Source organism: Streptococcus parasanguinis, assembly GCF_016648925.1.
GTDB lineage: Bacteria > Bacillota > Bacilli > Lactobacillales > Streptococcaceae > Streptococcus.
Window position 1 is genome coordinate 80,806 of record NZ_JACLQX010000003.1, and the last position, 57,671, is coordinate 138,476.

The 57,671-nt window shown below is 40.1% G+C and carries 57 protein-coding genes and 1 riboswitch (2 of these 58 only partly in view); of the genes, 8 read left to right on the forward strand and 49 right to left on the reverse strand.

Annotated elements, in window-relative coordinates:
• The 18 genes from H7T97_RS01830 to H7T97_RS01915 form a co-directional block, all read right to left on the reverse strand.
• Positions 1-693: the start of an ABC transporter ATP-binding protein gene (locus tag H7T97_RS01830; protein ID WP_009731041.1), read on the reverse strand. It extends 990 nt beyond the left edge of the window; 693 of the gene's 1,683 nt are visible here — the first part of the coding sequence; its start codon is at positions 691-693; its stop codon lies beyond the left edge, outside the window.
• A gap of 2 nt (positions 694-695) precedes the next feature.
• Positions 696-1,433, reverse strand: coding sequence for an ABC transporter ATP-binding protein (locus H7T97_RS01835; RefSeq protein WP_001244586.1), 738 nt, complete (start codon positions 1,431-1,433; stop codon positions 696-698).
• A gap of 135 nt (positions 1,434-1,568) precedes the next feature.
• On the reverse strand, positions 1,569-2,309 hold the full coding sequence (locus H7T97_RS01840) for an ABC transporter permease (RefSeq protein WP_000949747.1): 741 nt from the start codon (positions 2,307-2,309) through the stop codon (positions 1,569-1,571).
• Between the two features lie 278 nt (positions 2,310-2,587).
• Entirely contained in the window at positions 2,588-3,217 is a 630-nt protein-coding gene (locus H7T97_RS01845; RefSeq protein WP_000113543.1) for a TetR/AcrR family transcriptional regulator, read from the reverse strand.
• Positions 3,218-3,878: 661 nt separating this feature from the next.
• A complete protein-coding gene (locus H7T97_RS01850) occupies positions 3,879-4,019 on the reverse strand; it encodes a hypothetical protein (RefSeq protein WP_006151551.1) in 141 nt (46 codons plus the stop codon).
• 204 nt (positions 4,020-4,223) lie between these two features.
• Positions 4,224-4,745 carry a hypothetical protein gene (locus tag H7T97_RS01855; RefSeq protein ID WP_000097857.1) on the reverse strand — a complete coding sequence of 174 codons (522 nt, stop codon included), beginning with the start codon at positions 4,743-4,745 and terminating at the stop codon, positions 4,224-4,226.
• The gene (locus H7T97_RS01860) at positions 4,735-5,421 is read right to left on the reverse strand and encodes a DUF3800 domain-containing protein (RefSeq protein ID WP_000933618.1); all 687 of its coding nucleotides are present in this window, start codon (positions 5,419-5,421) and stop codon (positions 4,735-4,737) included. Before H7T97_RS01860 ends, H7T97_RS01855 begins: the two co-directional genes overlap by 11 nt.
• A 526-nt stretch (positions 5,422-5,947) precedes the next feature.
• Complete coding sequence (locus H7T97_RS01865) at positions 5,948-6,955, reverse strand: DUF5677 domain-containing protein (RefSeq protein ID WP_000763879.1); 1,008 nt, start codon at positions 6,953-6,955, stop codon at positions 5,948-5,950.
• 517 nt (positions 6,956-7,472) lie between these two features.
• Positions 7,473-8,456: an acetylxylan esterase gene (locus tag H7T97_RS01870; RefSeq protein WP_201089164.1), complete on the reverse strand. Its 984-nt coding sequence runs from the start codon at positions 8,454-8,456 to the stop codon at positions 7,473-7,475.
• 105 nt (positions 8,457-8,561) lie between these two features.
• Entirely contained in the window at positions 8,562-9,329 is a 768-nt protein-coding gene (locus tag H7T97_RS01875; RefSeq protein WP_201089166.1) for an alpha/beta hydrolase, read from the reverse strand.
• A 66-nt stretch (positions 9,330-9,395) separates the two neighbouring features.
• Positions 9,396-10,967 (reverse strand): signal recognition particle protein, encoded by a 1,572-nt coding sequence (gene ffh / locus H7T97_RS01880; protein ID WP_201089168.1) that lies wholly within the window; start codon positions 10,965-10,967, stop codon positions 9,396-9,398.
• A 34-nt stretch (positions 10,968-11,001) separates the two neighbouring features.
• Positions 11,002-11,334, reverse strand: a complete 333-nt coding sequence (locus tag H7T97_RS01885; RefSeq protein ID WP_003016592.1) for a putative DNA-binding protein — start codon at positions 11,332-11,334, stop codon at positions 11,002-11,004.
• A gap of 80 nt (positions 11,335-11,414) precedes the next feature.
• Entirely contained in the window at positions 11,415-12,359 is a 945-nt protein-coding gene (locus H7T97_RS01890; RefSeq protein ID WP_201089170.1) for a 3-oxoacyl-[acyl-carrier-protein] synthase III C-terminal domain-containing protein, read from the reverse strand.
• 12 nt (positions 12,360-12,371) lie between these two features.
• A complete protein-coding gene (locus H7T97_RS01895; protein ID WP_201089172.1) occupies positions 12,372-13,637 on the reverse strand; it encodes a F390 synthetase-related protein in 1,266 nt (421 codons plus the stop codon).
• Entirely contained in the window at positions 13,603-14,430 is an 828-nt protein-coding gene (locus H7T97_RS01900) for an MBL fold metallo-hydrolase (protein ID WP_049473215.1), read from the reverse strand. The genes H7T97_RS01895 and H7T97_RS01900 overlap by 35 nt, the downstream gene beginning before the upstream one ends.
• Positions 14,405-15,382 carry an NAD-dependent epimerase/dehydratase family protein gene (locus H7T97_RS01905; RefSeq protein ID WP_201089174.1) on the reverse strand — a complete coding sequence of 326 codons (978 nt, stop codon included), beginning with the start codon at positions 15,380-15,382 and terminating at the stop codon, positions 14,405-14,407. Before H7T97_RS01905 ends, H7T97_RS01900 begins: the two co-directional genes overlap by 26 nt.
• Positions 15,379-16,656, reverse strand: coding sequence for a glycosyltransferase (locus tag H7T97_RS01910; protein WP_201089176.1), 1,278 nt, complete (start codon positions 16,654-16,656; stop codon positions 15,379-15,381). The genes H7T97_RS01905 and H7T97_RS01910 overlap by 4 nt, the downstream gene beginning before the upstream one ends.
• Before the next feature lie 228 nt (positions 16,657-16,884).
• Positions 16,885-17,583 (reverse strand): GntR family transcriptional regulator, encoded by a 699-nt coding sequence (locus H7T97_RS01915; protein WP_003016564.1) that lies wholly within the window; start codon positions 17,581-17,583, stop codon positions 16,885-16,887.
• A gap of 128 nt (positions 17,584-17,711) precedes the next feature.
• On the opposite strand from H7T97_RS01915, the gene guaA reads away from it, so the two are divergent.
• Positions 17,712-19,277: a glutamine-hydrolyzing GMP synthase gene (guaA, locus tag H7T97_RS01920; protein WP_201089178.1), complete on the forward strand. Its 1,566-nt coding sequence runs from the start codon at positions 17,712-17,714 to the stop codon at positions 19,275-19,277.
• A 153-nt stretch (positions 19,278-19,430) separates the two neighbouring features.
• On the opposite strand, the gene H7T97_RS01925 is transcribed toward guaA, so the two are convergent.
• The 10 genes from H7T97_RS01925 to H7T97_RS01970 form a co-directional block, all read right to left on the reverse strand.
• Positions 19,431-19,805, reverse strand: a complete 375-nt coding sequence (locus H7T97_RS01925) for a DUF805 domain-containing protein (RefSeq protein WP_195529450.1) — start codon at positions 19,803-19,805, stop codon at positions 19,431-19,433.
• Positions 19,806-19,960: 155 nt separating this feature from the next.
• Positions 19,961-20,971, reverse strand: coding sequence for a DUF1002 domain-containing protein (locus H7T97_RS01930; protein WP_150906075.1), 1,011 nt, complete (start codon positions 20,969-20,971; stop codon positions 19,961-19,963).
• 238 nt (positions 20,972-21,209) lie between these two features.
• On the reverse strand, positions 21,210-21,812 hold the full coding sequence (locus H7T97_RS01935; RefSeq protein WP_023918108.1) for a lysozyme family protein: 603 nt from the start codon (positions 21,810-21,812) through the stop codon (positions 21,210-21,212).
• Positions 21,812-22,786, reverse strand: coding sequence for a nucleoid-associated protein (locus H7T97_RS01940; RefSeq protein WP_201037607.1), 975 nt, complete (start codon positions 22,784-22,786; stop codon positions 21,812-21,814). Before H7T97_RS01940 ends, H7T97_RS01935 begins: the two co-directional genes overlap by 1 nt.
• 8 nt (positions 22,787-22,794) lie before the next feature.
• Positions 22,795-24,051 (reverse strand): serine hydroxymethyltransferase, encoded by a 1,257-nt coding sequence (glyA, locus tag H7T97_RS01945; protein ID WP_201037606.1) that lies wholly within the window; start codon positions 24,049-24,051, stop codon positions 22,795-22,797.
• A 38-nt stretch (positions 24,052-24,089) separates the two neighbouring features.
• Positions 24,090-24,701: an L-threonylcarbamoyladenylate synthase gene (locus H7T97_RS01950; protein WP_201037605.1), complete on the reverse strand. Its 612-nt coding sequence runs from the start codon at positions 24,699-24,701 to the stop codon at positions 24,090-24,092.
• Positions 24,688-25,524 (reverse strand): peptide chain release factor N(5)-glutamine methyltransferase, encoded by an 837-nt coding sequence (prmC, locus tag H7T97_RS01955; protein WP_201037604.1) that lies wholly within the window; start codon positions 25,522-25,524, stop codon positions 24,688-24,690. Before prmC ends, H7T97_RS01950 begins: the two co-directional genes overlap by 14 nt.
• Complete coding sequence (prfA, locus tag H7T97_RS01960) at positions 25,524-26,603, reverse strand: peptide chain release factor 1 (RefSeq protein WP_201089180.1); 1,080 nt, start codon at positions 26,601-26,603, stop codon at positions 25,524-25,526. Before prfA ends, prmC begins: the two co-directional genes overlap by 1 nt.
• A 9-nt stretch (positions 26,604-26,612) precedes the next feature.
• Positions 26,613-27,092, reverse strand: a complete 480-nt coding sequence (locus H7T97_RS01965) for a GNAT family N-acetyltransferase (RefSeq protein WP_195189863.1) — start codon at positions 27,090-27,092, stop codon at positions 26,613-26,615.
• A 21-nt stretch (positions 27,093-27,113) separates the two neighbouring features.
• Positions 27,114-27,698 carry a thymidine kinase gene (locus H7T97_RS01970; protein ID WP_201089182.1) on the reverse strand — a complete coding sequence of 195 codons (585 nt, stop codon included), beginning with the start codon at positions 27,696-27,698 and terminating at the stop codon, positions 27,114-27,116.
• Between the two features lie 114 nt (positions 27,699-27,812).
• Between H7T97_RS01970 and H7T97_RS01975 the strand changes: the two genes are divergently transcribed.
• The gene (locus H7T97_RS01975) at positions 27,813-27,995 is read left to right on the forward strand and encodes a 4-oxalocrotonate tautomerase (protein WP_001117401.1); all 183 of its coding nucleotides are present in this window, start codon (positions 27,813-27,815) and stop codon (positions 27,993-27,995) included.
• Positions 27,996-28,054: 59 nt separating this feature from the next.
• On the opposite strand, the gene ilvD is transcribed toward H7T97_RS01975, so the two are convergent.
• From ilvD to nox, 16 genes are all read right to left on the reverse strand, one after another.
• Entirely contained in the window at positions 28,055-29,773 is a 1,719-nt protein-coding gene (gene ilvD / locus H7T97_RS01980; protein WP_201089201.1) for a dihydroxy-acid dehydratase, read from the reverse strand.
• 127 nt (positions 29,774-29,900) lie between these two features.
• Positions 29,901-31,244, reverse strand: a complete 1,344-nt coding sequence (locus H7T97_RS01985; RefSeq protein ID WP_201037602.1) for an MATE family efflux transporter — start codon at positions 31,242-31,244, stop codon at positions 29,901-29,903.
• 110 nt (positions 31,245-31,354) lie between these two features.
• Complete coding sequence (locus H7T97_RS01990) at positions 31,355-32,617, reverse strand: nucleobase:cation symporter-2 family protein (protein WP_155171814.1); 1,263 nt, start codon at positions 32,615-32,617, stop codon at positions 31,355-31,357.
• On the reverse strand, positions 32,617-33,198 hold the full coding sequence (locus tag H7T97_RS01995; protein ID WP_045759435.1) for a xanthine phosphoribosyltransferase: 582 nt from the start codon (positions 33,196-33,198) through the stop codon (positions 32,617-32,619). The genes H7T97_RS01990 and H7T97_RS01995 overlap by 1 nt, the downstream gene beginning before the upstream one ends.
• A gap of 90 nt (positions 33,199-33,288) precedes the next feature.
• Positions 33,289-33,384, reverse strand: a riboswitch (purine riboswitch).
• Positions 33,374-34,357 (reverse strand): GMP reductase, encoded by a 984-nt coding sequence (guaC, locus tag H7T97_RS02000; protein ID WP_037599307.1) that lies wholly within the window; start codon positions 34,355-34,357, stop codon positions 33,374-33,376. It overlaps the preceding riboswitch by 11 nt.
• A gap of 182 nt (positions 34,358-34,539) precedes the next feature.
• Positions 34,540-35,265 (reverse strand): alpha/beta fold hydrolase, encoded by a 726-nt coding sequence (locus H7T97_RS02005; protein ID WP_195327141.1) that lies wholly within the window; start codon positions 35,263-35,265, stop codon positions 34,540-34,542.
• 42 nt (positions 35,266-35,307) lie between these two features.
• The gene (locus tag H7T97_RS02010; RefSeq protein ID WP_023918094.1) at positions 35,308-35,904 is read right to left on the reverse strand and encodes a hypothetical protein; all 597 of its coding nucleotides are present in this window, start codon (positions 35,902-35,904) and stop codon (positions 35,308-35,310) included.
• 150 nt (positions 35,905-36,054) lie between these two features.
• Positions 36,055-36,591 carry a hypothetical protein gene (locus H7T97_RS02015; protein WP_023918092.1) on the reverse strand — a complete coding sequence of 179 codons (537 nt, stop codon included), beginning with the start codon at positions 36,589-36,591 and terminating at the stop codon, positions 36,055-36,057.
• A 314-nt stretch (positions 36,592-36,905) separates the two neighbouring features.
• Positions 36,906-37,523: an SAP domain-containing protein gene (locus H7T97_RS02020; RefSeq protein ID WP_023918090.1), complete on the reverse strand. Its 618-nt coding sequence runs from the start codon at positions 37,521-37,523 to the stop codon at positions 36,906-36,908.
• A 713-nt stretch (positions 37,524-38,236) separates the two neighbouring features.
• On the reverse strand, positions 38,237-38,434 hold the full coding sequence (locus tag H7T97_RS02025; protein WP_003007243.1) for a Sec-independent protein translocase subunit TatA/TatB: 198 nt from the start codon (positions 38,432-38,434) through the stop codon (positions 38,237-38,239).
• Positions 38,434-39,153 (reverse strand): twin-arginine translocase subunit TatC, encoded by a 720-nt coding sequence (tatC, locus tag H7T97_RS02030; RefSeq protein WP_201089184.1) that lies wholly within the window; start codon positions 39,151-39,153, stop codon positions 38,434-38,436. Before tatC ends, H7T97_RS02025 begins: the two co-directional genes overlap by 1 nt.
• Positions 39,140-40,825, reverse strand: coding sequence for an FTR1 family iron permease (locus H7T97_RS02035; RefSeq protein WP_061455554.1), 1,686 nt, complete (start codon positions 40,823-40,825; stop codon positions 39,140-39,142). The genes tatC and H7T97_RS02035 overlap by 14 nt, the downstream gene beginning before the upstream one ends.
• Positions 40,803-42,008, reverse strand: coding sequence for an iron uptake transporter deferrochelatase/peroxidase subunit (gene efeB, locus H7T97_RS02040; protein WP_013903545.1), 1,206 nt, complete (start codon positions 42,006-42,008; stop codon positions 40,803-40,805). The genes H7T97_RS02035 and efeB overlap by 23 nt, the downstream gene beginning before the upstream one ends.
• A gap of 5 nt (positions 42,009-42,013) precedes the next feature.
• A complete protein-coding gene (gene efeO / locus H7T97_RS02045; protein WP_061455553.1) occupies positions 42,014-42,886 on the reverse strand; it encodes an iron uptake system protein EfeO in 873 nt (290 codons plus the stop codon).
• Positions 42,887-42,996: 110 nt separating this feature from the next.
• Positions 42,997-44,541 (reverse strand): ClC family H(+)/Cl(-) exchange transporter, encoded by a 1,545-nt coding sequence (locus tag H7T97_RS02050; RefSeq protein WP_195529459.1) that lies wholly within the window; start codon positions 44,539-44,541, stop codon positions 42,997-42,999.
• Between the two features lie 117 nt (positions 44,542-44,658).
• Complete coding sequence (gene nox / locus H7T97_RS02055) at positions 44,659-46,035, reverse strand: H2O-forming NADH oxidase (protein WP_023918076.1); 1,377 nt, start codon at positions 46,033-46,035, stop codon at positions 44,659-44,661.
• 225 nt (positions 46,036-46,260) lie between these two features.
• Here nox and H7T97_RS02060 point away from each other — a divergent pair, with 225 nt between their 5' ends.
• The 3 genes from H7T97_RS02060 to H7T97_RS02070 are packed head-to-tail and all read left to right on the forward strand — an operon-like array spanning position 46,261 to position 49,078.
• Positions 46,261-47,184 (forward strand): FAD:protein FMN transferase, encoded by a 924-nt coding sequence (locus H7T97_RS02060; protein WP_311638413.1) that lies wholly within the window; start codon positions 46,261-46,263, stop codon positions 47,182-47,184.
• A 25-nt stretch (positions 47,185-47,209) separates the two neighbouring features.
• On the forward strand, positions 47,210-47,815 hold the full coding sequence (locus H7T97_RS02065; RefSeq protein ID WP_023918073.1) for an NADPH-dependent FMN reductase: 606 nt from the start codon (positions 47,210-47,212) through the stop codon (positions 47,813-47,815).
• An 18-nt stretch (positions 47,816-47,833) separates the two neighbouring features.
• Positions 47,834-49,078, forward strand: a complete 1,245-nt coding sequence (locus H7T97_RS02070; protein ID WP_201089186.1) for an NAD(P)H-dependent oxidoreductase — start codon at positions 47,834-47,836, stop codon at positions 49,076-49,078.
• A 30-nt stretch (positions 49,079-49,108) separates the two neighbouring features.
• Here H7T97_RS02070 and H7T97_RS02075 read toward each other — a convergent pair whose 3' ends face one another.
• The 3 genes from H7T97_RS02075 to brnQ form a co-directional block, all read right to left on the reverse strand.
• On the reverse strand, positions 49,109-49,681 hold the full coding sequence (locus H7T97_RS02075) for a TlpA family protein disulfide reductase (protein ID WP_207185532.1): 573 nt from the start codon (positions 49,679-49,681) through the stop codon (positions 49,109-49,111).
• A gap of 22 nt (positions 49,682-49,703) precedes the next feature.
• Complete coding sequence (ccdA2, locus tag H7T97_RS02080) at positions 49,704-50,411, reverse strand: thiol-disulfide oxidoreductase-associated membrane protein CcdA2 (protein WP_195487199.1); 708 nt, start codon at positions 50,409-50,411, stop codon at positions 49,704-49,706.
• A gap of 156 nt (positions 50,412-50,567) precedes the next feature.
• Positions 50,568-51,887: a branched-chain amino acid transport system II carrier protein gene (gene brnQ, locus H7T97_RS02085; RefSeq protein ID WP_195487198.1), complete on the reverse strand. Its 1,320-nt coding sequence runs from the start codon at positions 51,885-51,887 to the stop codon at positions 50,568-50,570.
• 194 nt (positions 51,888-52,081) lie between these two features.
• On the opposite strand from brnQ, the gene H7T97_RS02090 reads away from it, so the two are divergent.
• Complete coding sequence (locus H7T97_RS02090; protein ID WP_201089189.1) at positions 52,082-53,104, forward strand: YdcF family protein; 1,023 nt, start codon at positions 52,082-52,084, stop codon at positions 53,102-53,104.
• Between the two features lie 48 nt (positions 53,105-53,152).
• Here H7T97_RS02090 and H7T97_RS02095 read toward each other — a convergent pair whose 3' ends face one another.
• A complete protein-coding gene (locus H7T97_RS02095; protein WP_049497917.1) occupies positions 53,153-53,707 on the reverse strand; it encodes a GNAT family N-acetyltransferase in 555 nt (184 codons plus the stop codon).
• A 95-nt stretch (positions 53,708-53,802) separates the two neighbouring features.
• On the opposite strand from H7T97_RS02095, the gene H7T97_RS02100 reads away from it, so the two are divergent.
• Positions 53,803-55,146 carry an MATE family efflux transporter gene (locus H7T97_RS02100; RefSeq protein ID WP_201089191.1) on the forward strand — a complete coding sequence of 448 codons (1,344 nt, stop codon included), beginning with the start codon at positions 53,803-53,805 and terminating at the stop codon, positions 55,144-55,146.
• Positions 55,147-55,218: 72 nt separating this feature from the next.
• On the opposite strand, the gene H7T97_RS02105 is transcribed toward H7T97_RS02100, so the two are convergent.
• Positions 55,219-56,889 (reverse strand): formate--tetrahydrofolate ligase, encoded by a 1,671-nt coding sequence (locus tag H7T97_RS02105; protein ID WP_201089193.1) that lies wholly within the window; start codon positions 56,887-56,889, stop codon positions 55,219-55,221.
• A 175-nt stretch (positions 56,890-57,064) separates the two neighbouring features.
• Between H7T97_RS02105 and H7T97_RS02110 the strand changes: the two genes are divergently transcribed.
• A protein-coding gene (locus tag H7T97_RS02110) for a phosphopantothenate--cysteine ligase (protein WP_201089195.1) crosses the window boundary here: on the forward strand, positions 57,065-57,671 show its 5' portion. It continues 71 nt past the right edge of the window; 607 of the gene's 678 nt are visible here — the first part of the coding sequence; it begins with the start codon at positions 57,065-57,067; its stop codon lies beyond the right edge, outside the window.

Genomic DNA, 57,671 nt, shown 5'->3' on the forward strand with positions numbered 1-57,671 from the left:
AAATTTCCCTTTTATAAAATTTATTTCATCAAATTTTTCACTTTCATGACTATAATCCTCACAGATAGCATCTTTCACATTAAAACTTTTAATAACAAGAAATCCTGCTAAAATATCTTTAACCTTAGCTAAATACTTCTGATCGGCAACCATAGCTCTATTTTGTAAAGAGGCTGATTTTTGTCCAATAAATCCTGAAATCATCATCGGAATGATGCTAGCAATGATAACTAATAAGGTCAAAAACCAATTACCTATAAACATAGTTAGAAGTGAAAAAATCATTAAGGAAAGGTTTTTTGAAATATTAAAATACTGGTATAGATAATCTTGCTCAATTTTCTTCATATTTTCGGTTAATACGGAAATAAATTTCCCTGATTTTTCTTTAGAAAAGTCTCTATAATCCCTATCTAAAATAGATTGGAACACCTTGTTTTTGTATCTTGACATGATTTGCCTAACAAGTTTATTTCTCAATCGAAGAGATATAAAGTTGAGTGCTGCATAGATGAAAATAACAGTAGCTCCTACTAGTACCGCTTGAGTTAAGGCTTCTTTATTTTGGGACATGCCACTATCAATAATACCTTTAATAGAATAAGCAAAAGCAATATTAGTTAAAGGGACCAGTATATTAAATATCATGAAAGCATAAAAAGCCTTCTGATGGTTCTTTATCAATTGTTTCATCCTTAATCTACCTCATAATTCTTAATTTCATTTAGAAAATGTGACATAAAATATTCTTCTAAGTCAATATTCTCTCTCCTAATCTCTTTCATAGAAACCTGTTCTACAATTTCTCCATTTTTGATAAAGCCAATTTTATCTGCTATCTGTGAAATTTCCGATAATATATGACTCGATATTAGAATAGTAATTCCATGCTCCTTAGAAAGCGACAACAAAAGATTTCGAATTTCTTGAATCCCTATTGGATCTAAACCATTGATTGGCTCATCTAAAATTAACAATTTAGGTTTTGTTAGAAAGGCACGAGCTAAACCAAGCCTTTGCCTCATTCCTAACGAAAAATCTTTTACTTTTTTAGTCGTATTTTTTAAGCCGACCATTCTTAAGGCTTTTTTTATATCTGATTCAATAATATTTTTCCCCATATATTGAGCGTGAATTTCCAAAATTTCTTTTGCAGTGCAATTATCATAAAAAATTGGTGATTCAATAATACTTCCAATCTGACTTAGGATTTCTTCTCTGTGTTCTTGTAGATTTTTCCCAAAAATTTCAATACTACCTGATGTAATTGTTGATAAGGTTAACATACATTTCATTAACGTTGTTTTTCCAGCACCGTTCGGTCCTAAAAAACCATAGATTTCTCCTTCAGCAATTTGAAGGTTGATACCACTTAAAATTTCTTCTTTATCAATTGTTTTAAAAACTTCTTTTATTTCAACAATATTTCTCATTTCTATCTCTCTTTCTATATCCAGCTTTAAATGAAAGAATTTTTCTCCTGGAGCATAAATACCAACTTATACAGCCTCTTTTTTTATAGAAATCATCAAGGAATTATCACATTCCTTCAATTAAATTCAGCTATGCTACTTGATACTAATATCTTGTCTTGAAATATTATAAATTGAAAATGAAGTAATCATTAAACTTATGAAACTTGCAAATATCAAAAAGAATAAGTTATCAGCAATATTATTAGATAAACTTCCTGGACTGGCATTCGAAAGTAATGCTGCTAAACCAAGTCCTGTAAGCATTGTTATAGCTGTTGAATGCTTAATCATACCTAAAACAAATGGTAATAACCCTATTAGTACTGTTCCAAACGTAATTCCAGCTAAGTTAATTAATTGATTAGCTACAGGGATACAACTAGATTCAGTTACAACAGCCATGAATCTAATGAATATTTGAATAACTAAATGTGCAGAAAAATGGGCAATAAATGATATTAGGATGACTAAAAGAATTTTTCCCCATAGTAACTTTATTTTAGAAATAGGGTAAGAAAACAACTGAAAAATTGTTCTTCGTTTAAATTCATCAATGATAATCGTAGATAATAAATAAGATTCGAAAATCAAAAATGCTGCTTTTGTAAATAAAGATGAAAACAATGAAGCTACAATTGCCCAGCCTTCCCATTTACCAGTAACTCTAATAACATTAGAATCCTGACCAGCGAATTCTCCTAGTTTATTGTCAGTACCTAAACCCATAATAATGATTGCTGTAATGCCTAACACTATAAAAATAGTACACAACCAGGCTAAAAATAATTTAGGTTTAGAAATTTTATTTAATTCAATTTTAATAAGCGATAACATAGATTCTTTCCTCCAAAGTGTAAATAAAGAGTAAACTATTCAAACTAATCTCAACAAATATTTAAAAATTAGCTTATTTTTCAGACAATTACACCATACATACTATCGGTATGGCTACACTGAAAAATAAACATACCTACGGTATGTATAGTGGATTTTTAATAACACACTTTAAGTGTGTTATTTTTAAATTATAAATTATGTAATATAGTTTACTCAATTGATAATACATAAATAGAAATTAGTATTAACAAGAATGTCATGCGACTACTTATTTACTATTTTTTTAAGTGATCAAATAAGTTGAAAATCACCTCCATCATTTCATCAGAAATTAACTGTACCCCTAGACCTTCAAAAGTAAGTTTAATGAAATTCATTTTGCGCTTTAATTCTACTAATGAAAAAACGGAAATTTGAAAACCAATCCAAATATTTAGAGTTAAAACAATTAAATCTGCTAGCTCTTCTGGATATTCTGTTTTAATAGACCCATCTTCAACTCCTTCGTAAACTTTTTCTCTAATTTCGGGTAAAAAATCAGAAAATAGACCTAGATACTGCTCTCCTAACAAACGTGGACTTCTAAGCATGATTGAGGCAGAGTAAACGAGCCTTTGGTGTTCAAAATTAGAGAAAGAGTCCATCAAAGAATTTTGTATCTTTTCTAACCCAGTATTTCCTCTCCAATTATAATTTAAAATTTCTTGATTATTTTCGCTAATGATTGTTTGCAGTATATCGTATTTAGACTCAAAATGATGATAGATAACACCTTTTGTTAATCCACCTAACCCATCTATGATATCTTGTATTGACGTATTATCAAATCCTTTTTCTAAAAATAAATTTTTAGAGACCTCTAGTATTTTTTGTCTAGTTTCATGTGAGTTTCTATTTCTTGCCATTCCAGTCCCTTTCTATCATACCAATGGTATGTAATTCTATTGTAGTGGAAGTAACTAATAATGTCAAGTTCTTTATTGGAATATGAAAAACCTTTATAATAAAGGCTTTTCATTATTACTTCGCTACAAGGTTTCTAAGCTTTTACCAGCAAAGATACACACTCAACATGGGTTTTAGAGGACTAAATGGAGTCTGAATTGCCTGATAGAGATGTAGTATTGATTAAGCCATCAACAAAAAATGTACAAAACAAAAATAAAGTACACTACTTAATGAGTGCACTTTATTCTTCTAATTCAGTTTTATCAATGGTTTAGCTCTAGTTAAATCAATTGTACATAAACTTTTAGTTTTTTTTTGGAACAAAAATATCCTAAAGTCTACCCTATCAAAGTGAAAACTGGAAATTTATTAAACCTGAATTTTAGTGAGAATATACTTTACTAAAATCATATAGTTAAAGTCTGACAAGGAATTTGCCAGACTTTTTGTCATCAGTGTTCTTTAATATAATTCATCCCTGATTGATTCAACAAACTCCGTGTAAAAGCGCTGAATGGATTGCTTAACATAATCAGATTGGCGGTCATCAGTCCCATCTAACAATCTCTGATAGCTATCCAAAGATTCTACATCCTTGAGTTGACTTCAAAGGTGTGCCTAATACACCGGCTTCTCAAAGTCACTAAGAAATCCTTTTAGCGATTCTTTTTGCATTCCTTGGTAAATATTTTTATCTAACCGAATACCAAGAGTGTTTAACTCAGTTGATAGGTTGTCGTAAAGTTCTTGTAAGTCCATAATGTACTCTTTGTAAATAAATTTCATGCGGGAATAGAGATATCCATTTGGACATTTGGGAGAATATCTCTGAAATTATTGCTGTCTGTTAATTAAATACTTGCAATATTTTATAGTTTTGGTATAATATAGTTAACTCATCGACCAAGTTGTTGAAGGAGATTGCGATTACGTCCCTAATCATAGGGACGTTTTCTGTTTTTCTCAGTTAGTTTTATATTTATCGTATTCTTTCAGTTTCTTTCGAAGTACATTATCATAGTGTATGTAAAATGCTGTTATCAATAAATAGTAACTAGGTCTTTCTTCAAGTACAATAAAATAGCGATCTACTGGATCTAATAAAAATATTCTATTAGATTTTTTATACGGTCGTTCATATATTAAGAAACAATCTTGTTTGCAAATCTTGTTATGATCCGTTTCTATTGCAGGTCTTAACCAACATAATCTTTCGCTCCTTCTTAAATCAGGTTCTCGTTCTTCTGAATCTATATCAAAATTTTTACAGGTAAGATGAAAATAACTATCTTCTTTACCTTCAAAATACGGATACGACTTTAACTCGACAAATTTCCCTCTAAAAGTTATCTTGAAGTTGAACAATTGCTCTAAAAATACATTCTCATATAAAAAATCATCATAAAGAGCATAGTCACCATTAAATTGATCAAGTGTTATCTTCGGAGGAAGGATAGGACAAAAATCTGTTACGTTACTGCTCATCACTTAACTCCATTTTAAAAATATTGAATTTTATTGCGTTATACTTTGTATTCGTTGTTAACTCATGCTTAGCTCTATTAGAGATTAAATTACTTAGCCTGATTCTAGCTAAACTACTTTCAAAGCTCCTATTTTTATAAGCTACTGCCCCTATCAATAGGTCAGCTAATTGCATTATTGAGTTTTCATGAGAGCGAATTTGTTGAATATTTTTGATATGTTTGGGTGACTGCTTCCAGTTTTCAAGAATATTCTTTAACTTGTTAACTTTTAAAATACTATTTGTGTCTTTTATATCTATAAAAACGTTAACATCATCCTCAAAGAGAAATTTTCTTACTAAATAAAAGTACTGCTTATAGTAAAAATCATCGTGGGTTTGATTATATTTCTTATGGTTTAATTTATTTTTGTCTATTATAACTACTCTAAAATTAAGATGCTCATTATCAAAAAAATAATTTACAAGATCTTCATAAAAGGTAATTTTAGAATTTGAAACTTTCCTCCACTTTATTTCAGAACGTGAAGAAATACCGTGTTTTCTTTTTATTTCTTTTATCTCCTTATAGACAATATTCCTTACATAGTCTGGACAAGAAATCCCTCCTATTAACATTACACTCTCACCATCATTTTCCAAATGACAAGACTCATCACAATATAAGTTGAGCATCTTAATAACTCCTAATTTTTGTAGTAATAATTCTATTATACCACGAACCCCCAGTAAAACTAAGACTTACAAAGGATTATTCTTCAAGAATTAGTATGTATTTTTAAGAACAATAATCTAAAATAGATTGGAGAACAGACATCTTACTTCGGTGTCTGTTTTTCTATACCTAAAAATGTACTTTTGCTCTTCATCAACTTCACCAAACTTTCTTCTAAAATATACATTAAAAAATCTCCTAATGGACTACAATATAGATACCACGATGAACGTTATTCTAGCTTTTTCAATTTTACATAATAAAATAAAGTACATTTTTCAAATAGTCTACATTACTCCTTAAACTCAGTTGTATCAAGGGTTTATCCACTGTCTCGGGAAAAGTACAAAATTTTTTAGTTTTAACATGTAGTAATTTTCAATGAAAACTTTATGTATACAAATAAAAAAAACAATATATTGTGTTTTGCTGAGTCTTTAATAAAAATAATTTTAATTTTTTGTACTTTTTTATTCTATCAAATATCTATCTTAGACTTAAATTTTTTTCATTATTCCATAATTTGGGTTCATCAGGAAAAATATAGTCATGTGTTTTAAAATATTGCTCTCTTACCACATCAATCCACTTATTTAGCATTTTTGCAGCTATTATAGAATCACCAGATGGATATACCATCAAAAGCAACCCCGTAAGTTGCGCTATTGTTATAGCAGAGTGTTCACCAGGTATTGTTAGTCCATAATCAGTATGCCCTACACTTATTTTCTCTTCCCCGTCCATTAGACCTAATCGATTAAATGTGCCTTGTGATGATGCATGTGTGACTTCATTAGAGATTCGATATGGTTGTTGCCATAATTCTGATGGGAAATTGGATTTTTTTCTGATATCGTCAAAACTTATATATCTCTTTTTAGGACTAAATTCACCACAAGCTCTTGCCCATTCATAACGATCTTCTGTATTATGTGATGAAATATAAGCTTCAGCAACTTCCTCTCCATATTCTGAAATAAACGACGCAATAATATTTAATTCGTAAAGTGAACGCCATCTAGAATACGCACCATCAGCAAATCCATTTTTCATTAAAGTGATTATCTCTAAAAATTGTTGTAGACCTCTTCCGTGTATGTATTTTAAGGCTGTGTATTTATGAATAGATTTTTCTCTCTCCTTGTTATCAATTTTATTTACATAATCAGAATAATCTTTTACAGATTCAAGAACCATCATATACATGGTCTCAGATGTAGCAAACGCATTAGACCACTTTTGCTCTATTCTTGCAATTATTTCTGTTTCCTCTCCTCTAAACAGTAACGTATTCTCATGCATTATCATCTTAGCATCTCTTACCATTTGATTTGAAGTGTCATTAATCATTTCTAGATATAATCCTGAAAAATCAGCCTTTTCATATTTTTCATAAAATTTATCAATTTCAGATTGATTTTTTAATTCTTTTACATGTTCTACGAGAATTTCTTTTAGTGTATCTTTAAAAAACTGTCCAAATTTATCGGCCATTATAGCTCCTACCTTTTTAATAGTTTATACATAGTATTTATTGCAATAATCTTCTAGTCTAAAAGAAAATAAATTAGAAAATCTTGTATTTTACGTTTAGAAATAGCGCATCATCTATCATTAATTATACCATCAACAAAATAAAAATCTATATCTTGTGTTAAGTAGGAACATAAATAAGTTTTAAAAAAATGTACAATTGAACCACCACTTCTTCTGCACTTATTAGAGTAAAAAATGTACAAAATAATCCCTTAAATCAGATGATGTTATGAACTAGAAAACATACAAAATACCACTCCAGAATAATGTACAAAATAAAAATAAAGTACACTTTTTAAAGAATGTACTTTATGCTTCTAATTCAGTTGTATCAATGGTTTAGCTCATGTTAAGTCAATTGTACATAAACTTTTAGTTTTTAGGACTGTTTTGTATCTCTTTCTATACTAGATTCCTTTTTAACACAATAAAATCAGCAAACCTCATGGATCTACTGATTATTTTCTTATCTAACTTATTTTTCTACATATCGAAATGGAATCTTGCTACCACAGAGCCAATTATAGACTCGATCATTGACTTGAACGTTCATAGCTTCATGAGCATATTCTGGCATGATTAAATGCTCTTTTGGACATTCTAATCGATTATAAATAGCAAACTGTGTCACAGGATAACAGACATCATCATCTAGTCCTGTAATCATGTGAACTTGTCCCTTGATCCGATGAGCAAAATTTTTCACATCAATATAGGCCAAAGTCTGCATCAAACGATCTTCCGTTTCATGAAATGGATCGTGGAACTTGAAATAACGGAAAAGCTCGTCATAAGCCTCGCTGGTGTTCCCGATCTCTAATACACGTCTGAAATCTGATAAGAATGGATAAATGGCTACCGTTCGTTGTATACGAGGATTCAATCCAGCAGCAACCAGGGCCAAGGCACCACCTTGTGAGGCTCCGTAACTAGCAAGTTTGCTGTCGTCTACTTGAGGAAGGCTGGCTACAATTTCAATTAACTGGTAAAGATCTAAGTAGACATCCTTATAAAAGAGTTCATCCTGACCTTCTACGGCTCCACGGATAATCTGTCCTTTTACGGTATTTCCAAGTGGTGAACGATCTCCGTCTGTTGAAAAACCTGACTGACCTCTTACGTCCATAGATACAACACCATAGCCGGCTACTGTATAAGCTAACATATCAGCCCAATCCCAACAACGGCCCATATAACCATGAAAATGGAAAATAACGGGAACTTTTTGATCTGTTTTTGGGAGAACAACCCGCGCATAAACGGATCCATCTCGTGTTCCTTTAAAGGTTAATTCATAACAAGCAACATTTGGAATGATGAAATCTCGTTCTTCGAGCTTGTATTCTGGCAGTTCAGTAATCTTTGCTAGGGCTTGATCCCAAAAAGCATCAAAATCTGCGGGAACCTCATCCCGTCCCTTGTAAACTTTCATTGTCTCTAGTAATTTAGGATCTTTCATAAAACCCTCCTTAGCTATGTGTAATCGCTACAAAAAATGTACCATATTTACTTAAGGATTGCAAGAGACAAACAAAAATTACATAACCGAAATTATGTAATTTCATTATAGATTCAAAAATAGACTTAATTGTTTCACTAGATCTGGATTAGTGGGTAAAGCTGAATGATGAGCCTTACGACCGTTTAAATTCACTTCTGTATAGGTTTGATTGTCAAAAATAGATTTTGCTGCTTGTGCACTAGAGAGAGGAACGATGCCATCTGATTTTCCAGCAAAGCTACCAACAAAATTAAGGACCTCTACTTCTTTTCCTAGGCGATGCTTCCATGTTTGAAAATCATCATACATTTCTTGATTGAATTGGTAAGGACTGCCAATAATAACGAGCTTGCTTACGGTCAGCTTTTTCTTTTCTAAAAAGCCACTTTCCAATAAACCAGTCAAAACCAGTCCACCATTAGAATGCCCGACTGCCTTGAACTCTGTAAAATGATAGTGATCAAGAAGGTAGGTTAGAGCTATCTTAAGGGATTCGATTTGCTGCTTGATATTGCTGTAGCCGTCTCGATTGTTCTCGAAGCCAATCACAATTATTGGATTCGGCTCTTTCGTATTCAGTCTTCCCTCCATCTCTATAGAATCATCTTTGTTGACTTTTATTTTTAAAAGACTTTGCTTTTTTCTAGAAAAGCGATGGAGCATGCGGATGGTTCCGTTGAATCGCTGGATACTGGCTGAACTCCCAGGTACAAAGATAATCGGTCTAATTGGTGGTTTCTTTGACCCTTTAGGAAATTCAAAGGGCTTTCTGTGGGAAGAAAACAGTCTTACAAAGAAACGAATGACTTGTTGAAATAATTTTTTTAACATGTTTCCTCTAGTAGTAGTTTCTAAAAGAACCCAGAACAGTGTGTTCCAGGCCCTTATTAGAAAGAATTATTTCCGTTTTTTCTTATTTTTGCGCATTTGTTTGGCCATCTTGTTCATCGCCCGTTTCATCATAAATTCGCCGGCTTTTCCTTTGAGACCACCACCAAACATTTGGCTCATATCAGGCATTCCAGCGCCTCCGCCAAGAGCTGACAAGTCAGGCATGCCACCTTGTCCCATCATGCCTTCGAGGGCAGACATATCCGGCATTCCACCAGGCATGTTTTTCGGCATGTTATTTGGATTGAGGCCCATTTGTTTCATCATCTTGTTCATATCGCCAGAGAGGACGCCTTGCATCATCTGCTTGGCTTGGTTAAAGTCTTTGATGAATTTGTTGACTTCGACAAAGCTGTTTCCTGATCCAGCAGCAATCCGACGACGACGGCTTGGATTTAATAAATCTGGATTTTCGCGTTCAGCTGGGGTCATGGATGATACAATTGCACGTTTGCGAGCAATTTCTCGTTCATCGACCTTGAGGTTCTTCATGGCAGGGTTATTTGCCATCCCTGGAAGCATCTTGAGCAGGTCTTCCATTGGTCCCATGTTTTGAACTTGGTCTAACTGATCGATGAAATCGTTGAAGTCAAAGGTATTTTCCCGCATCTTCTCAGCGAGTTCAAGAGAGCGTTTCTCATCGTATTCTTGAGAAGCCTTCTCGATCAGCGTCAGCATATCCCCCATACCGAGGATCCGACCAGACATACGGTCTGGGTGGAAGGTTTCGATATCAGTGATTTTTTCACCAGTACCAGTGAACTTGATTGGTTTCCCAGTAATCTGACGGACAGAAAGGGCTGCACCACCACGGGTATCCCCATCGATCTTGGTCAAAATGACCCCGGTTACTTCGAGTTGTTCATTGAACTCACGCGCCACATTGGCTGCTTCTTGACCAATCATAGCATCGACAACCAAGAGGATTTCATTTGGCTCGGCAAGGGCTTTGACATCCCGCAACTCGCCCATGAGTTTTTCATCGATTTGCAGACGACCAGCCGTATCGATCAAGACATAGTCATTGTGGTTGGCTCTTGCTTGCTCCAAACCTTGACGAACGATCTCTACTGCAGGGACTTCTGTACCAAGTGAGAAGACAGGGACATTGATCTGTTGACCAAGGGTCTTCAACTGGTCGATGGCCGCTGGACGATAAATATCGGCCGCAATCATCAAAGGACGCGCTTTTTCTTCCTTGACTAATTTATTAGCTAATTTCCCAGCAAAAGTTGTTTTACCAGCCCCTTGAAGACCGACCATCATGATAATGGTTGGAATCTTTGGAGATTTGATAATTTCTGCTGTTTCTGAACCCAAAATCGCAGTCAATTCTTCATCGACAATCTTCACGATTTGTTGGGCAGGGTTCAAGGTTTCGATGACTTCATGACCTACAGCCCGCTCGCGGACCCGTTTGATGAAGTCTTTTACAACAGGAAGGGCAACGTCGGCCTCTAAGAGGGCTAGACGAATCTCTTTGGTTGCCTCTTGGACATCCGCTTCAGAGATTTTCCCTTTCTTACGAAGATTTTTAAAGACGTTTTGTAAACGTTCGGTTAAACTTTCAAATGCCATACTCTTTCTCCTAGTTCTGTCTTGTATTTAATCATTAGTCTCGATTATCGATACTGGAAAGTACAGAAATTTGTTCCTGTAAAAAAGGATCTTCAGGGTATTTTTCAGAAATCTGATCCAAAATCTGACTACGAACAATGTAATCGGAATACATATGGAGTTTCATTTCGTAGTCTTCCAAAATCTTTTCTGTACGTTTAATATTGTCATAGACCGCTTGACGGCTCACTCCAAACTCTTCTGCAATCTCAGCCAAGCTGTAGTCATCTGCGTAGTAGAGCTCGATGTAGTTCATCTGCTTGTCCGTCAAGAGCGCTGCATAAAACTCAAAGAGCGCATTCATTCGGTTGGTTTTCTCAATTTCCATACCTTTCATTATATCAAAAAAGCCCGCTAAAGACTAGCGGGACTTGATGCTTTTTGAGCTTGAAATAAGAGGATTCATCATTAAAGTTTCAGCGCCAACATATTGACCGTCATCCCTGCTGCAGTTCCCATCAAGAAGATGGTATCTCCTTCCTTCACATAGCCATGATCCAGTGCATAGGCTAGGCCGAAAGGAACAGCAACTGAAACCATATTTCCATAATCGCTGACAATATTGAGATATTTATCTTTGCCAACTCCCAATTTGTCCATGACCAGTGGCAAGGCCCGGCTAGCTTGGTGGGGAATAATATAGTCTACAGCGTCTTTAGAAATGCCTGATTTCTCTTGGAATTCTTGGAACATTTCTGGAATAACACGAGCAGAAAGTAAGAGAATCTTCTTCCCTTTCATGTCAAACATGAAATCGGTCTTGGTTGCTTCAGAGTATAATTTCGGATGATAAGCTGTCAAACCACCACGAATCTCGGTATCATGGGCTCCCTCAGACCAGGTACGTTGCATGCTAGCAATGATTCCTTTGTCTTCCTTTGTTGCTTCAAAGATAAAGGCTGCAGCGCCATCGCTAAACAGTTCAAAGCTTTCTTTTTGTTTGGGATTAAGCCCTAGGCTTCCTACTTCACTAGATACAATCAGCACCCGTTGGTATTCTCCACCTTCAATCAGATAAGAAACAGTGCTTAAAGCTGATACAAAACTGGTACAAGTGGTGTTGATATCCATAGCAGGAATCGTCAGTCCCTTGGCCACGCGCTCATGGATCAAAGCAGCTGTACAAGGGATGGGCTGAACACCAACTGCACTAGCCGAAACCAGGCAGTCGATGTCTGCCATTTCAAGACCCGCATGGTTTAAAGCAGCTTCGATCGCACGGGCTGCAAGATCAATCTGTGTTTCTTCTCCTTCTTTCACGCGGTAACGAGTCTGGTCTTTGAAAGTCACTGTATGAACTGGAAGCGCTGTTCCATAGCCTTTAATTTGCAAATGTCTTTTTACAGAAGTCATAGGATTCTCCTTTTATTGAAGTCGTTGAACACGTTTTAATTTACGTGTTGGGTCCCATTGGTAATCGATAAATTGAATACTTGGAAGAATGAATTGTTTTTGCTGAGCTAAGAGTTCGAATTGAGCAAAAATCGCTTGCTCAATAGACTCTGTCCGGTGACTCAAGGCAATGGTAATGGATCTATCTGCCAACTGAGTTACTTGATAGTCCTGAATATTTTCGACAAAGAGAATACACCGTCGAATAAAATCCGGATAGATCATCTGGCTACTGTCATCTTCTTTTTTGAAATAGAAGATATCATCTGATCGTCCTTCGATCTTTGCGATTCGAGTAAAGACGGAACCACAAGGGCAAGGAGATTTTTCTTCTACCAAAATATCATTGAGGCGGTAGCGATAGATCGGTTGACTGGTTCGTTTGAAATCCGTAATAATCGGATAAAAGCGGCTATCATCTAGGTACTCTTTTTCGACATACAAAATATCTTCGTTAAGATGTAGATTGCCTTCTGAACAGGTACAAGCTAAAAATCCCTCTGTCGCTTGGTAGACCTGATCAACCGTGTCTAGTTGAAAGGCTTTGGCGATTGTCTCAGCATCTCGTTCCTCTAGGATTTCTGCGACAGAGACAACCTTGACGGGTTGGATCGCAAGTTGCTGATTGCTGACATAGTTGGCTAACTCAATCAAGGTTGAAGCTGGTGCGACCACAATAGTTGGTTGATAGTCTTTGAGACGCTCTAAATGCTCCTTGCTATCCTTGAAAATATCAAAATATTCCAAGCGGATAAGGCCTGAGTTAATGGTTTGATAAAGTTCATTGTCCGCTCGTAAGAAAAAGGCAATGCGATGACCAAATAGTTTTCCTTTCGGAAGCATCTTGGCTAAGATCGCTGCAGCCCACATACTTCTCTCTTTTTCTGTGGTGACAAAAACTCCTCGGTGGCCTGAAGTCCCAGAAGACAAGCCTACTGCTACTTCTCCATTCATCTCAGTAAAATCTCGCGTCTGTTCTCCGCGAATCGCCATCTCTAAAGCCTGATCTCGATCCACCCCTAGGGTATTGAGTTCATTGAAATGTGTCATCATAAACGATTTATCCATGGTTCCAAAGGATTCGGGAGAATGGGTTTGAAAATAGGGAGACTGAGAAGTGATAAAAGCATGGTAGCGCGCCAATTGCTTATATTGATATCGCTTCAAGGCCTCTTTTGAACGGAATCGGTGGCACCATCTGGTTTCAATAAAGGTTTTCAGAAAGACTGTTTTTTTCATTTAAAATCCTTTCAATCCGTTCTTGCGGGTCGTGGCTGACCACAACTTGAATGCCATCTTGCAAGAGTGTTTCCAGCAACTCAGCTCCTTTAAGATAAGCCTTCTTATTATCCTGAACCAAGGAGGGGATGAGACGCATTTGCCCTGTGTAAGGCAAGAGGTCTACTCCCCAAGAAAGGTCTGCTCCGATGAAGAGTTTGAACTCATCCAGATAAAGACAACCTTGCCCTCTCGCATGTCCATCGATGGACGAAACAAGGATGCTCCCATCTCCAAAAAAATCCGCAGTCGGGCGATAGGGGAAAGCAGGATGCCTTTGATCTGCTTTAAGACAAGTCACCCGATCTTTGAAATCAGCTGGCAAAAACTCTTTAAAAATCAGATCTTTAAATTTAGGTTTTTGGTACACCTCATAGACTTCCTGGGTAACAAAGAAATGAGCATTTGGAAAAAGGGCTGCTCCACCGAGATGATCCGGGTGCAAATGCGAAAGAATCACATAAGTAATTTCTGCCGGATCAATTCCACGCTCTTGCAATAAATAATCGATCTGGTCTTCTTTTTTCATCTGCATTGGGGTGGCTAGACGGTACCAGAAATACCGAGCTTTTTTCTTAATCTCGTAGTGATAGCCGGTATCGTACAAAATATAGCCTTTTTCACGGTGATGAATCAAAAAGACACCTGCTGGAAATTGCATTTTTTCATTCGGAATCTCTTTAAATAAGAGACCAGAATGACTACTACAATAGCCTGCTGGGAAATAATCAATGCGCTTGATCATGTTGGACATAGTTGTCAATCCCTTCTTCAATGGTCATTTTTGGATAGTAGCCAAGTTCTGTTTGGGCCTTTTGAATATCGAGAGTTTGGCTATATCGAAGGAGATAATAGGTGTAGCGAGTCAAAGGAGGCTCAGCTTTCAGATGGAATAATCGATATACTCCTTCAAGGCTATAAGCCGCACCTGCTACTAGACCTTCCGGAATTTTCCGATAGCGAATCGGCTCTCCCAATCCCTTTAGTGTTGTTTCGATCAAATACTTAAAGGTCTTTGGTTCCCCATTTGTAATATTATAAACCTGTCCGTGTGCTTCTTTGGTCTCTAGAGCCAAGCGAATGGCTAGGGCAACATTTTCCACACAGGTCATATCCATGAGCTGCTCTCCTCCTCGAATCAAAGGAATTCCAATTTTTCGACTGAGGCGTAAGACACGAGGTAAAATACTGGTATCCCCCACACCAAATAATCCTCTAGGACGCAAGATGATACTTGGCACATCTGGATAGTCAGAAAAAAGTTTTTCAGAAGCCAATTTGCTTCGAATGTAATTGTTGAGGTGATTTTCTTTTGGAGCATCGCTTTCCTTGATGTTTAATTGGTCTTTTCCAGCTGCGTAAATACTGGGAGAAGATACGTAAACCAAGCGTTTTACCGCATATTCACGGCACAAGTCAAGGACATTTTGAGTACCAACTACATTAGCCTGATAGAAGGCCTTCCAAGGTCCCCAGGCAGTGGATAAAGCTCCAGCGTGAACCACAGCATCAACAGACTGAAAGGCTTGTCTTAATTCCTCAATAGAGCTCAAATCCCCTTTGATAAATTGGACGCGCTCACCTTCCAGAGACTTCCCAATTTTTTCGTTTCGGCCAAAGGCTACAATGGAATAATCGTGAGCCAACAACTCATCGATCACATATTTTCCAAGGAAGCCAGTCGCACCTGTTACAAGAATTTTCATAGTTTCCCATCCGTTCCACGTCTTAATAATCGTTGAATCTCAAACTCCAAGGTATCCAATGGCTTGTAGGTTTTTGAAAGTTTGTTTAGTCTCTCTAACTTTTCCCAAGATTCTTTTTCTAATAGGGCATTGAAACCTGCTTGAATCTCTTCGGTGCGATTGCGATGAGCTTGAAAAGCAATTCCTGCTTCTACTCCTCGAATCGCATAGTCAAATTGGTCATAATCATGTGGCAAGATCAAGGCTGGTTTTTTAAATTCGATACACTGATAAAAGATTCCAGCTCCTCCATGGTGAATGACATAGTCCATCTGAGGAATATATTCTTTGTAGGGCAGATAAGAGACGACCGTCACATTTGGCGCTACTTCTTCTTCAGAGAATTCCTTTGCTCCATCTCCTAAGGTGACGAAAAAGTGAAATTCTGGATGCTCTTTGGCCAACTGCTTGGTTTGTTCTAGCAAGTTCTCTTTTGCCCAAGGCAACTGGGTTCCACATGTCACGAGTACCTTCGTCTTATCCTCGTAAGGAATGAGATCTAAAGGATAATCTTCTGCTTTTTCAATAGAAGTACCCAAAGGGCCAAGCCACGCATATTGATGAGGGAAGTGTGTCTTCAACTCTAGCTCCATCATCCCAATTCCAAAGACGGCATAAGGAGAGTAGATGGTCTCCACTCCATTTTGATTGTACAACTTGAAATTGTAACGTTTTAAGCGTTTGCGTAAGAGGAAAGCCCCACAGTATTTTCCAATGCGCGTGAGTTTACGGCATAGTGCCTGTATCTTCTCTTCCTTCTTCGTGCGCGCGACTCCCATCCCTCCGAAGAAGCAAGGAGGACCATAAGGAGTTTCGATTACAAATTGGGTTGCCATGGTGGTAATCCAAGGAATTTCTAACTGTTCTGCCACAAAGCCAGCTGATAGAGTGATGAAATCAGCAATGACAATATCTGGACGATTGACGCGCCACTCCTCTAGCAATTGATCTGATACATGATTAATCAAATCAAGACTTTTGGACAATTGCCGATAAGCTGAAAAGAGATTGAGTTTCTTATCGTTATTAGCCGCACGTTCAAACTCTTCTACTTTGTCCTCTAGAATCGGAACGACTGTGAAGCCGAGACTTTCTGCGACGGCTTTTTTCTGAGGACCCGTGAAAACTCGGATTTCCATAGTTGGATCATCTAATAAGGGTTTAACGAGATTTAAAGTTGGGTACAGATGCCCACTCAAGGGAACAGCTACCACATCGATTTTAATTTTTTTCATTTTTTCCTGCCTTATATCTTTTTTTAGATCTAAAACTAGCTTCTATCTATTAATTCGTAAAAAAAATCAAAAATTGAAGAAAAAATAAAATTTTTTTAAATCTTTTATTTTTGACCGTACTATCACTATTTAGAAAGAATGACTTCAACCTAAAAAAAGCTCCCAAATGCCAAAGAGAGTGAGCCTCTCACACATTTGAAGAGTTTTCTATTTTTACGATTTGCGAGCTTAGTTATTTTCCAAATAAAATTCGAACCGCTCGCCAACATACTGACTTTTTACATACTCAAACGCCGTCCCATCTTCAAAATAGGAAACCTGTGTCAGACCTAAAATAGCCTGCCCTTTTGAAATCTGTAAGTAGTCCGCAATCTTATCCTTGGCCAATCGCGCATAGATGGTCTGATGCGACTTTCCAATCTTATAACCATGACGCTCCAAGGTTTGGAAGAAATGGCTGGTTACCTCTTCTCGATTGAAATTCTTAATAAATTTCTCTGGAATAGAGGCCACTTCATAAACAACAGGGATTCCATCGGCATACCGGACCCGCTCCATCCGAATGATGGTCTCAGTCTTATCAATGCCCAATTTATCCACTTCTTGGAGGCTAGGAATGGTTTTCCGGTAAGAAATCACTTGGCTAGAAGGTTCCTTGCCTTGCGATTTCATAATCTCTGTAAAACTGGTTGTGCCCCGCATTTTTTCTTGAACGCGCGTGCTGGTGATAAAGGTACCACTTCCTACACGTCTTTCAAGCACTCCTTCTTCAACCAGAAGGGTAATAGCCTGCCTAAGCGTCATCCGACTCACCTGAAATTTCTCAGCTAGATCGCGTTCGCTAGGAAGACGCTCCCCGATTTTCCATATTTTTTGATCAATCTCAGACTTAATCTGATCATGAATTTGAATGTAAGCTGGAATCATAACCTTGCTCTTTCTCTGTGTTATCTCTATTGTAGCGTAAAATTCCTAATTCTTCAATCAGAGATTGGTAAAGACAAGGCTTTTGTGTTAGAATAGAGGAAAGTAAATTTCTTTAAGAAGGGGATAAGATGACAAACCTATCAACTGATTTGCATGATGTTGAAAAAATCATCGTGCTTGACTACGGTAGCCAATACAATCAGCTTATTTCACGGCGGATTCGTGAAATTGGTGTTTTCTCAGAGTTGAAGAGCCACAAGATTTCTGCTGATGAAGTTCGTGCAATCAATCCAGTCGGGATCGTTCTTTCAGGCGGACCAAACTCTGTATACGAGGAAGGTTCTTTTGATATCGATCCTGAAATTTTCGAACTCGGTATTCCAATCCTTGGAATCTGTTACGGGATGCAATTATTGACCCATAAATTGGGTGGGAAGGTCGTTCCTGCAGGTGATGCTGGTAACCGCGAATATGGTCAATCTGAACTGACTTTGACAGAATCTTCTGCTCTTTTTGCCGGCACACCAGACAAACAATTGGTCTTGATGAGCCACGGGGATGCTGTTACAGAAATTCCGTCTGACTTTATCCGCACCGGTACTTCTGCTGACTGTCCATTTGCATCCATTGAAAATCCAGACAAGAAAATCTACGGAATCCAATTCCACCCTGAGGTTCGTCACTCTGTTCACGGTTATGATATCTTGCGTAACTTTGCCTTAAACATCTGTGGGGCTAAAGGTGACTGGACCATGGACAACTTCATTGACATGCAGATCAAAAAAATCCGTGAAACCGTCGGAGACAAACGTGTCCTTCTTGGTCTTTCAGGTGGTGTTGACTCTTCCGTTGTTGGGGTTCTCCTTCAAAAAGCCATCGGCGATCAATTGATCTGTATCTTTGTAGACCACGGTCTTCTTCGTAAAGGGGAAGCTGACCAAGTGATGGATATGCTTGGTGGCAAGTTTGGTTTGAACATCGTTAAAGCAGATGCTGCTAAACGTTTCCTTGATAAATTGGCTGGTGTGTCTGATCCTGAGAAAAAACGGAAGATCATCGGTAATGAGTTTGTATATGTCTTTGATGACGAAGCAAGTAAACTCAAAGATGTGAAATTCCTAGCACAAGGAACTCTCTATACAGACGTAATCGAGTCAGGTACGGATACTGCTCAAACCATCAAGTCTCACCACAATGTGGGTGGACTTCCAGAGGACATGCAGTTCGAGTTGATCGAGCCACTCAACACTCTTTATAAAGATGAAGTTCGTGCCCTTGGTACTGAGCTTGGTATGCCAGACCACATCGTATGGCGCCAACCATTCCCAGGACCAGGTCTTGCTATCCGTGTTATGGGAGAAATCACTGAAGAAAAACTCGAAACCGTTCGTGAATCAGATGCTATCCTCCGTGAAGAAATCGCCAAAGCTGGTCTTGATCGTGACATCTGGCAATACTTCACTGTCAACACAGGCGTTCGTTCAGTAGGTGTTATGGGTGACGGCCGTACGTATGACTACACTATTGCTATCCGTGCTATCACTTCTATCGATGGAATGACAGCTGACTTCGCTAAGATTCCTTGGGAAGTTCTCCAAAAAATCTCAGTTCGTATCGTAAACGAAGTTGACCACGTTAACCGCATCGTCTACGATATCACAAGTAAACCACCTGCAACTGTAGAGTGGGAATAAAAAAAAGGTCCAGTGGACCTTTTTTTCACGAGCTTAGAAATAGAAAAGCGAGTTTTAAGGTCCAGTGGACCTTGATTCACGAGCTTAAAAATAGCAAAGCCATATAAAATAAAAGATCTTGAAATAATTATGATTTCAAGATCTTTTATTAACTTAATCAGTTTCTACTTCCTTATCTCGATTTGTTGGTAAGATCATAAATAGAAGCATGAAAAACCAACCTACGTATGGAATAAGCCCAACAAGAAGATATAACCAATGCAATCCTGCATCTCTTAGACGCCGAACGGAAAGGGTTAATGAAGGTAGGAAAATTATGAGGCCAAATACAGAATAAAGCGGGCGCAACGAATAAATCATTTGATAAGCAGACACATCATTAGGATCGATTTGAAGTTGTATTAAAGCGTAAAACAATGGCATTGTAATAAGCAAATGAATGAAGTGTGGCCACCAGTATTCAGATACTGTTGAGTAACCGGTAAAATCTGCATAGCCTTCCCAAAATTTTTTATAAGCTTTTAACATAAGTCCTCCTTTAATTTGCTTTTCAAAGTATAATATCTTTTTCAATTCTTTGCAACTCTTTTCTGCTACGCAGCAACTATTTTCAAATAACCTTCAAGCAGCTAAACACACAAAAAGCACTCTGACTTCTTGTCAGGAGTGCTTTCCTGCTATTTTTAGCCAACTAAACCACTAAAGAATTTGACAATGGCATTCCAGATGGCTCCGAAGAAGCCAGCAATGGCATTCCACGCATTTGTGAAGAAGTTTCCACTGTCTTTTAGAATAGCATTTGTATCAAAATTGAGATTGATATTATTAAAGGTATCGCCTGCCTTGTCTACGATACTATCTTTCAAGTCCGACAAGGTTTTAGTAAAGCTTTTGCTACTGATGACACTACTCTTTGAGAGGTTGACTGCGAAATTCACGATCAAATTAATCTGATCACCTGTCACAGTTGTATCCAGCTTATAATTTTTCAGGGTTTCTTCGACGATCTTTCGAATATCATCCTTGCTTAAATCCTGATTGTTCTGTTTGGCATTGGCTACTGCCGTTTTTATGTCGGTCAATGCTACGTTTAACTTATCCGCATCGAAGTTTTTCTTTCCCGCGTTCTCTTCATTGATCCCTGATAGAGTCTTTAACTCTTCTTGGGCCAGATCTTTGCTTTCTTGAGAAACTTTGGCACCATTTTTTTCAAGCGAGTAATAAATACCAGCCAAGGCACTTTCTCCGGTCACTTGGATAGGAGAAGCTACTGTAATTTGAGCATGCTCTAATCCAAGTGTAACGGCTGCATTACGATACATATCTGAAGTGACCTTGGTGATATTTTGAGGTGTCACGATATTCACTTCTAGTGGCTTATTTTTGCCTAATTTTTGAATTTTAACAGAGGAATAAAGTTCCAAACTATCATCGTTGGCAACGTTCATAATCGAAGAATAAACCTCTGGTGTCATGGTTTTCCACTCTTCTTTATCTTTTGAACTATCGTAGTTCAAGAGACTCAAGGTTTGTTCGATTTGACTTTGGTCCAGCGAATAGCCCAAAACATAGTCTGGCTTGACATAGGTTTCATCAATGACTTTCTGCACATTGCTATCTGCAAAAACACGTGGGACAGCTGTCAACAAGGCCAAAGTCGTCGTTACAAACAGTGCAATCTTCTTTAATTTCATCTTTTTCTTCTTTCTAACTCAAATCAACTTTGGGTATCTCTTATTACCTTTCTCACCTCACTAGAGATGAAAAAAGAAGTAAATAAAGAGTTTACCCACTTCGATTTTCATTATACAGTTGATTTCTTAAAACTAGCTTACAGTTTTTTTAAGAATGCATGACATTTTTATTATCCCTCAAAATCGGAGGCAGAACTGATCAGCTTAAAAAAGAGCCAATCGGCTCTCTGGAAAATGATTAAAACCATGAAAATAACTTCATAATCGTCATATTGGTTTCTACTAAACGAGAATAATAAATGTTCCCCCCATTAATGTAGAGTTCCATCCCGTTTAAAAGAGAGATAGGGTGGAGGTAAAGATAAGTTTCACCGGTTACATTGCCAAGACTTGGTGCCACTACATCTCGTGAATAAGCGCGGGCCAACTCGAGGGAATTTGTTCCACCGTGTTTTGCGACGTAATCGATGTAGTCTTTCCCAAAATTATAGGCTTGAACCGCTGTCCAGCTATCAACGCCTTTTTTCTTGGCTTCTTTTAACTCATCTGAAAGAGTTTGAATTCCTTGGCGAATGCTGGCCTTATTATCACTAATAGTATTGGTCTCACCACTTGCACTCTCACTCGCCTGCATGACATCGTCCTCTCGACCTTTGGTCTCCGTATAGATCATAGCAAGAATGAGGTTTTCATTGGCCGTGGTGTCCTCCTCAGCAAGGACTTCTCTAACCAGGGAGCGGTACTGCATGACTTGTTTGACATCATGGTGGATCTGAACCCCCTTGTAGATTCCAAATATTAGTAAGATGAATAAGAAGATCTTCACTATACGTTTAATCATTATTTACTCTGTATATCCTCAATATTTTTGATCAGAATAGAATAGGTCCCGTTATCGTTTAGAATAAATTCAACAGATTCGGCATCCTCATAGACATTATTCGGAACGATCAGTTCAATTCCATTCGACAATGACAATTTCTGATTTTCGAACTTCTTCAACTGGCGACTTGCATCAATTTCTTCAAAGGTGACAGGCTCTGGTACAGCTTCTTTGACTTGGTCAATAAAACTGAGGCGAGCTGTCAGATTGTCGTCGAAGAGATCATCCGCTAATTTCTCAGGAGAGAGTTTATTTTCTTCCTCAATATGGTTAAAAATAGCTGATTTAACCTTTGATTGAAATTGAAAATCATCTGTGTTGAAGCTTTCCGCAATCTTCTGGGCTGTTTTTTCTAGTTCCTTGATCGATTTTTTAGGAGAGATCTTGGGTTGCGCCTGCAACAGATTCTCAGAAAAATAGTTCAAGAACATCCCGTTGTACTTGATCCTTTTTTCAATTAAGTGGTATTTGCGACTTTGAAGATTGATGACCAAAGCCTCATCAGCACCAGTGCCAAAACCAGGTAGATTATTTTGCGTCAGCTTAATCGGATTATCCACTTCACCACCAAGATGCGTCAGGGTTTCCCGTAAGGCAATCCGAAGAAAGGCAAAATGGTCCACCCCTTCTTTTGAGAATTGAATGAACACCAAATCGTTTGTCTTTTGATTCTCAGAGACGACAAATTCTTCCTTCCAACGATTGGCTACGGCTACTGAAGTTTCTAGTAGGTCATCTGAGATCATCTCAAGAAAAAGATTGTCCTCTTCGAAAATACCGGTTCTGGCTTCATCCGAGTAGACCCGTTCAATCTTCTTACGCAAGTATTCCTCGATTTTAGGCGTGATATTGAGAAATTTATCTGCCAAATAGAGATCGGTATCGTCTGGGCTAAATTGATGAATGATGGCTTTTTTTACGTAAATATCCATAAGATGGTTTAGTCCTCGTAAAGTGGAAAGGCGTCTGTCAAGGCTTTAACTTGGCTACGCACTTCGTCTAATACTTCTTGATTGTCCGCATTCTTCAGCGCTTTGATCATGAGTTCAGCAACGGTGCGACTTTCTTTTTCACCAAAACCACGAGCGGTGATGGCAGCTGCACCAATCCGAATCCCACTGGTCTTAAATGGAGACAAGGTTTCATAAGGAATAGAGTTCTTGTTGAGGGTAATGTTGACCTCGTCCAGTAAGTTTTGCGCCACTTTCCCATTTTCAACGACTTTCGTCACATCGACAAGGAAAAGGTGGTTCTCTGTTCCGCCTGAAATGACACGGAAATCAGGATCTTGCAAGAAGACATCAGCCATGGCCTGACTGTTCTTAATCACGTTAGCTGCATACTCTTTAAAGGCAGGATCCAGCGCTTCTTTAAAAGCGACAGCTTTGGCTGCAATGACATGCTCCAACGGTCCTCCTTGAATACCAGGGAAGATAGCTGAATTAATCTTCTTAGCCAAGTCTTCATCGTTGGTCAAGATCAGACCTCCACGAGGGCCACGAAGGGTCTTGTGAGTGGTCGTAGTCGTGATATGGGCATAAGGAACCGGACTTGGATGAAGACCCGCTGCCACGAGACCAGCAATATGGGCCATGTCAACCATGAGCTTTGCTCCTACTGCATCCGCAATCTCACGGAATTTAGAGAAATCAATGATATGAGAGTAGGCTGAGGCACCAGCGACGATGAGTTTTGGCTTCACTTCTTGGGCTTGTTTTAGGATGGCATCAAAATCCAAGAGCTCTGTTTCAGGATCTACACTATAGGACACAAAGTTATAGGTTTGACCAGAGAAGCTCACAGAAGCTCCGTGCGTCAAATGCCCACCGGCAGCTAGATCCATCCCCATGACAGTATCACCAGGCTCAATCAAGGCCATATAGGCAGCACAGTTTGCCTGACTTCCTGAATGTGGTTGAACGTTGGCAAATTTAGCACCAAAGATTTCTTTAGCCCGTTCGATCGCTAGACTTTCGACCACATCGACCACATCTGTCCCGCCATAGTAACGACGACCAGGATAGCCTTCGGCATATTTATTTGTCAGAATAGACCCTTGAGCAGCCATCACTGCCTTAGAGACGACATTTTCAGAAGCAATCAACTCAATATTGTTTTGTTGACGCTCTTCTTCTTTAGTGATCGCATTCCATAGGTCTGCATCATAGGCTTTGTAATCTTCTTTATCAAAAATCATAGGTCTACTCCTTTATAAAAAATTATTTATGTACATTATCACTGAGGAAGTTCATCTTCCTCAAAGGAAAGCTCTGGCACTTGTGCAAGCAAATCAGCTTTTGTAATCGAACCTTGCCGCAAAATCCTGGCCTTGGAACCAGAGATATCCAAAATAGTTGAATCTTGACCAGTCAAAATGTCATCATCCTCTATACCAGGAACCACTTGATCAAATTCGCTTACAATAGCCTTATACTTTGTTCCACTTGCATGACCTGAAAGATTGGCCGAGGGACCAACCAAAGGACCGTATTTACGAATTAATTCTAATGTTTTTGGGTGAGCCGGAATACGGAAGCCAACTGTATCCAATCCTGAATGAATCCAGCCAGGTACCTTTTCATTTGCCTGAAGAATAATAGTCAGAGGCCCTGGTAAAAATGAATCAACCAGTTTTGTTAAATAACTAGGTTGATTTTTCGAATAAAGTCGAATTTCTTCTTCGCCGGCTACATTTAAATTCAGAGCCTTGTCTCTCGGTCTACGTTTTAATTCGTATATATAATCGACTGCCTCTTGATTCAAAGCTTTGGCGAAAATACCATAGACTGTCTCAGTTGGCAGAATAACTGCACGTCCTGCTTCTAATTCTTTCTCAATGTGATCCATTGTCTACTACTACCATTCTATCTTGTCCAAATTGGTCTTTCAGAACGCGAACTCGTTTGTTAGGAAACGCTTCTTGAAAGAGCTCTTTTACTTTGGCTCCTTGCTTATAGCCAATTTCTAGATAGATCTTTCCGTCTGGTGTTAAAACACTTGGTGCTTGCTGGGCAATCTTTTCGTAGATAGCATATCCATCACGATCCGCAAAAAGAGCTAAGTGGGGTTCAGAGGCTAAAACATTGGCTCCGACTTCTTCTACATCATCATGGGAGATATAAGGAGGGTTGGACACAATCAGGTCATAGGGACCTGGTAGCTGCTCCAAAACATCTGACGACTTAAATTCAAGGAAAGCTTCTAACTGCTTGGCATTTTCTTGAGCCAGGGCTAAAGCCTCTTCTGAGACATCACTAGCTTGAACCTGCCAGGTAGGTCTAGCAAGGGCTAGGCTAATAGCAATGGCCCCACTACCTGTTCCGATATCTAGAACTCGTAAGGCTTTCTCATCGTTTTCTTCAAGAATAAGAGCGACCAATTCTTCCGTTTCAGGTCGTGGAATCAGCACACGCTCATCAACTGTAAAAACTTGACCAAAAAATTCTGCGCTGCCAATAATATATTGGGCAGGGACGTGATGTTTCAGCTGCTCAAAGATGGATAGAAGCAAGGCCTGATCCTCTACTTTTACTTCTTTTTGCAAGGCAAGGACAAAGTCTGTAAAGGTCCAGTTTTTTAAAGCTCGATACGCGAAGGAGAGGCTTTCTGGTTCCTCTCCAATGGCTATTAATTCTTCTTCATACTGGGCTAATAATGGTCCCAACAACATTATTTGTTCAACTCTTCTAGTTTTTGTGTTTGATCATACAAGACCAAAGCATCGACCACTTCATCTAATTTACCAGATAAGATGGTATCCAGTTTTTGAAGGGTCAAGCCAATCCGGTGATCGGTCACACGGTTTTGAGGGAAGTTGTAAGTCCGGATCCGCTCTGAACGATCACCAGTACCGATGGTTGACTTCCGTTCAGCGTCTTGCTCGTCTTGGGCAATCTGAGCAAAGTGGTCAGCCACACGCGCACGGATGATCTTCATGGCTTTTTCGCGGTTCTTCTGTTGGGTCCGTTCTTCTTGCATCTCGACCTTGATATTGGTTGGCAAGTGGACGATACGAACGGCTGTTGCGACCTTGTTGACGTTCTGTCCACCCGCACCAGATGCGTGGTAGATGTCAATCCGAAGGTCTTTTGGATCGATGTTGTACTCGACTTCTTCGATTTCTGGCATGACCAGAACTGTGGCAGTCGAAGTATGGACACGACCTTGGCTTTCTGTCACAGGAACCCGTTGCACCCGGTGGGCACCAGATTCATACTTGAGTTTTGAATAAACCGATTGACCAGAAACCATGGCTACGACTTCTTTGATCCCACCAACGCCATTGTAGGAAGCTTCCATGATTTCAAAGCGCCAGCCTTGGCTTTCCGCGTATTTTTGGTACATTTGTAAGAGGTCGCCAGCAAATAACTGGGCTTCGTCTCCTCCAGCTGCTCCACGGATTTCCAAGATAATGTTCTTGTCATCGTTTGGATCTTTTGGAAGAAGTAAGATCTTCAATTTTTCTTCGTACTCTTCTTTTTCAGCCTTAGCATCTTTTAGCTCTTGCTTGGCCATTTCTTCCAAGTCCGCATCGCCGCCTGCTTCCTTAATCATTTCCTCAGCGTCGACAATGTTTTGAAGGACTTGCTTGTACTCACGGTATGCTGTCACCGTATCGCGAGTGGAAGCCTCTTCTTTTGAAAGCTCCATAAAGCGTTTGGTATCAGAGACCACATCTGGGTCACTCAATAACTCTCCTAACTCTTCGTATCGGTCTTCTACAGCTTGTAGTTGATCATAGATATTCATGTTCGCTCCTTAATTCTTGGTTGTTAGATCATAGATTGCTACAATTTCGTTTTCTATGACTTCTCCAGTTTCTTTAAATCCATAATGGAGATAGCAAGATCTCGCTTGATTATTTTCCGGTTCATAAGATAACCAAAGACTTGTCGCTTTTCCAGCTGGCTCTGTTCGAACAAAGTCAATGACTGCATCCATAGTCGGTTTAAAATAGCCTAAACCTTGAAATCGTTTATCGATCATAAAACGAAATAACAAGTAGTTCCCCTTGCTGATCCCAATTTTCTGGTCATAGGCAATCATAACAAAACCAACTAATACTTCCTTATCATAAACTGCTAATGGAGCTATAAAATCACCATTTTTATCATATACATAGGCTTCAGCTAAACTAATGGAATTGGATGCAATAAAATTCCTTTGGTTTGGATGAACTTCTAGATTTAAAACGTCAAAATAATTCTCTATTGTAACATCTTTTAAACAAATAGACATTATTATCCTCTCTAAAACGTTCTAGACGCTTTTAGTTGGTATATCTGGATTAAAATAATGTTTGCGGCAAACCGAGATATAGGTCTCGTGTCCACCGATCTGGATTTGCTCTCCATCATAGACAGGTTTACCCGCTTGGGTACGCAAGACCATAGTCGCCTTGCGGGAACAGTATTGGCAGATAGTTTTGATCTCTTCAATCTTGTCAGCTAATAAGAGGAGGTGTTTGGAACCTTCAAAGAGTTCATTTCGGAAATCATTTTTGAGGCCAAAAGCCATCACCGGCACATCCAGTTCATCCACGACTCTTGCCAAGTCATAGACATGGTGGCGTTTCAAAAACTGAGCTTCATCGATTAAAACACAGTAAGGTTTGATTGCTTGGTTTTTAATAAAGCCAAAGATATCCGTATCGTCTTCAATCGCAACAGCTTCTCGTTTCATACCGATCCGGCTAGAAACCACTCCTACTCCATCTCTGGTGTCGATTGCTGAGGTCATGATGACGACGCTCTTGCCTTGCTCTTCATAATTATGGGCCACCTTCAAAATCTCAATGGTTTTCCCCGAGTTCATGGTCCCATATTTATAATATAATTGTGCCATTTTCCCTCTGTTCTCTCTAAAATGTGTTTCATTATCATTTTACCATAATTTTGCTAAGCTTTGTATCCCAAAATGTGATAAAATAGTCCTATAAAAAATTTAGGAGGTGGCCATATGCCATTTGTACGAATTGACCTATTTGAAGGACGCACCTTGGAACAAAAGAAAGCCTTGGCCAAGGAAGTAACCGAAGCTGTTGTCCGCAATACTGGCGCTCCTCAGTCAGCTGTTCACGTTATCATTAATGATATGCCTGAAGGAACCTACTTCCCTCAAGGTGAAATGCGCACCAAATAATGGTTCTACTAAAAAAACCTTTCTTGCTTGTGATATCACATAGCAGGAAAGGTTTTTTCTTATTTTTCTTGGGCTTGACGTTCTGCTTTCCGTTCTTCGAATTCTTCGTCACTCATCAAGGTTCCGCCGACATTGGCTGATTTGGCAAAGGCTGTATAGCGACGCAACCAACCGCTGGAGATTTTTGATTTGAAAGGTTTCAAATGTTTGCGACGTTCTGCAAGAGTGGCATCATCGACAAGTAGATCAAGGGTACGTTTTGGTAGGTCGATCACGATTTCATCCCCGTCTTCGATTAGGGCGATATTTCCACCTTCTGCTGCTTCTGGAGAAACGTGACCAATCGCAATCCCACGAGTAGCTCCTGAGAAACGACCATCCGTAATCAGTGCCACATCCTTACCAAGACCGCGTCCGACAATCTTAGAAGTTGGCGCTAGCATCTCTGGCATACCAGGACCACCCTGAGGACCCTCGTAACGAATGACAACAACATGTCCCTTCTTGACTGTTCCATTGTCAATCAACTCAAGGGCTTGATCTTGTGAATCGCAACAAATAGCTTTACCACGGAAAGTAGTCACAGATGGATCGACCCCACCGACCTTGATAACAGCTCCATCCTGAGCGATATTTCCGTAAAGGATCGACAAACCACCTACAGGTGAAATCGGATGCTCGATTGGATGGATAATTTCTTCATTTTTGATTTCAGCACCAGCTACGTTTTCTTTCAAGGTTTTACCAGTAACTGTGATACGATCACCCTTAATGGCACCTTTTTTGATCAACTGATTGATAATGGCTGGAACACCACCAGCTTCATGCACATCATGCATAGTATAAACACTTGAAGGGGCAATTTTAGAAAGATAAGGTGTCTTCTTAGCAATCTCGTTGATATCTTTGAGATCATAGTCAATCCCTGCTTCACGCGCAATAGCGAGCGTGTGAAGCACCGTATTGGTTGAACCACCCATGGCCATATCGAGCGCAAAAGCATCATCGATGGCTTCTTTGGTCACGATATCCCGTGGGCGGATACCTTTTTTAATATTCTCTACCAATTGTTTGGCCGCTTGGCGAACCAATTCCCGGCGTTCATCTGAGACAGCTAGGATGGTACCATTTCCAGGAAGAGCAAGGCCTAATACTTCCATCAAACAGTTCATGGAATTGGCAGTAAACATACCAGAGCAAGAGCCACAGGTTGGACAGGCATTTTTTTCCAAGAAATCCAGTTCATCCATGCCCATATCACCAGCTTGATAAGTACCGACAGCTTCAAACAAACTCGAGAGAGTCGCCTGATGCCCCGTCATGTCAACGCCACCCTTCATGGGTCCACCAGAACAAAATACGGCAGGCACATTGGTCCGCATGGCTGCCAAGATCATACCTGGTGTAATCTTATCACAGTTGGGAATATAGAAAACACCATCAAACCAGTGGGCATTGATGACTGTTTCAGCAGCATCTGCGATCAACTCGCGAGATGGCAAACTATAACGCATCCCGATATGGCCCATCGCAATCCCGTCATCGACACCGATGGTATTAAATTCAAAAGGAATCCCACCAGCCTCGCGAATAGCTTCCTTGGCAACATCTGCTAATTCACGCAGGTGAACATGTCCTGGAACGATATCAATATAGGAGTTACAAATGGCAATAAAGGGCTTTTGCATATCCTTGGCTGATTTTACTTGCCCTGTTGCATAAAGGAGACCACGCGCTGGTGCTCGGTCGATCCCCATTTTGATCATATCACTTCTCATCTTGTTCTCCTTCTTATTCTTCATTTCTACCTCCTAATCTTACCACTTTGACATCAATTGTCAAGAACTTTCAGAAAATTTATAATATTCACGGTACACAAAAAAGTCTGGTTTCCCAGACTTCATTTTAGTTTGTTTGCTTTTTTTCGATCTGCCAGAGCCGAAGTTGGTAACAAATTCCACTCACGACAAGGCTAGAAATAAGGCCGATCCAATAAGCGTATGGACCCAAGTTGGTCACATGGTCAAGGAAAATCCCTAGTGGGATAGAGATGCACCAATAACTAAAGACACCTAATAAGAAAGGAACGGTTGTATCCTTATAGCCCCGCAAAATCCCTTGTAGAGGTGCTGCAAAAGTATCAGCCACTTGGAAAAAGAGACTATAAGTCATGAAAATCGCTGTTTGCTGCACAAAGACTGGATCCTTCCCGTATAGTCCTGCTAGTTGGAAGCGGAATGTATAGAGAAAGACGAGGGTGACAATGGCAAAACCAAAGGCTGTCAGTCGTCCCAAACGGCAATATTGTTTGACCACTTCTGGTCTTCCTGCTCCCAGTTCGTAAGATACGATAATCGCCATAGTACTGGAGATACTAACTGGGAAAGCATACATCAGGGTAGAAAAATTCATGGCCGATTGGTGGCTCGCGATGGTAAGTGATGGGAATTTTGCCATTAATAAACCAACCAGCGAGAAGATGATGACTTCTGCAAAAACAATTCCACCGATTGGAAGCCCAAGGCGCAGTACTTCTTTCATCCCTTTAAAATCATAAGGTTGAGGCTTCCACAATTGGAAAGGTGCTACCTTGGGGTGTTTGCACAAGATCAAAACCGCAATGGCCAACAAGACCCAGTAGGCCAGAGAGGTTCCAAGACCTGCTCCTGCTCCTCCCATCTCAGGAAAACCAAATGCTCCATAGATCAGGATATAGTTAAAACAAGCATTCAAAGGCAAGAGCAAGAGCATCAAGTACATGGATAGACGCGTCATGCCCAAGGTATCGAGGAAGGTCCGCACGATACTAAAGAGCAACAAAGGTAAGATTCCTAGAGAAAGGAAATATAAGTAGCGAATGGCTATTTGAGCAACAACATTTTCTAAGCCGATCTGCTTGAGAATCATGGGTGCAATCCCCCAAACAAAGCCTATTAAGAGAATGGCCATACCAAATGACAGATAGAGGAATTGGTAAAAATCGCCAGCAATCCGTTCTTTATTTCCCTTTCCTAAATGATGCCCAACAATCGGTGTCAGCGCAGAGACAATCCCTGTCAGAAAAGTAAAAAATGGATTCCACAGACTGGTAGCTGTAGAAACACCAGCCAAATCAAGGGTCCGGTACTGACCGGTCATGGCTGTATCGACAAAGCTGGCCGAATAATTGGCCAATTGATAGATCAAAATCGGCAAAAATAGACTCAAAAACAAGCGCAAGCGCTCTTTAAAGTGATAGGTTACATACATGATTCTAACTCTCTTCTCATCAAATAAGATTTTATCCTCTTCCACTCTACTATATGTTTCCTTAAAAGTCAAAAAAACCGAAGATCCAAGGACCTCCGGTGCATCTGTAATTAGTGTTTATTGCGGTTTAAAATAGCGTTGAGAACGATCGCTAAGACACTTGCAACGACAATTCCGTTCGCAAAGAACATTTGGAATCCTGTTGGAAGGCCATTGAAGAGGGTGCTGTTGTTCAAACCAACCCCTGCAGCAATCGATACAGCAGCGATCAAGAAGTTGTGCTCATTGTGTTCAAAATCAACACGCGCAAGAATCTGCATCCCTTGAATCGATACAAAACCAAACATCACTAGCATCGCTCCCCCAAGAACTGGACTTGGAATGATTTGTGCTAAAGCTCCAAACTTAGGAAGGAGACCAAGAAGAACAAGGAAACCAGCCGCATAGTAGATTGGAAGACGAGTCTTGATACCAGACAATTTCACCAAGCCAACGTTTTGTGAGAATCCAGTGTAAGGGAAGGTATTAAAGATACCACCGAGGAGAACAGCCAACCCTTCAGCACGGTAACCATTGCGAAGGCGCGTGCTATTAATTGGATCTTTAGTAATATCAGAAAGTGCAAGATAGACACCTGTTGATTCAACCATAGAAACTGTCGCGATGATACACATCATGACGATTGAGGTGATTTCAAACTTAGGAGCTCCAAAGAAGAAAGGTGTTGGAACGTGAACGACTGGTGCTTGAGCCACAGGTGTGAAGTCAACCAAACCCATAGAAGCCGCAATAGCAGTACCTACGATCAAACCAATCAAAATTGAAATGGATTTAATAAACCCAGTCGTATAGATATTAACAACTAAAATGATGAGAATGGTCACCACAGCCAAAATCAAGCTTTGAACGGTTGGTTTTGGCGCATTATTTCCCATATTTCCAATCGCTACTGGAATCAAAGTCAAACCAATGGTTGTAATAACAGATCCCGTTACAATAGATGGGAAGAGATTGGCAATCTTAGAGAAGAAACCAGAGACAAGGATGACATAAATCCCTGAGACAATCAAGGCACCAAACATGGCACCACTACCATGGCTAGCCCCGATCATGCTGAGAGGTGCCACAGACTGGAAGGCAACCCCAAGGACTACCGGAAGTCCGATCCCAAAGTATTTATTGAGCTGCACTTGAAGGAAAGTTGCAACCCCGCACATGAAGATATCTGTAGAGATGAGATAGGTTAGTTGATGAGCATTATAGCCCAAAGCTCCTGCGATCATGATCGGCACCAAAATAGATCCCGAATACATGGCTAAAAGGTGTTGCAAGCCTAGAATGGCCGCCTGTGAATGGCTTTCTTGTTTTTGCATTAGATGTCTGCCTCCTTAAATACAACCTGACCATTTTCAAAACGGTCCAAACGTGCGAGGGATACAACTGGATATCCCAACTCTTCTAACAATCCCCGTCCATCTTGGAAGGATTTTTCAATCACGATCCCAATCGCTTCGACTTGAGCCCCGGCTTGTTCGATGATTTGAATCAAGCCTTTGGCTGCTTGGCCATTTGCAAGGAAATCGTCAATGATCAAAACCTTATCTGATGGATCCAAGAATTTACCCGCAATCGAAACTGTGCTGGTGACTTGCTTGGTAAAGGAATAAACCTCAGCCGTCAAGATGCCCTCATTCATCGTGATGTTTTTCGCCTTTTTAGCAAAGATCATGGGAACATCCAGTGCTTCAGCTACATAAAGGGCAGGTGCAATCCCAGATGCTTCAATGGTCACGACTTTGGTCACACCAGCATCTTTGAACCGGTCCGCAAAAGTCTGACCAATTTCTTTCATCAATTTGAAATCCACTTGGTGGGTCAAAAAGGAGTCCACCTTGAGGATACTCTCACCTAAAACATTGCCATCTTTTAAGATGCGCTCTTCAAGTAATTTCATACTTCCTCCTACTTTTTTAAAAAATCCTCTACTCATTCACAAAACACAAAAAGGCCTGCTAAGCAAGCCTTGAAATCTCTCTAGAAAGAGAGATAATCCCGACTTACTTATTGTTAGGTGTTCCGGCACCTTGTAGAAACATCACGCCCATTCGTGAAATAAATAAGTAATTCAATTAGTGTGCATCGCCATTCCAGATAGAATTCTTAACGATCACATAGTCAACGTGTTTCAAATCTGCTAATTTTCGGCCTCCTGCATAAGAGATCGAACTTTGCAAATCTTGTTCCATTTCCGTTAAGGTGTCTTGCAAATGACCCTTGGCAGGCAATAAAATCTTCTTACCTTCGACATTCTTATAAGCGCCTTTTTGGTACTCGGAAGCAGATCCATAGTACTCTTTGAAAGACTCTCCATCAATCTCTACTGTTTTACCAGGACTTTCGATATGTCCTGCAAAGAGAGAACCGATCATGACCATAGACGCCCCGAAACGAATCGATTTGGCAATATCACCATGAGTCCGAATACCACCGTCCGCAATGATTGGCTTACGAGCTGCTTTTGAGCACCAGCGAAGAGCAGCCAATTGCCAACCACCTGTACCAAATCCAGTCTTAACTTTGGTGATACAAACCTTACCAGGGCCGATTCCGACCTTAGTCGCATCAGCTCCCGCATTTTCCAATTCACGAACAGCTTCAGGAGTTCCAACATTTCCAGCAATGACAAAGGTATCTGGCAATTCTTTCTTGATGTGTTGAATCATCCGAATGACACTATCCGCATGACCGTGTGCGATATCAATAGTGATGTACTCAGGCGCATCTGCCTTTAATTGACTCACAAAGTCGTATTCGTATTCCTTAACACCAACCGAAATGGAAGCGATCAAACCTTGATCATGCATGCGTTTGACAAAAGGAATCCGACCTGCTTCATCAAACCGGTGCATGATATAGAAATACCCACCACGCGCCAACTGCTCTGCTACACTCTCATCCAAGATCGTCTGCATATTAGCCGGAACGACTGGAAGCTTGAAGGTATGCTTTCCAAATTGGACGGTTGTATCTGCTTCTGACCGGCTATTGATGATACATTTGTTGGGAATCAACTGAATATCTTCATAGTCGAAAATAGGAAATTCATTTAACATAGATTGAAAAATCTCTTTTCTAAAAACTGACCTACCTATGCGCAAGCGCATCGCTACGTCTCTTGACGTTTCCTTGATAGATTATACCAAAGATACGGACCTAATGCAATGGGAATGATTTTATAGGAAATAACGTTCGGAAATTACAAGATAAAAACCTGTTTCAAAAAAGAAAACAGGTTTTATTTATGAACATTTTGGAGCCAATTGTTGACTTCTCTAGCTACAATTTCTGGCGCCTCTGTATACAGTTCGTGCCCCAAAGCATCTAGCAAAACTTGCTTGATCTGGGGATCTAGTTGCTTCAGAGCTTCTTTTCTCCATTCAGGTTCTTCTTGGTATCGAGGTCCAATAAAGAGGACAGGCAGGTCTGCCAGTGGAATTTGGTAAGCCTTGATCTGACGCCGTAGACGAAATAAGGCCATGACCTTTTCGAGATCCAGATTTAATTCATATTGTTCACTTGCTGGATTCCAGCGAAAGCTAGCCTCTACTGCTTTTCGCGCTATAGGAGTAGGATCTTCTCCATCACCAAGTTCTGATAACACGGCTTCTTCTAAAGTTGCAAAGACTTGTTGCTTCATGAAAGACGACGTGCCTTCTAGTTCTTCTTCAAGAGGCAGGATCTTTTCCATATCCAGATACCCCCCATCCAGGAGAATCAAAGCCTGAATCTGAGGAAACTCACTAGCCAGATAACGAGCCAAATCTCCACCTAAGGAATGACCCAATAAACAGATTTCTCCCACCTGGCCAACCCGACCTTGGAACCAATCACGAAGATCGTTTTCTGTCTGAATCATTTCCCTATAGGGATCTAGAAAGGTCACAGGAAAGCCTAGCTCATCCATTAGTGGAGCCAGATGGTAGCTATTACCACCTAGGCCACCGATAAAATAATACTGCATGTGTTTTGTCCTTTCTTTTTCATTCTATTTCATTGGTTAGCGCTACTCTCTCGCGTCTCCTTTATGGAGTTCCGTATTATAAACAATTTCTGCACCAGGGCTTCCTTTATCATCCTTTACGACTCCTATTAACTGACCATCTTCTACTAATAATTCAATATTTTCATCTGTACTACTTGCCTCTGTGAGTATAGCTCTCTTAGGCAAATGCTCCTCATTTGAAACGTCTACAGGTTTGCCATTTGAGTCCAGTAACTCAATGACTTCATTGCCACCTCCATCAAAATCAAGAACAATGTCTGAAATCAATCCATAACTTAATGGAATAAATTTCTTTATTTTATCTCCCAGAGTAGCTTTATTTCCATACTTGTCATAGATCGTCGGACGCACATAGGCATTTGAGAATGTTGACCCTTCTTCAGTAACGTAGATTGGGGAGAACTCAATCTTCTCAATCCCAGTATAGTGTTCTTTGATGTAGGTTCCGATTTGTTCTTCTAGCAAAAGAAAACCATGCTTATAGAGCTTTGTTGTTTTCGGTCCAAGATTCGGCTTCGTTAGTTTATTGTAGACAAAGTAACTACCGGATAGGATGAAAATTAAAATAGCAATGATCTTTACCCACTTTCTGCTCATCAGTCGCTCCTCCTTCTATCTACTTCAGTATAGCATATTTGGTTGGCTTTCCATCGCTATTCCTAACGAAACGGAATATAAAGATTTGAAATGTGGCGAAATTTTAAAGCATTTCACAGTCTCATGAAATACTTTTAAACTGTATTATTTTTATATGAATAGAAGACTAGTTCCTTCAGTTTTCTTGGTCTCTTCAATCCAATATTGCTCCTCTTTGGGGATCAAATGATCAAAACGTCCTGAAAAAAACTTCCATCCGTTTGGCACATATCTTTCGTAGTTTTTCATCCCCAGATGGTTTGAATAAAATTCTTCTTTATCAAAATCGATGAAAAGATCCGGAAGCAAGGCTTTTCCTTCCAGAATAATCTCTGAATTCAAGTTCTCCTCTTCCATTGAACGTTTGATCATTGAGATCAATTCTTCAACCGTCACCTTCAGCCAATCATCTTTATACATTTCTAAGTAGCTCTCAAGATTGCTTTTTGTAATCACATGAAGATTCTGCTGAATCTCAGGTAAATAGGAGAAATCAACATCCAGACCTGCTTCCTGGTATGCCTGAATATATTTATCGATATCCATTGTCCACATTTCGTTTGAACAAATATACCAGTTAAACTGATGATTTGCAATAACCCCAACAATATTTATTTCTGGTTTCTCTATCAATTGGTCTTTATTCACTAGTTTTTTCTCCCCTTCTCCTATCTACTTGTTCCGAACTGACAATAGGACTTACTTACCAAACATTATATATCTATGATACCGAATTATATTTTGACAAGCAAGTTAATGACCGAGTCGCTAACAAAAAAGCCAGCTAAAAGGGTTTAGCTGACTGATGTCATATCTAATAAATCTTTCTCTGCTCGATCATCTAGCAGAGAAAGCAAGTATCCCACATTCTCTTATATTCTATAAAACAAAAAAGCACTCTGCAAAAACAGAGTGCTATCGTCTTTAATACTTTATATTCCGTTCGACAAACTTGAAGTTGTTTACTTACAGTACTCCTCTATTTTGTAGCTATATTCTTTTAGAAGTCCCCGTGAATAAATTTTTTTATTTTTTGAATCTCTAACTTCATTCCAAAGGATAGCCGCAACTTTTAACTTGTTGGAGTAATGATTGCTAAATTCATCGGCACAAAAGTCTTTTAGAAATTGATTCCATTGGCAAGCTGAATTATCATACTTGGCGTAGTCTGACTCTCCATAGTATATTTTAATCATATCTTGGATTGTAAAATTTATGTTGTTGTCCCGTTTTACTTTTCTCCAAGCAGTTGCCATATCAGCATTAAACTTAAACGGATTAACACCTGTTACAGCTGAAAAATAATCACGAAATTTCTGATTAAAGGAAAACCCACATTCAAGTAATGATGTATTTAGGGTTATTATTTCGGTTTGATTTTTGTTTCTTTTCCTCAAAACTTTTTCTACTCTATTTCCCCTAAAATATTGTTCTATAATATGATTTAATTCTTTTTTTGTACATCTGTATTCTAATCCAAGGTACTTACAAATTTGTGAAAGCTCTTCTCGATACCAGTAGTATCTGTTAAATTCTTCAAATGATTTTATATCTCTAAAATCAGGTCTATGTTCTTCCAAATGCTCGCCTCTACAACTCCAAATTTATCTCATTATACCATAGATAATAAAAGTCATATCAATTTATACCCATGCCACATAAAGCTATAACAGAATATATTACAATCTTGTAATTACTGTATTTCTATTAAGCTTAACATTCTTTTAAAATAAATAAGAAAAACAAACGATATAGTCCATCACTAGTAACAAGAAATACTAGAAGTTGAAAGATATAAAAACATTTAAATGGAAAGCATAGCAATAAACAAAACAGTCAGTAAAACGATGGTTTTGTTGTGTTGTTTCACTTGCTTTCTAATTTCCTCTTTTGACTTTATCCGCAGACGCCCTTTGTATTTTGATTTAGTCATGGAACTTCTAATAAGTTCGCTGACGTCCGTACTCACTTAAGGAAAGTTTTTTATATGACTTTATCTTCAATCTGAGACCGTTAAAACCTCTTTGTTTGAATCTTTCTAACTGAATTGGACACAAAAAATCCACTCACTCAGGGTGAAATGGATTGTTTCTTTATTAACGGTTCAACAAGAAATTGAACAATTTTTCGACAATTTTTACGACCAACCAGCATAAGAATCCGATATAGCTGAAATAGAAAATGAGTGACAAAATCGTAATAATCATGGTTTCCTCCTTCGTCGATTGCAAGTACTTGTCTTATTATACCTTTTTATGCAATCGAACTCAATAGAATTTTGAAAATTGTCTGATTATTCTTTTTCTTCTTTAGCTTCTTTGGTGTCTTGATCGGCTTCTTCACTGCCTTTGTTGACAGCTGTCTTAAATTCAGCAAACATTTTGCCGATGGATTGGCCCAACTCTGGTAGGCGTTTTGGTCCAAAAATCAAGAGGGCGCCCAGGATGATGATGATCAAACCTGGTGCTCCAATATCACGTAAAATTCCCATTAGTTTCTCCTTTTTCTTGAATAGATGACTTTACTGATGGCGACACTGACTTCAAATAAGAGGATCAAAGGGAGTGTCATGGCCAAGTCACTGATAAAGTCTGCAGGGGTTAGCACGACGGCTAAGACCAGCAGAACAAAGTAAGCGTAACGTCGGTAGGTTATTAAAAACTGTGGTGTCAAGATCCCAATCGAGGTCAGAAAAGCGACCAAAACTGGTAACTCAAACAAGACCCCTAAAGGCAAGGTGGTGTGCCATAAGAAGGTTAAATAATTTTGTGCCGTCAATTGGGTATCAAACAGCCCTTCTCCCAAGCGCATCAGGACCTCTAAAATAGCTGGACTGACAAAGAAATAACCAAATGCAAGCCCCAGCACAAAGCAAATAAAGCTAGCTGGGATGTAGGCAAAGACTGCACGCGCCTCCTTCTCCCTCAAAGCTGGCCTTACAAATTGCCAAATCTGGTAGACAATAAAGGGCAGTGTCAGGCTAAAAGCTGTGAGATTGGCCAGCGATACATAGATCCAGAGGATATCATTAGGCCCTAATACCAGCAATTTTTGATGCAGGCTAGCGGTCAAGATCTGGTAGAGTTCTCCCCCAAATACAAAGGCTACGATGAAGACGATAATATAACACAAGACCACAGCGATCAATCGTTTTCGAAATTCGACCAAGTGCTCGACAATGGTCATTTTATCTGCTCTACTCTTTGCCATGTTGTCTCACCGTGATAAGGGCGATCAGGGCCACAAAGAGTAGTTGAGGAAGAAGAACTTCCCAGCTTGGATAGATCCCCGCCCAATCGATGGTTGGAAGTCCATTGACCAAATGACTCGGTAGGATATTGGTCAACTGAAGGGCGTGGATGCTGACACCGAGCATCTTGAAGGCCAAGGCGTAAATCAACCACGTCAGAATGAAAAAGATCCGATGAGGTTGGATAGCTTGACTGGCCTTGGTCATCGCCACTGCAATGATAATGAGAACGGCTACGGCAAGCCCGATTCCTAGTATGAAATGAGCGGTTGTAATCCGTGGAATGATCCCAACGTAGAAGAGAATGGTCTCAGCCCCTTCACGAAAGACTGCTAAGAAACTGAGGGCAAACATAGAAACAAAACTTCCTGTAGCCGTTACCGTCTTCATCTGACGGTCCATAAAGGCATTCCACTGTTTGACAGAGGACTTGCTGTGTAGCCAAATTCCAATGAGGATCATCATGACCACAGCGAAAATCCCAACGCCCCCTTCAATGATTTCCCGGTTAGACCCCGAAATAACAGCAGGAAAAGCTACTTGCAAAACAAGAGCGATCGCTGCGCTGGCAAGAACCCCCGCAGCAGCTCCACCGTAGACCCATTTGAGGCCTTTCCTCATCTTAGCAGCCTTAAGGGTCGTTACAAGCGCCATGACGATCAGAAGGGCTTCTACTCCTTCACGCAGAAGAATCAACATGGCATCAAAAGCGTTGTAAGAAGCTGTCGTATCGATCGCAGACAGGTCCCTGATCAAGGCTTGTAATTTCTCTTGATAGGTCTTTTCTTTCCCCTTAACCATAATGACCGGGGATTCACTCTCTACGCGCGTGTAGAGGCTCGGATTGGTCGTGCTGACATCCCCCTCAATGGTTGGCCAGATGGTGATGAACTGCTTCATAGTTGCTGCAGCAGATTTATCGTCGCCGGATTGGAATTGGCTTTGCGCCTTCTCCAAAAGCTTGATCCCATCTTTCAGTGTCAAATCCGTACTAGCACTGCTAATCGCTTCTCCTTTTACAAAGGCATCAATCCCATTTTTGAGGTCATCATAGGAGGACTGGATGCTGGTGAAGTCAGTAGGCTCTGTTTCAATGCTACTACGTAAGAGCGAAATGGCCGTCTCGATTTTGCCATAGTAAGCTGTGCTGTGATCTCTTACCACCGCTTCGTTTCGCGTCCAGGTATTATTAAGATCTGCATAGGTTTGACGGGTTTTATCCAGATCCTTAGCTGTAATGGCATCTTGTAGGTTCTTAAAATAAGGAGCGAGGCGACTCACGAGTTTGTCTTTTTCCGCCTCTAAATCGACTGGATTTTGCTCTTTTTCAAAAGCTAGCAAGGCTGATGAGATCTTGGTGATATCCTCTTTGGTTATCTCCCCTTTTATAGCTAAAGCTTGGCTAACTTTTTTTCCTGCCTTGGAATCATGGTGGTCCTTGGATTTAAAATCAGCCTGAATCTCAGCGATCAATTCCTTGGCCTTATCCTGGTTCTTATTTTCTACAGCGGTTGTTGCATCTGTGATCTTGATAAAGAGATCGCTATAAGATTCCGCAGCTACTGGATAAGTCCAGAACAAGGCAAGAATGCCTAACAAGATCAAGAGTTTATTCAAAGAGTGCTTGACCAAGGTAGCCTCCTTTCTCTACGCCTGCAAAGCAAGCAAAGAGTCCACTTCCAATATGGGTGATGTACTCGTTCATTTTATCCACTGCACCTAGATTGGTTTGGATTTTAACAAAACTGTTTGGATCTTTTTGAAAGGCGATAAAAATCAAACCAGCATCAAATTGCCCAGTCTGTTCATTGATGCCATCCGAATAGGAATAGGACCGCCGTAAAATCGGACGATCCACTTCTTTGGCCAAACGGACATGTGAATCTACTGGTAGTTTAGATAAATCTACTTCATCAAATTCGTTGGTTTTCCCAAATGGAGCGCCGGACTCCTTGTAGCGACCAAAGGTGTTTTCTTGCTCCTGCAAATTGGTCCGGTCCCAAGTTTCCAAGTGCATTTGGACTAGGCGAAGAGCCATATAGGAACCACCCTTCATCCAGTCCTTACTGTCAGTCCAGACGACCTTATCAAAGTCCTTCTCCGTCGTAACATTTGCTGTTCCATCTTTAAAGCCAAAGAGGTTACGCGGCGTTTCTTTTCTGTCACCAATCGCCGCAAAACCGGACTTGCTCCACTTCATGGTGATGGTATTGCGACCTTTGCGGATGAGATTTCGGACCGCATGAAAGGCTACTTGCTCATCGTCGGCACAGGCCTGAATGACGATATCTCCACCAGTGTATTTGTCCTGCAACTGCTCCTTTGGAAATGGAGGCAAATCACGAAAGAGCTTGGGACGTTTGGACTCTAAGCCCAGTTTCTTTAGAAAGGAAGCTGAAACCCCAAACGTCAGGCTCAAGCGATAGGGGTTGAGTCCCACTGTTTCACCTGTATCCGTTGGTGGCAAGAGGGCATTGGAACCATCTTTTTTGACCAATTCTCCTTCGACTAATTTACTACTATAGTCGGTCCAGTCTTTAAAGAGCTGGATGACTTCTTTTTTGTCCGTCGTGTGAAGATCCAGCACCACCAAGTAGCAAGCCTTCTGCATGGCCGTCGTAATCCCGGCTTGATGCTTGCCATAAAAGGAGATGTCTTCATCCCCATCATAAGCTTTTTTACTAGAACTGTCTTGATTAGCGAAAAAAGCAGATGCACCAGAGAGGCCCAGTGCTAGACCAGCCCCTCCAATACCTGCTTTTTTAAGAAATTCACGACGGTCCATTTTTTTATCTAAAAATTTTTCGTCAGCCATTTTTCTTATTTCCCATCTAAAATCACACCCATTTGAGACAACGGTTCACCAAGTTTGGTCACCGCTTCGGCCAATTCTTTGGTATCTTCCTTGGTCAAATCTGTGTAAGACTTGTAATTTGTTTCATCAGTCATGTGTTTGTCCAATAAATCATTGACATTTTTGAATTCTGCTTCCAAGGTTTTAACCAACTTGGCATCTTTTTTCTCAATCAAAGGTTTAAAGAGTGAGAAAATCTTTTCAGCTCCTTCAATATTGGCACGGAAGTCGTACAGATCTGTATGAGAGAAGACTTCTTCTTCACCCGTGATCTTTTGCGTTGCCACTTCATTGAGCAGATCAACAGCCCCAGTTAGCATCACATCAGGAGTCACATCAACGGTTGCGATCTTAGCTTTCAACTCCTTGATATCGTTCACCAGTTGGTCTGCATATTTGTCAGTGCCATCTGTGGTATTGTTTTCCCAAAGGATGCGTTCAATCCGGTGGAAGCCAGACCAGCCTTCTTCTGATTTATTTTCATCCACATAGTCCACCAAACGATAGTCAATCTTCACATCAGACTCCCCAAAGGTTTCAGCAATCGGTTCTGAGCGTTCATAGGCCATGCGGATCAAGGGATATTGTTTTTTAGCTTCTTCCAAATTCCCAGCTTTTAGGGTATCTCGGAAACCTTCTGTATCCTTGAGCAATTGGTCAATTTGCATTTCAACAAAGTCTTTGTATTCAGCTGTCGCATTGTCCAAGGTCTTCTGGTCAGCCTTTGACAACTGCACCGTTGAGCTGGTTTGCGTCTTTTGACTCGACTGTTTGCTAGTAGAATTCGCACACCCTGCTAAAAGAGCAACACTCAATAAGAGTAGACTATATTTTTTCATGAAAGACTTCTCCTCTTTTGTTCTTGGACTTATTTTACCAGAAGTTTTCTCATTTTTCAACAATTGTCTGAAAATTTAATAATAGAAAGACTTTTCTAAGAAACTGTCTTTTACAAAAGAATATCCTTGACTCGTCCAATTTCAGATTCTTTCACCACCACAAAAATGCTATCACCTAGATACAAGCGGGTCGCACCATTGACCGTATAGCTCTTACCACTTCGCATTTGCGTGGTGATCAAAATATCTTGAGGGAGTTCGAGTTCATGAACTTGTTTCCCTGCAATCTTTTCGGATACAGGAATCTCAATCAAGGTCAACTCTCCTTCTTCTTGCGCCTTATCAGGTAAGAGTTGCTCCAGCATGGCTTCATAGACTGGTGCTCCATGGAAGAGATCCATGATCATGTAAGCCAGCAAGGTGACCATACCCAGTGGCATTAAACTACGAATATCACCGACCATCTCTGTTACCAAAATCATAGCTGTTAATGGCGCTTTTGAAATAGCTCCAAAATACCCACTCATTCCTAAAATGATGAAAAAAGGCAGCTGATTTTGAGAGATAAAGCCAATGTTTTGGAGGAAGGTTCCAACGATGGCCCCTAAAAGTGATCCTAATGCTAGTATGGGCAGGAAGATGCCACCTGGTAAGCCACTACCATAGCTCAACATACTCCAGATGAAACGGATCACAAAATAGAGAAGGATGGTCAGCACTGGATACGGTACTCGAGCTAAATCCAAGACCAATTGGTTCCCACCACCAAGAATTTGTGGAAGGAAATAGCCGATTGGAAGAATCGAGACAAAGGCAAATAAGGAAGAGTAATGAGAGGGAACATGAAAAATCTTTTCAAGTAAACGATACAATCGACCGATATTCAGCACCACTACTTCATAGACATAACCTGCTGCCCCCAAAAAGACTCCGAGAAAAAGGTAAATCCAGTACTGAGACAAATGGAGTGGCGGAATATTTTGCGGCATATGAAGTACGGGTGTTTGACCAAAGACATTGAGTGAAATAAAATTAGCAGTCAGACTAGCGGCCAAGGTCGAAATCCAAAAGAATCGAGAAAAATGATGGTAGACTTCTTCCACGACAAATAAAAGTCCTGCTATAGGTGCATTAAAGGCGGCTGCAAGCCCTGCAGCAGCTCCACTTGCAATCAAAGACCGCTCTTCAACTGGGCTGACCTTCAAATGATGGGCCACTCCTTTTCCACCCATAGCCCCTAATTGAATACTAGGACCTTCACGACCAAGCATCAAGCCACTTCCGATGGCCAAGACACCTAGAATATACTTCTTCCACAAGGTATCCCACCAGCTCACTGCTAAGAGTCCCTTGAGCTCTGCTTCGACTTGCGGAATTCCCGATCCCTTGATATCCCGATTGGTGCAAATAAGGCGACCAGCAATCAGTACGATCACCCCATACCCCAACAGCATCGCCAGCAAATAAAGTGGTTGACCAGACATCTCCTTGTAGACGCCTTGAACAAAATGAAAAATATGTTCGATTAAAAAGCGAAAACTCGAGACGACACAGCCCACAACGATCCCAACCAGAACACCTCTGACAATATGGGCCACAATCGAACTAGAGGCAAAACGAAATTCATTTTTTAAGGCTTCTTCTTTTTCAGACATTCCCAAACTCCTTCAAACTCTTATCCTATTCATTATACCTTATTTCACTGTCTCTGAATACTTGGAAAAGCAAAAAAAACAAAACTAGCACTGCTAGCTTTGTTTTTTCTTTATTCATTATTCAGCAGTTAAAGCTGCCATTGTGATGTAGTTGTAAGGTTTGTTGAAGTGTGGCAAGAAGAACAAGTCAGTCAAGGCTAACTTATCAATCGTCACGTGTTCTTGAATAGCAAGTGAGAACATGTGGATGGCCATTGAGATGGCGCTATCACGTGATACCATTTGAGCTCCAAGGATTTGACGAGTGTCTTTGTCATAAACAATCTTGATACCAACCTCATAGTTATCATGTTTAATAAATTCAGGTTTTTGAAGGTCATTGAAGCCTGTTTCAGTGGCATTGAAGCCGGCAGCTTTTGCTTTTTCAAGAGTCAAACCAGTTGAAACCATATGAAGGCCATAGATAGAGATACCGTTAGAACCTTGAACACCGATTCCTTCCAATTCATGACCAGTCGCATTGTAGGCACCAACAATACCTGAACGAACCGCATTAGATGCAAGTGCGATGTAGCTCATTTCACCACGTGCATTGTCATAGATAGTCGCACAGTCACCAACTGCATAGACACCTGGAAGTGACGTTTCTTGTTTCTTATCAACAAGGAAGGCACCGTTGCGGAAGAGTTCAATCTTACCATCTGCAAGAGCTGTATTTGGACGGAAACCAACAGCCAAGATGACCATGTCTACATCGAAGGTTTCTTTATCGGTTACAAGACGTTCTACCTTACCATCTCCTTCAACTGCTTGAACAGTTTGTCCAAGAGCCAAACGGATGTTGTGGTCTTCCAAGTTTTTCGCCATGATGTCTGTAAAATCTTTGTCATAGTAGCCGTTCAAGACAGTGTCCACGATATCCACCAAGACAACGTCTTTACCAAGACGTTCGAAAGCTTCAGCAAGTTCAACACCGATGTAACCACCACCAACTACGGCGATACGGTTCAAGTGTTTGCTGTTGTCTTTCAATTTTTCGATCACTTCTTCAGCGTTTTGGTACAATTTAACGAATTGAAGATTTTCAAGAGTTGCTTTGAATTCGCGGTTACCGGGAACGATTTCAACTCCTTTAATTGGAGGAATGATTGGTGTTGATCCGGTCGCAAAGATTAATTTTTCATAAGATTCTTTGTGTTCTTTTCCATCAACTTCTGCAGTTACCACTTTGTTGTCATAGTCAATTGAAAGAACAGGAGAGTTCATGTAGACTTTTGCACCTTTTGCTTCCAATTTTTCTTTATCAGAGTAGAAGAGACCTTCTGGACCATCGATTTGCTCACCGATCCAAAGTGCCATCCCGCATCCAAGGAATGAAATGTTTGAGTTTTGGTCAAAAACCACAATTTCATTTTCATTTCCAAAATTATCTAACATAGTGTTGATACAAGCTGTTCCGGCATGGTTTGCCCCTACAACAACGATTTTACTCATAGAATAAATCCTACCTTTAATTAAAATTTACTTCTTGAGTATATCATAAAAATGATATCGGTTACAAGATATTTGCTCAGAATTTGTGATCTTTTTTTCAATTTTCCAGAAAATCCCACTTCACATGTTTCAAAAAATGTCAAACAATATGCTTGAAAGGATTGTGAAAACGATATCTTTTTGATATACTGTAGGTAAGTGAAAATAGGAAAGGATAGATTTTTAGTGGACCTAAGTAGTCGATCCGAACATTTGATGGGAACGACCATCACTGTTTCGATCTGTCACCCACAAGCGAATGAACTCTTAGCCCGCTGCTTTGAACTTCTTCGCTCCTACGAACATCGCTTCAGTGCTAATGATGCAAGTTCTGAACTCATGGAGGTCAATCACCAAGCTGGTATTGCTCCTGTCCAAGTACATCCAGATCTTTTTGAACTGATTGCATTAGGAACCTTGCATAGTCAAGCTCAGAACAGCCATTTAAACATCGCCATTGGTCCTCTTGTACAGACCTGGCGAATTGGATTTTCAGATGCTAGACGTCCCCAGCAAGGGGAAATTAATCAAGCTCTGACCATGATCGATCCTCACCGAATTCAGCTCGACCCAGAAAACCATACGGTCTTTCTTATGCGTCCTGGAATGAAGATCGACTTGGGAGCCTTAGCAAAAGGCTATAGCGCAGATCTAATTGCTACCTATCTGAGAGGTAAGGGAATCAAGGATGCCTTGATTGATCTTGGAGGAAATATCCTAACCGTTGGTCAACACCCTGTTAAACAGCAGCCTTGGCGGATTGGCATTCAAAATCCTGTCGAAAAAAGAGGAAATCACTTACTGGTCCTCTCAGTCAAGAATAAATCTGTTGTCACCTCTGGCATCTACGAGCGTCATTTAGAAGTTGAAGGCCAGTCGTTTCATCATATCTTTGATAGCGCGACGGGCTATCCGGTCGAGACAGACTTAGCCAGTATCACTATCATATCTGATCGATCCGTAGACGGGGAGATATGGACTACCCGCCTGTTCGGGGAATCTCCTGCTTCTATCCTCAATACTGTTGAATCACTTCCTGGTATAGACACCTTATTGGTTTCTCAATCAGGCAAGATTGCCTATACAAGTGGGCTCCAATCATATTTATAATTCTCCTATCAGAAAGGAATTTTCCATGATAAAACTTATTGCGATTGTGGGGACTAACTCCAAACGTTCTACAAACCGTCAACTACTTCAATACATGCAAAAACATTTTGCTGATAAGGCTGAGATCGAATTGGTCGAAATTAAAGATATCCCTGTCTTTAACAAACCAGCCGACAAACAAGTGCCTGAAGCTGTCTTGGATATTGTTGCAAAAATTGAGGAGGCTGATGGAGTCATTATTGGGACTCCAGAATACGACCACTCTATTCCAGCGGTCTTGATGAGTGCTCTCGCTTGGCTGTCATACGGAGTCTTCCCATTGTTGAATAAACCAGTCATGATTACTGGGGCTTCATACGGTACGTTGGGATCTTCACGCGCCCAACTCCAACTTCGCCAAATCTTAAATGCTCCAGAAATCAAAGCGAATGTCTTGCCAGATGAATTCTTGCTCTCCCATTCATTGCAAGCCTTTGATCAAAATGGAGACTTGGTGGATTTAGATGTCATTCAAAAATTAGATGCCGTCTTCAATGATTTCCGTGTGTTTGTAAAAATCACAGACAAATTGCGCAACGCCCAAGAATTACTTCGCAAAGATGCTGAAGAATTTGACTGGGAAAACTTGTAAGATAGGAGACAGAAAAGAATGAAATTTGTAGGACTTGTAGGATCAAACTACGATCAATCATATAACCGTAAACTCTTGGAATTCATTCGCCGACAATTTAAGATCAAATTTGAATTGGAAGTTCTTGAAATCGATGAAGTTCCAATGTTTAACCAAGATGAAAAATGGGACGAAAGTTTCCAATTACGTCTTTTGTACAATAAAATTACTCGAGCAGATGGTGTCATCATTGCTACTCCAGAGCACAACCATACGATCTCTGCTGCTCTTAAATCTGTTCTTGAATGGCTATCTTTTGAGGTGCATCCATTTGAAAACAAACCAGTAATGATCGTTGGTGCTTCCTACTATGATCAAGGGACATCACGTGCTCAGGTTCACCTCCGCAAGATCCTTGATGCTCCAGGTGTCAATGCTTATACTCTTCCAGGTAATGAATTCCTTCTTGGAAAAGCAAAAGAAGCTTTTGACGAAAACGGCAATATCATCAACGAAGGAACCGTCAAATTCCTTGAAACCTGCTTGGATAATTTTATGAAATACGTTGAGGTTGTATCCAAATTGAAAAAACCAAAACCAATTGAACCAGAAGATTTAGATTGTAATCATCCAATTGCTACAACTGTTACTGAGATCGATCCAGATGATCCAGATTGGGTTGAAAAAGTAGCTGAACTTACAGGTGCTGTTTCTGGAGATACTTATGTCAAACTTGACCACGGTATCCTAACCGTTGACCAAATTAATATGTTCTTGAAGGCCATGCCATTTGAGTTGACATATGCCGATGATAACAACCAATTCCTCTACTACAACAATGCTCATCAAGATCCAGATACCATGTTTGCCAAACGCGTGCCACCTCAATCTGGTAGCCGAATGTCAACCGTTCACGGATCCCTTCCACCAGCACGTATGAAAAACGTTGAATGGGTAATCGGCACTCTTCGCAACGGAAACCAAGAATATGTTCGAACTATTGTTCCAGGATCTCCTGAAGGCGTGATCAACACCCACAACTACCAAGCAATGTATTATGAAGATGGTTCTTACGCTGGTATCAATGAGATTGTCTTCAACTTCAAACCATGGTTAGACTGGTACCTGCAAACAACAGGTCAACGCCTTGTAGGTGGTAGCGGACCATTTGCTCCTGCTGGTGGTCATGGTGATGCAGATGCAACTTCTGGTGCTTCTGATGCTGGAGGACATGGTGACGGAGGCCACGGAGATGCTGATGCCACTTCTGGTGCAAGCAACTAATAAAAAAATGAAGCTTCGTGCTTCATTTTTTTATTTTAACTCCTTGATAATCTTCTTAGCATCTTCGTTTGAAATAGCCCCTAATTGTACATGTCCAATTTTTCCGTGGCTATCTATAAAGACTTCTGTAGGAATAGAGCGAACTTGATAATCTGCAAATGAAGAACCGTCTGGATTGTACAAGACAGGTACTGACTTGTAATCTTGTTGATCAAACCATTTGACGAATTCTTCCTCTGTTTTTTCACCTTGGAGTCCTGGTGCCATAATGGTCAGAATTTCAAAGTCCCGGTCCTTTTCTTCAACTAATTTATTGAGTTCAGGCATGCTTTGGCGACAAGGACCACACCAAGTCGCCCAGAATTTCAAATATACCTTCTTCCCTCTGTAGTCTGAAAGTTTAACCGTGTTCCCCTTCATATCCTTTAGCTCAAAGTCACTCGCTTCTTTTCCTACTAAGGGATGTTTACTAGCGGTTGTGTTGGTCATTGATTGATTATCCATGGATTGTTTGTTCATGCCGCTTTCGGACTGATTCATAGAGCAAGCAGTCAGGATAGATAGAGAAAGAAGCGAAAAACAAGCGTATTTAATAACTTTCATAATGAGTAAACCTCCATTTGATTTATGAAAAGATAGCAGACAAGCTATTCAATTGTCCCAAGAGTAACAAAATCCCCATAATGATGATGATCAAGCCACCAATCTTCTTCAGTAATAAGAGATGGGGTTTTAGACGATTAAAGTATGGGAGAACAATCCCAGACGCTAAGGCCAAAAGTAAAAATGGAATAGCCATCCCTAATGTATAGATAAAGAGATAGAGAGCACCCATGACGGCATCTTGACCATTGGATGCTGCTAATGCAAGAACCGATCCTAATACAGGGCCAATGCAAGGCGTCCAACCAAAACTAAAGCCAAGACCAAGAAGAAAGGCTGAAAACAACTCATTCTTCTGTTTGTTGGCTCCAAAATCTACTGATTTTTGCTTCTCAAGGAAATGAAAATGAAAGACTTCCATCTGATGAAGACCAAGGATAATGATCAGCGCTCCCATAACGTAGCGGAACCAGTTGGTATACATAACCTGCCCCAATAAGCCAGCTCCGAAACCTATGATAAGGAAAATAACAGAAATACCTGCGATAAAACACAAGGTCTTAACGATGCCATGCCAGCGTATCTTTTTCCCAAAAATCTGAACGGATTTTTCCTGATCACTTCCTAGCAAAACGCCAATGTAGACCGGGAGCAAAGGAAAGACACAGGGAGAGAAAAAGGAGAGAATCCCTGCCAGAAAGACAGTGAAGGAGAAAACGATTTGATTCATAAAATGCTCCGTATATTGATATGTTAGAAATAGTATAACATGCCATTCCTTAAATTAAAAATTTTTGCTACGGTTTGTATTTAAAGAAACTATTTAGGTACTAGTTTCAAAATAAAAAAACTCTAAAGCGGGGAACTTTAGAGTTTCTAGTAAATCTTATTCTTCTTCTGCACTTTGTTTATTGGGCAAGAACAGAGCAAGGACAATACCAACGACTGCTGGTAGTAACCATGGGAGGGATTGGGCAGCAAACGGCAAGTGCTTAATGATGTTTGCTAGACCTGCAAGTTTAAAGGTACTTGCCAGAACGTCTCCAAACGCAACCAAGCTAACTAAGAAAATAGTCAATTGCATCCCTGGTTTTGATAGTTGAGTAAATTTATTTACAATCACAATCAACACAATAGTAATCGTGATTGGATAGAGGATCATCAAGACAGGCAATGAATAGGCAATAATGGCACTCAAACCAAGATTGGCAATGGAGAATCCAATCAAGGTAAAAAGAGTTGCATAGACCTTGTAAGAGATTTTAGGGAAGGTGTTATGGAAGAATTCCCCAGTTGACACGATCAAACCGGCTGTTGTTGTGAAACAAGTCACCGTCACCATACCTGCGAGGAAGATTTGAGCAGCTGGACCGAAGATAGCCTTGGTCGCTTCTGAAAGGACATAGACACCTTTATTGGCATCAGATGCCATCACTTTTGCTGGAATTGGGAAATGATTTCCAAGGTAACCCAAGCCAATGTATAAAATACTAAAGCCAATGGCTACGACGATCCCAACGATCCAGATGGTTTTAATGTACTCTTTCTTGCTGGTAAAACCAAGTTGATTGAGGGTGGTTACCGCAATCACACTAAAGGCCACTGAAGCAAGGGCATCCAAGGTATTATAGCCTTCAAGGAAACCTTGACCAAAGGCAGATGCTTGGTAGGCTGCTGTTGCCACTTGTGGCGCGTGTCCACTGTACTTGAGAGCACCTAGGACAACCAGTACAACGATCAAGATAGCAAAGACAGGTGTTAAAATCCGACCAATACTATCTAAGATTTTAGAAGGATACAAGGCAATCAAATAGGCCAAACAGAAATAAATCAAGGTAAAAATGAAGAGACCAAGTCCTCCATTGGCATTTCCTAACAAGGGGGCGATTCCAACCTCGTAGGAAACAGTAGCCGTTCTTGGAATGGCAAAGAAGGGGCCAATAGAGAGGTACAAGGCTACCAGATAAACGATAGCAAACCAAGGGGCGATTTTACGTGAAATCTCGTGAATATAGCCTTTAGGATTGAGCGTCCCAATGATCAAGGTAATAATCGCAATTCCTACTCCTGATAAGACAAATCCAGCAATAGCTGGCCAAAAATGGCTACCCGACTGGGCACCTAGCGCAGGTGGAAAGATCAAATTCCCTGCACCGAAGAAAATACCAAATAACAGCAAACCTGTTAAGGAACCTTTTCGTAACATATGTTCTCCTTTTTATGTTGAATCTTTTCTAGTATAACAGCTTTCTGTCACCACGGCAATTCATTTTTTCTGAATCTATTGATTTTCTCAATTGGCAGCTAAGGCTTTTAACAACATTGAACGATTGTGGAATTCATAAGCACATTTTAGTCAATTGTGCTACAATATAACTACTACTACATCTAGGAGTCATCATGTTTCTAAATATATTCTGGTTGATTCCAGCTACCATTTTTTTATTTTTCTTTTTGAACGACCGCAGAAGACTGATCAATGCTTACCTCTTTTCAATAAGTTTCGGCCTTTTCCTCCTAATTTCCGCCCTTCTACTAGTTGTTCGTACGGAGCTTTGGTTTAACCAAAAGGTTGCCATCATTATCTTTTCAGTACTTGCTATCCTTGTTTTACTCAGTATTATTTTCTCAACTGTTTTTCTTCTTTTTAACGGCCATCAAATGATATCTTTTGAAGGCAAAAGGTTGGCTAATCTCCTCTCGCTCCTATATGGGATCTTTATTATCGGCGCCTTGGCGCTTCATTTCCTTCCTCATTTCCCAGGGAAAGATCTCTTGATTTATCCAATAGACTTTGCCCTCTTTTACTCGACTTTTCTTTATCTTTCTCATGTTTTATATGGGACTTTTTGCAATTACTTGCCCATTCGTAAAGAGCCCGATGCTATCATCGTCCTTGGCTCTGGTCTAATTGGGGATAAAGTACCACCACTTTTGGCCCAGCGTCTAACTAAAGCAAAGACTATCTATGAGCAGTTTGAGGGACGACCAAAACTAATTGTTTCTGGTGGACAAGGTGCTGATGAATTAATCTCAGAGGCGGAAGCTATGGCAAACTACCTGATGGAACAGGGTGTACCACAGGAAGACATTTTGATTGAGAATCGTTCTCGAACGACTTTTGAGAATCTGACCTTTAGCAAGGCTATTCTTGAAGATCAGGGACTAGGAAAGAGTGTCCTGGTGGTGACCAATTCCTTTCACGCTCTTCGGGCTGGTGTCTTTATGAGACGATTAAAAATCCCTGGACGCAGTGTCGGTTCAAAAACAGCTTTTTATTATCTCCCATCGGCTTGGATCCGAGAAACGGTTGGGCTAGTTTCTCTCTATTGGAAATGGCATGCTGCTTTCTTAGCTTTTCTATTTCTGCCTTGGTTCTTTTCACAAATCATGAGTATCGTGTACTATTTCTTTATTTACTAACCAAAAAAAGTTCTCAGTAAATTAGCTGAGAACTTTTTTATATCATGTCTAATGATCACTAAAGCGTCGGTATTCAATACGGAAATCAAAGTAATTCTCTGCTTGCAGTTTATGGAAGATGTCCCGATAAGCCTCTTCATCAAATTGATCGCCTCGATAGAGAATTTCAAAGCTAAGTCCGTCGTATTCTAAAAAGGCATTAGCAGTTTTAAATCCATTTCGCTTATAGAAGTCCATCCGAGACTGACGTTGCTCTATATTGTCGCATTCTTCATCTAAACGTTCCACTTCAAGAATCATGGTCCTTTGGTAAAATTCCACCAATTTTTCAATGATTTCTTGACCATATCCGTGGCTTCTTAAATGTGGCATAATGGCAAAGAAACTGACATAAAAAGCTTTCTGATTATAGATTGAAAAAGCGAATCCGACAAATTCTTCCTCATTATAAAAAGCAAAGAAATTGGCATCGTCATTGTCCGTATAGCGTAAAAATTCTGACAAAGGAACACGCTCTTCTTCTGGAAATGCTTCGATATTCAGCCTTTCGACCTTATCCAGATCTGGGAACGTTTCCGTGATTAATTGGCTCGTTAAGCTCATAAGGCCTCCTTTTCTGACACGATTATATCAAAAAATGTAAGGGGATTCAACTACCGATGCTTGTCGCTGGTTACTGAAGTTGGTATAATGGCACTATGAAAAGAATTCAACGTGTGAACCTCATAGATGGTCCTATTTTACCCACTCTTTTAAGTTTTGCCTTTCCTATCCTTTTATCCAATATCTTCCAACAACTCTACAATACCTCGGATGTCATGATTGTAGGACGATTTTTAGGTCAAAAATCATTGGCCGCCGTTGGGGCGACCTCCGCTATTTTTGATTTGATTGTTGGATTTGCCGTCGGTGTTGGAAATGGGATGGGCATCATTATCGCGAGAAATTATGGAGCTAAAAACGATGACCAATTACGAAAATCTGTCGCGGCAACTGCTGTTATTGGCGGCATCCTCAGTCTCTTCGTGATATCTATTGGTGTTGTGGGTCTTTATCCCCTTCTCCAGTTTTTAGGGACCCCACCAGCTATTATAGCTCAGTCCTATCTCTATATCTCCACTATTGTCAATGGTGTAGCTGTGACCTTTGCCTATAATCTTTGTGCCGGACTTCTTCGAGCTGTTGGCGATAGCTTAGCGGCACTCTACTTCTTGATTATCGCTGCCGTTCTCAATATTCTTCTTGATCTTTATTTTATTACCCAACTCCATCTCGGAGTCCAATCCGCTGGGATTGCGACCATTATTGCGCAAAGTTTTTCTGCACTTCTTTGTTTCATTTATATTCGAAAAAAAGTACCTTTCCTCCTGCCAAATCGCAACGATTTTGTTTGGGATCAAAGGCTCTATCAGGACTTAATCAGTCAGGGATTTACCATGGGGCTCATGTCTTCTATTGTCTCTATCGGAACAGTCATCTTACAATCAGCTATCAATAAGCTTGGAATGACCATCATTAGTGCTCAAATCTCAGCGCGTCGGATCATGTCCTTTGCCCTTCTGCCAATGGCTGCTATTTCCACTAGTATGACGACCTTTACCTCGCAAAACTTTGGTGCCAAACAATTCCGACGCATTCAAAAAGGCGTTAAACAAGCTTGTCTCCTCTCCTTCGTTTGGTCGATCATTGTTGCCATCCTCCTCTTCTTTACAAGCCCCTTCTTGACAAGCCTCATATCTGGATCAACCAATCCCAACTTGATCGCAAATGCCAGTCTCTATCTGCAAATCAGCTCCTGCTTCTATCCGGTCTTAGGATGCCTCTTGATTTTAGGGAATTCCCTCCAAGGTATCGGCCGAAAATTGACCCCTTTGATTTCTAGCTTTATCGAGTTAACAGGAAAAATTCTCTTTGTATTTTTCATTATCCCTCATACAGGCTATATAGGAGTCATTCTTTGTGAGCCTCTCATTTGGGTTCCAATGACCCTTCAACTTTGGTTTACCTATCACAAAGCCAGCTATAAGCTCCTCTCATTATAAAACTCGTCTAGTACATAACAAAATAACTTCTGCTCATTTGAACAGAAGTTATTTTTTGTCATCAGGCGTCTATTAGAACAAGCCGATCGCTGTTCCATCAGCAGCTACATCCATATTTAAAGCAGCTGGACGTTTTGGTAGACCAGGCATCGTCATGACATCCCCTGTCAAAGCGACAATAAAGCCTGCTCCCAATTTTGGAACCACTTCACGAATAGTGATTTCAAAGTTTTCAGGAGCTCCCAATGCATTTGGATTATCAGAGAAGCTATATTGTGTTTTGGCCATACAGATTGGCAACTTATCCCAACCATTTTTCACGATTTGGGCAATTTGTGTCTTAGCTTTCTTCTCAAAGTTTACCTTGCTACCACGGTATATCTCCGTCACAATTTTTTCAATTTTTTCTTCTACAGAAAGGTTGTTATCATACAAACGTGTGTAGTTAGCTGGACTTGTTTCAATGGTCTTAACCAGTGTTTCAGCAAGGTCAACTCCACCGTCAGCACCATTCGCCCATACGCTCGCAAGCTCTACTGGTACCTCAATTTCAGCACACAATTCTTTCAAAGCAGCAATTTCTGCTTCTGTATCGGTGATAAATTCATTGATGGCAACTACTGCAGGAATACCAAACTTACGAATATTTTCAACGTGACGTTTTAAGTTGGCAAAACCAGCACGAACAGCCTCTACATTTTCTTCAGCCAGAGCATCCTTGGTAACTCCACCATTCATCTTAAGGGCACGAAGTGTCGCTACGATCACTACTGCATCTGGAGAAGTAGGCAAGTTTGGAGTTTTAATATCTAGGAATTTTTCAGCACCAAGGTCAGCACCAAATCCTGCTTCTGTAATCGTATAGTCAGCTAAATGAAGAGCTGTCGTCGTTGCTAATACAGAGTTACATCCATGGGCAATATTGGCAAATGGACCACCGTGAACAAAGGCAGGCGTTCCATAGATAGTTTGAACCAAGTTTGGCTTAATCGCATCTTTAAGGATCAAGGCAAGAGCCCCTTCCACTTCTAAATCGCGGACATAAACTGGAATGCGATCATAGCGGTAACCGATCACAATATTAGCCAAACGGCCTTTCAAATCTTCAATATCTGTCGCCAAGCAAAGGATGGCCATAATCTCAGAAGCAACTGTAATATCAAAACCGTCTTCACGCGGAATCCCATTCAAAGGACCGCCAAGACCGACAGAAACATGGCGCAAAGCTCGGTCATTCAAATCCACTACCCGTTTCCAAATAATGCGACGTTGGTCAATACCGAGTTCATTTCCTTGATGCAAATGATTGTCAATCAAAGCAGAAAGAGCATTATTTGCCGTTGTGATGGCATGCATATCCCCTGTGAAATGAAGGTTGATGTCTTCCATCGGTAACACTTGAGCATAACCACCTCCAGCAGCACCACCTTTAATCCCCATAACAGGTCCTAAAGAAGGTTCGCGAATGGCAATCATGGTTTTTTTACCGATTTTATTCAAAGCATCTGCCAGTCCAATTGTAATGGTTGATTTCCCTTCTCCAGCAGGAGTTGGGTTGATCGCAGTGACTAAAATGAGTTTTCCTACTGGATTTTTCTCAACATCACGAATCTTATCAAAGCTCAATTTCGCCTTGTATTTTCCATACAATTCAAGATCATCGTCCTCCAAACCAATTTTCTTAACAACGTCCACAATTGGTTGGAGCTCAATGCTTTGAGCAATTTCGATATCTGTTTTCATAAGGGGCTCCTTTATATTTGATAGAACTATTATACCTAAAATTCGCGAAAATAACATGGTTTTTCCACCTTTTGAATCGAACGTTCGTTTTTTATCTAAATATTATGGCTACACATAGCTAATCCTAATAGCTTCAGAACTTTACTTACGTATCTTTTTTGTGTAAAATAAGCATATGCATATTTTAATTACATCAGGCGGGACGAGTGAAGCCATTGATAGCGTTCGTTCAATCACCAATCATTCCACTGGGAGCCTAGGGAAAATCCTTACAGAAACAGCTCTTGCAAAGGGACATCAGGTGACCTTGATCACAACGCCTACCGCGCTTAAACCCGATCCTCATTCACACCTTCGACTTCTATTGATCGAGAATGTCGAGGAACTACTCACACAAATGCAGAAGGAAGTCCTTCATCATCAGACCTTGATTCACGCTATGGCTGTCTCAGACTATACACCTGTTTACATGACAGGCCTTGAGGAAGTTGATAAAGCTCAGGACCTACATAGCTTTATCCATCGCGAAAATCAGGAAGCGAAAATCTCTTCGAAAGAAGAATACCAAGTACTCTTTCTAAAGAAAAATCCGAAGATTATATCGCTCGTCAAAGAATGGAATTCTGCGATTCAACTGATCGGCTTTAAGCTTTTAGTCGACGTTTCTTCTGAAGAGTTGATCCAGGTAGCGCGTGAAAGTCTCGTTAAAAATCATGCCAGCATGATCGTTGCTAATGATCTGACCAAGATTCAGAATGGTCAGCATCAAGCCTATCTAGTGA

What these genes read in the sequence shown, in the direction of transcription:
- H7T97_RS01835 (WP_001244586.1), bottom strand. Translation starts at nt 1,433, where the DNA reads ATGAGAAATATTGTTGAAATAAAAGAAGTTTTTAAAACAATTGATAAA.
- H7T97_RS01840 (WP_000949747.1), bottom strand. Translation starts at nt 2,309, where the DNA reads ATGTTATCGCTTATTAAAATTGAATTAAATAAAATTTCTAAACCTAAA.
- H7T97_RS01845 (WP_000113543.1), bottom strand. Translation starts at nt 3,217, where the DNA reads ATGGCAAGAAATAGAAACTCACATGAAACTAGACAAAAAATACTAGAG.
- H7T97_RS01850 (WP_006151551.1), bottom strand. Translation starts at nt 4,019, where the DNA reads ATGGACTTACAAGAACTTTACGACAACCTATCAACTGAGTTAAACACT.
- H7T97_RS01855 (WP_000097857.1), bottom strand. Translation starts at nt 4,745, where the DNA reads ATGAGCAGTAACGTAACAGATTTTTGTCCTATCCTTCCTCCGAAGATA.
- H7T97_RS01860 (WP_000933618.1), bottom strand. Translation starts at nt 5,421, where the DNA reads ATGCTCAACTTATATTGTGATGAGTCTTGTCATTTGGAAAATGATGGT.
- H7T97_RS01865 (WP_000763879.1), bottom strand. Translation starts at nt 6,955, where the DNA reads ATGGCCGATAAATTTGGACAGTTTTTTAAAGATACACTAAAAGAAATT.
- H7T97_RS01870 (WP_201089164.1), bottom strand. Translation starts at nt 8,456, where the DNA reads ATGAAAGATCCTAAATTACTAGAGACAATGAAAGTTTACAAGGGACGG.
- H7T97_RS01875 (WP_201089166.1), bottom strand. Translation starts at nt 9,329, where the DNA reads ATGTTAAAAAAATTATTTCAACAAGTCATTCGTTTCTTTGTAAGACTG.
- ffh (WP_201089168.1), bottom strand. Translation starts at nt 10,967, where the DNA reads ATGGCATTTGAAAGTTTAACCGAACGTTTACAAAACGTCTTTAAAAAT.
- H7T97_RS01885 (WP_003016592.1), bottom strand. Translation starts at nt 11,334, where the DNA reads ATGGAAATTGAGAAAACCAACCGAATGAATGCGCTCTTTGAGTTTTAT.
- H7T97_RS01890 (WP_201089170.1), bottom strand. Translation starts at nt 12,359, where the DNA reads ATGACTTCTGTAAAAAGACATTTGCAAATTAAAGGCTATGGAACAGCG.
- H7T97_RS01895 (WP_201089172.1), bottom strand. Translation starts at nt 13,637, where the DNA reads ATGAAAAAAACAGTCTTTCTGAAAACCTTTATTGAAACCAGATGGTGC.
- H7T97_RS01900 (WP_049473215.1), bottom strand. Translation starts at nt 14,430, where the DNA reads ATGTCCAACATGATCAAGCGCATTGATTATTTCCCAGCAGGCTATTGT.
- H7T97_RS01905 (WP_201089174.1), bottom strand. Translation starts at nt 15,382, where the DNA reads ATGAAAATTCTTGTAACAGGTGCGACTGGCTTCCTTGGAAAATATGTG.
- H7T97_RS01910 (WP_201089176.1), bottom strand. Translation starts at nt 16,656, where the DNA reads ATGAAAAAAATTAAAATCGATGTGGTAGCTGTTCCCTTGAGTGGGCAT.
- H7T97_RS01915 (WP_003016564.1), bottom strand. Translation starts at nt 17,583, where the DNA reads ATGATTCCAGCTTACATTCAAATTCATGATCAGATTAAGTCTGAGATT.
- guaA (WP_201089178.1), top strand. Translation starts at nt 17,712, where the DNA reads ATGACAAACCTATCAACTGATTTGCATGATGTTGAAAAAATCATCGTG.
- H7T97_RS01925 (WP_195529450.1), bottom strand. Translation starts at nt 19,805, where the DNA reads ATGTTAAAAGCTTATAAAAAATTTTGGGAAGGCTATGCAGATTTTACC.
- H7T97_RS01930 (WP_150906075.1), bottom strand. Translation starts at nt 20,971, where the DNA reads ATGAAATTAAAGAAGATTGCACTGTTTGTAACGACGACTTTGGCCTTG.
- H7T97_RS01935 (WP_023918108.1), bottom strand. Translation starts at nt 21,812, where the DNA reads ATGATTAAACGTATAGTGAAGATCTTCTTATTCATCTTACTAATATTT.
- H7T97_RS01940 (WP_201037607.1), bottom strand. Translation starts at nt 22,786, where the DNA reads ATGGATATTTACGTAAAAAAAGCCATCATTCATCAATTTAGCCCAGAC.
- glyA (WP_201037606.1), bottom strand. Translation starts at nt 24,051, where the DNA reads ATGATTTTTGATAAAGAAGATTACAAAGCCTATGATGCAGACCTATGG.
- H7T97_RS01950 (WP_201037605.1), bottom strand. Translation starts at nt 24,701, where the DNA reads ATGGATCACATTGAGAAAGAATTAGAAGCAGGACGTGCAGTTATTCTG.
- prmC (WP_201037604.1), bottom strand. Translation starts at nt 25,524, where the DNA reads ATGTTGTTGGGACCATTATTAGCCCAGTATGAAGAAGAATTAATAGCC.
- prfA (WP_201089180.1), bottom strand. Translation starts at nt 26,603, where the DNA reads ATGAATATCTATGATCAACTACAAGCTGTAGAAGACCGATACGAAGAG.
- H7T97_RS01965 (WP_195189863.1), bottom strand. Translation starts at nt 27,092, where the DNA reads ATGTCTATTTGTTTAAAAGATGTTACAATAGAGAATTATTTTGACGTT.
- H7T97_RS01970 (WP_201089182.1), bottom strand. Translation starts at nt 27,698, where the DNA reads ATGGCACAATTATATTATAAATATGGGACCATGAACTCGGGGAAAACC.
- H7T97_RS01975 (WP_001117401.1), top strand. Translation starts at nt 27,813, where the DNA reads ATGCCATTTGTACGAATTGACCTATTTGAAGGACGCACCTTGGAACAA.
- ilvD (WP_201089201.1), bottom strand. Translation starts at nt 29,773, where the DNA reads ATGAGAAGTGATATGATCAAAATGGGGATCGACCGAGCACCAGCGCGT.
- H7T97_RS01985 (WP_201037602.1), bottom strand. Translation starts at nt 31,244, where the DNA reads ATGTATGTAACCTATCACTTTAAAGAGCGCTTGCGCTTGTTTTTGAGT.
- H7T97_RS01990 (WP_155171814.1), bottom strand. Translation starts at nt 32,617, where the DNA reads ATGCAAAAACAAGAAAGCCATTCACAGGCGGCCATTCTAGGCTTGCAA.
- H7T97_RS01995 (WP_045759435.1), bottom strand. Translation starts at nt 33,198, where the DNA reads ATGAAATTACTTGAAGAGCGCATCTTAAAAGATGGCAATGTTTTAGGT.
- guaC (WP_037599307.1), bottom strand. Translation starts at nt 34,357, where the DNA reads ATGTTAAATGAATTTCCTATTTTCGACTATGAAGATATTCAGTTGATT.
- H7T97_RS02005 (WP_195327141.1), bottom strand. Translation starts at nt 35,265, where the DNA reads ATGCAGTATTATTTTATCGGTGGCCTAGGTGGTAATAGCTACCATCTG.
- H7T97_RS02010 (WP_023918094.1), bottom strand. Translation starts at nt 35,904, where the DNA reads ATGAGCAGAAAGTGGGTAAAGATCATTGCTATTTTAATTTTCATCCTA.
- H7T97_RS02025 (WP_003007243.1), bottom strand. Translation starts at nt 38,434, where the DNA reads ATGGGAATTTTACGTGATATTGGAGCACCAGGTTTGATCATCATCATC.
- tatC (WP_201089184.1), bottom strand. Translation starts at nt 39,153, where the DNA reads ATGGCAAAGAGTAGAGCAGATAAAATGACCATTGTCGAGCACTTGGTC.
- efeB (WP_013903545.1), bottom strand. Translation starts at nt 42,008, where the DNA reads ATGGCTGACGAAAAATTTTTAGATAAAAAAATGGACCGTCGTGAATTT.
- efeO (WP_061455553.1), bottom strand. Translation starts at nt 42,886, where the DNA reads ATGAAAAAATATAGTCTACTCTTATTGAGTGTTGCTCTTTTAGCAGGG.
- H7T97_RS02050 (WP_195529459.1), bottom strand. Translation starts at nt 44,541, where the DNA reads ATGTCTGAAAAAGAAGAAGCCTTAAAAAATGAATTTCGTTTTGCCTCT.
- nox (WP_023918076.1), bottom strand. Translation starts at nt 46,035, where the DNA reads ATGAGTAAAATCGTTGTTGTAGGGGCAAACCATGCCGGAACAGCTTGT.
- H7T97_RS02065 (WP_023918073.1), top strand. Translation starts at nt 47,210, where the DNA reads ATGATAAAACTTATTGCGATTGTGGGGACTAACTCCAAACGTTCTACA.
- H7T97_RS02070 (WP_201089186.1), top strand. Translation starts at nt 47,834, where the DNA reads ATGAAATTTGTAGGACTTGTAGGATCAAACTACGATCAATCATATAAC.
- H7T97_RS02075 (WP_207185532.1), bottom strand. Translation starts at nt 49,681, where the DNA reads ATGAAAGTTATTAAATACGCTTGTTTTTCGCTTCTTTCTCTATCTATC.
- ccdA2 (WP_195487199.1), bottom strand. Translation starts at nt 50,411, where the DNA reads ATGAATCAAATCGTTTTCTCCTTCACTGTCTTTCTGGCAGGGATTCTC.
- brnQ (WP_195487198.1), bottom strand. Translation starts at nt 51,887, where the DNA reads ATGTTACGAAAAGGTTCCTTAACAGGTTTGCTGTTATTTGGTATTTTC.
- H7T97_RS02090 (WP_201089189.1), top strand. Translation starts at nt 52,082, where the DNA reads ATGTTTCTAAATATATTCTGGTTGATTCCAGCTACCATTTTTTTATTT.
- H7T97_RS02095 (WP_049497917.1), bottom strand. Translation starts at nt 53,707, where the DNA reads ATGAGCTTAACGAGCCAATTAATCACGGAAACGTTCCCAGATCTGGAT.
- H7T97_RS02100 (WP_201089191.1), top strand. Translation starts at nt 53,803, where the DNA reads ATGAAAAGAATTCAACGTGTGAACCTCATAGATGGTCCTATTTTACCC.
- H7T97_RS02105 (WP_201089193.1), bottom strand. Translation starts at nt 56,889, where the DNA reads ATGAAAACAGATATCGAAATTGCTCAAAGCATTGAGCTCCAACCAATT.